Source organism: Streptomyces sp. NRRL S-1813 (assembly GCF_000719605.1).
Lineage (GTDB): Bacteria > Actinomycetota > Actinomycetes > Streptomycetales > Streptomycetaceae > Streptomyces > Streptomyces decoyicus.
The window spans coordinates 1-55,800 of the sequence record NZ_JOHB01000034.1 but is presented as its reverse complement, the minus strand read 5'-3'; the positions used below and the strand labels follow the sequence as shown (position 1 = coordinate 55,800).

Annotated in this window: 53 protein-coding genes and 7 pseudogenes (1 of these 60 only partly in view); 29 read left to right on the top strand and 31 right to left on the bottom strand. The window is 70.3% G+C overall.

The window, feature by feature from the left end; all coding sequences use genetic code 11:
- The 4 genes from IF67_RS44445 to IF67_RS0132440 all read left to right on the top strand — a co-directional run.
- Positions 1-605 carry the 3' portion of a peptidoglycan-binding protein gene (locus IF67_RS44445; protein ID WP_199812814.1) on the top strand. It extends 190 nt beyond the left edge of the window, so only the last 605 of its 795 coding nucleotides appear in the window; its start codon lies off the left edge, out of view; the stop codon is at positions 603-605.
- A 50-nt stretch (positions 606-655) separates the two neighbouring features.
- A complete protein-coding gene (locus IF67_RS0132455) occupies positions 656-1,024 on the top strand; it encodes a hypothetical protein (RefSeq protein ID WP_030991768.1) in 369 nt (122 codons plus the stop codon).
- A 12-nt stretch (positions 1,025-1,036) separates the two neighbouring features.
- Complete coding sequence (locus IF67_RS0132450; RefSeq protein ID WP_030991766.1) at positions 1,037-1,333, top strand: hypothetical protein; 297 nt, start codon at positions 1,037-1,039, stop codon at positions 1,331-1,333.
- A gap of 785 nt (positions 1,334-2,118) precedes the next feature.
- Positions 2,119-2,505, top strand: coding sequence for a hypothetical protein (locus tag IF67_RS0132440; RefSeq protein ID WP_030991764.1), 387 nt, complete (start codon positions 2,119-2,121; stop codon positions 2,503-2,505).
- Positions 2,506-2,512: 7 nt separating this feature from the next.
- On the opposite strand, the gene IF67_RS44440 is transcribed toward IF67_RS0132440, so the two are convergent.
- Positions 2,513-2,671: a hypothetical protein gene (locus IF67_RS44440; protein ID WP_199812813.1), complete on the bottom strand. Its 159-nt coding sequence runs from the start codon at positions 2,669-2,671 to the stop codon at positions 2,513-2,515.
- Positions 2,672-2,809: 138 nt separating this feature from the next.
- Between IF67_RS44440 and IF67_RS0132430 the strand changes: the two genes are divergently transcribed.
- From IF67_RS0132430 to IF67_RS45840, 8 genes are all read left to right on the top strand, one after another.
- Positions 2,810-4,051 (top strand): helix-turn-helix domain-containing protein, encoded by a 1,242-nt coding sequence (locus IF67_RS0132430; protein WP_030991762.1) that lies wholly within the window; start codon positions 2,810-2,812, stop codon positions 4,049-4,051.
- A gap of 96 nt (positions 4,052-4,147) precedes the next feature.
- Positions 4,148-4,366 (top strand): hypothetical protein, encoded by a 219-nt coding sequence (locus IF67_RS0132425; RefSeq protein ID WP_030991761.1) that lies wholly within the window; start codon positions 4,148-4,150, stop codon positions 4,364-4,366.
- Entirely contained in the window at positions 4,363-4,680 is a 318-nt protein-coding gene (locus tag IF67_RS0132420; RefSeq protein WP_030991760.1) for a DUF6415 family natural product biosynthesis protein, read from the top strand. Before IF67_RS0132425 ends, IF67_RS0132420 begins: the two co-directional genes overlap by 4 nt.
- Entirely contained in the window at positions 4,677-5,075 is a 399-nt protein-coding gene (locus IF67_RS0132415) for a recombinase family protein (RefSeq protein ID WP_030991759.1), read from the top strand. The genes IF67_RS0132420 and IF67_RS0132415 overlap by 4 nt, the downstream gene beginning before the upstream one ends.
- An 87-nt stretch (positions 5,076-5,162) precedes the next feature.
- Positions 5,163-5,387 (top strand): hypothetical protein, encoded by a 225-nt coding sequence (locus tag IF67_RS43990; protein ID WP_158713197.1) that lies wholly within the window; start codon positions 5,163-5,165, stop codon positions 5,385-5,387.
- Positions 5,380-5,736 carry a hypothetical protein gene (locus IF67_RS0132405; RefSeq protein WP_030991758.1) on the top strand — a complete coding sequence of 119 codons (357 nt, stop codon included), beginning with the start codon at positions 5,380-5,382 and terminating at the stop codon, positions 5,734-5,736. The genes IF67_RS43990 and IF67_RS0132405 overlap by 8 nt, the downstream gene beginning before the upstream one ends.
- A gap of 458 nt (positions 5,737-6,194) precedes the next feature.
- On the top strand, positions 6,195-6,707 hold the full coding sequence (locus tag IF67_RS40530; protein WP_051818826.1) for a hypothetical protein: 513 nt from the start codon (positions 6,195-6,197) through the stop codon (positions 6,705-6,707).
- Positions 6,708-6,790: 83 nt separating this feature from the next.
- Positions 6,791-6,922: a hypothetical protein gene (locus IF67_RS45840; protein WP_267959237.1), complete on the top strand. Its 132-nt coding sequence runs from the start codon at positions 6,791-6,793 to the stop codon at positions 6,920-6,922.
- A 25-nt stretch (positions 6,923-6,947) separates the two neighbouring features.
- Here IF67_RS45840 and IF67_RS42295 read toward each other — a convergent pair whose 3' ends face one another.
- Positions 6,948-7,190, bottom strand: coding sequence for a helix-turn-helix domain-containing protein (locus IF67_RS42295; RefSeq protein ID WP_030991756.1), 243 nt, complete (start codon positions 7,188-7,190; stop codon positions 6,948-6,950).
- Between the two features lie 408 nt (positions 7,191-7,598).
- Between IF67_RS42295 and IF67_RS0132380 the strand changes: the two are divergent.
- The 4 genes and pseudogenes from IF67_RS0132380 to IF67_RS0132365 all read left to right on the top strand — a co-directional run.
- Positions 7,599-7,832 (top strand): annotated as a pseudogene (locus IF67_RS0132380) (sugar ABC transporter permease); the annotation flags it as partial.
- Positions 7,829-8,830: a carbohydrate ABC transporter permease gene (locus IF67_RS0132375; protein ID WP_234341471.1), complete on the top strand. Its 1,002-nt coding sequence runs from the start codon at positions 7,829-7,831 to the stop codon at positions 8,828-8,830. The pseudogene IF67_RS0132380 and the gene IF67_RS0132375, both read left to right, overlap by 4 nt.
- The gene (locus tag IF67_RS0132370) at positions 8,830-10,158 is read left to right on the top strand and encodes an extracellular solute-binding protein (RefSeq protein WP_199812812.1); all 1,329 of its coding nucleotides are present in this window, start codon (positions 8,830-8,832) and stop codon (positions 10,156-10,158) included. The genes IF67_RS0132375 and IF67_RS0132370 overlap by 1 nt, the downstream gene beginning before the upstream one ends.
- A 465-nt stretch (positions 10,159-10,623) precedes the next feature.
- Complete coding sequence (locus IF67_RS0132365; RefSeq protein ID WP_030991750.1) at positions 10,624-11,829, top strand: S8 family peptidase; 1,206 nt, start codon at positions 10,624-10,626, stop codon at positions 11,827-11,829.
- Positions 11,830-12,042: 213 nt separating this feature from the next.
- Here IF67_RS0132365 and IF67_RS0132360 read toward each other — a convergent pair whose 3' ends face one another.
- Positions 12,043-12,672 carry a DUF4328 domain-containing protein gene (locus IF67_RS0132360; RefSeq protein WP_037840147.1) on the bottom strand — a complete coding sequence of 210 codons (630 nt, stop codon included), beginning with the start codon at positions 12,670-12,672 and terminating at the stop codon, positions 12,043-12,045.
- Between the two features lie 415 nt (positions 12,673-13,087).
- Between IF67_RS0132360 and IF67_RS0132355 the strand changes: the two genes are divergently transcribed.
- Positions 13,088-14,176, top strand: a complete 1,089-nt coding sequence (locus tag IF67_RS0132355; protein WP_030991746.1) for a glycosyltransferase — start codon at positions 13,088-13,090, stop codon at positions 14,174-14,176.
- A 1,104-nt stretch (positions 14,177-15,280) separates the two neighbouring features.
- On the opposite strand, the gene IF67_RS39685 is transcribed toward IF67_RS0132355, so the two are convergent.
- The 7 genes and pseudogenes from IF67_RS39685 to IF67_RS0132320 form a co-directional block, all read right to left on the bottom strand.
- On the bottom strand, positions 15,281-15,670 hold the full coding sequence (locus IF67_RS39685) for a DUF6193 family natural product biosynthesis protein (protein ID WP_051818825.1): 390 nt from the start codon (positions 15,668-15,670) through the stop codon (positions 15,281-15,283).
- Positions 15,671-15,886: 216 nt separating this feature from the next.
- Positions 15,887-17,002: a hypothetical protein gene (locus IF67_RS39680; protein ID WP_234341470.1), complete on the bottom strand. Its 1,116-nt coding sequence runs from the start codon at positions 17,000-17,002 to the stop codon at positions 15,887-15,889.
- 894 nt (positions 17,003-17,896) lie between these two features.
- A pseudogene (locus IF67_RS0132340) lies at positions 17,897-18,253 on the bottom strand (cupin domain-containing protein); the annotation flags it as partial.
- Positions 18,254-18,283: 30 nt separating this feature from the next.
- Positions 18,284-19,015, bottom strand: coding sequence for an SDR family oxidoreductase (locus tag IF67_RS0132335; RefSeq protein ID WP_030991741.1), 732 nt, complete (start codon positions 19,013-19,015; stop codon positions 18,284-18,286).
- A gap of 652 nt (positions 19,016-19,667) precedes the next feature.
- The gene (locus IF67_RS0132330) at positions 19,668-19,937 is read right to left on the bottom strand and encodes a hypothetical protein (RefSeq protein WP_030991740.1); all 270 of its coding nucleotides are present in this window, start codon (positions 19,935-19,937) and stop codon (positions 19,668-19,670) included.
- Positions 19,938-20,094: 157 nt separating this feature from the next.
- Positions 20,095-20,334 (bottom strand): hypothetical protein, encoded by a 240-nt coding sequence (locus IF67_RS0132325; RefSeq protein ID WP_030991738.1) that lies wholly within the window; start codon positions 20,332-20,334, stop codon positions 20,095-20,097.
- 104 nt (positions 20,335-20,438) lie between these two features.
- Positions 20,439-21,578 carry an inorganic phosphate transporter gene (locus IF67_RS0132320; protein ID WP_030991737.1) on the bottom strand — a complete coding sequence of 380 codons (1,140 nt, stop codon included), beginning with the start codon at positions 21,576-21,578 and terminating at the stop codon, positions 20,439-20,441.
- A gap of 214 nt (positions 21,579-21,792) precedes the next feature.
- Between IF67_RS0132320 and IF67_RS43330 the strand changes: the two genes are divergently transcribed.
- Entirely contained in the window at positions 21,793-21,939 is a 147-nt protein-coding gene (locus IF67_RS43330; RefSeq protein ID WP_234341469.1) for a hypothetical protein, read from the top strand.
- 693 nt (positions 21,940-22,632) lie between these two features.
- Positions 22,633-23,100, top strand: coding sequence for a GNAT family N-acetyltransferase (locus IF67_RS0132310; protein WP_030991733.1), 468 nt, complete (start codon positions 22,633-22,635; stop codon positions 23,098-23,100).
- A gap of 83 nt (positions 23,101-23,183) precedes the next feature.
- Here IF67_RS0132310 and IF67_RS45340 read toward each other — a convergent pair.
- The 3 genes and pseudogenes from IF67_RS45340 to IF67_RS0132300 form a co-directional block, all read right to left on the bottom strand.
- Positions 23,184-23,382: pseudogene (locus IF67_RS45340) on the bottom strand (IS630 family transposase); the annotation flags it as partial.
- Between the two features lie 82 nt (positions 23,383-23,464).
- Positions 23,465-24,724, bottom strand: coding sequence for a DegT/DnrJ/EryC1/StrS family aminotransferase (locus tag IF67_RS0132305; RefSeq protein WP_030991732.1), 1,260 nt, complete (start codon positions 24,722-24,724; stop codon positions 23,465-23,467).
- A 101-nt stretch (positions 24,725-24,825) separates the two neighbouring features.
- Positions 24,826-25,893, bottom strand: a complete 1,068-nt coding sequence (locus tag IF67_RS0132300; RefSeq protein WP_030991730.1) for a LacI family DNA-binding transcriptional regulator — start codon at positions 25,891-25,893, stop codon at positions 24,826-24,828.
- Between the two features lie 148 nt (positions 25,894-26,041).
- Between IF67_RS0132300 and IF67_RS0132295 the strand changes: the two genes are divergently transcribed.
- The 4 genes from IF67_RS0132295 to IF67_RS0132280 all read left to right on the top strand — a co-directional run bounded on the left by IF67_RS0132295 (position 26,042) and on the right by IF67_RS0132280 (position 31,007).
- Complete coding sequence (locus IF67_RS0132295; protein WP_030991728.1) at positions 26,042-27,367, top strand: ABC transporter substrate-binding protein; 1,326 nt, start codon at positions 26,042-26,044, stop codon at positions 27,365-27,367.
- A 5-nt stretch (positions 27,368-27,372) separates the two neighbouring features.
- The gene (locus IF67_RS0132290) at positions 27,373-28,359 is read left to right on the top strand and encodes a carbohydrate ABC transporter permease (RefSeq protein WP_234341467.1); all 987 of its coding nucleotides are present in this window, start codon (positions 27,373-27,375) and stop codon (positions 28,357-28,359) included.
- Positions 28,356-29,204, top strand: a complete 849-nt coding sequence (locus tag IF67_RS0132285; protein WP_030075970.1) for a carbohydrate ABC transporter permease — start codon at positions 28,356-28,358, stop codon at positions 29,202-29,204. The genes IF67_RS0132290 and IF67_RS0132285 overlap by 4 nt, the downstream gene beginning before the upstream one ends.
- 132 nt (positions 29,205-29,336) lie before the next feature.
- Complete coding sequence (locus IF67_RS0132280) at positions 29,337-31,007, top strand: glycoside hydrolase family 13 protein (protein ID WP_030991725.1); 1,671 nt, start codon at positions 29,337-29,339, stop codon at positions 31,005-31,007.
- Positions 31,008-31,029: 22 nt separating this feature from the next.
- Here IF67_RS0132280 and IF67_RS0132275 read toward each other — a convergent pair whose 3' ends face one another.
- The 16 genes and pseudogenes from IF67_RS0132275 to IF67_RS0132200 all read right to left on the bottom strand — a co-directional run bounded on the left by IF67_RS0132275 (position 31,030) and on the right by IF67_RS0132200 (position 47,106).
- A complete protein-coding gene (locus IF67_RS0132275; protein ID WP_030991723.1) occupies positions 31,030-31,800 on the bottom strand; it encodes a sirohydrochlorin chelatase in 771 nt (256 codons plus the stop codon).
- A 3-nt stretch (positions 31,801-31,803) separates the two neighbouring features.
- Positions 31,804-32,742, bottom strand: a complete 939-nt coding sequence (locus tag IF67_RS0132270) for an ABC transporter permease (protein WP_030991721.1) — start codon at positions 32,740-32,742, stop codon at positions 31,804-31,806.
- Positions 32,729-33,535, bottom strand: coding sequence for an ABC transporter ATP-binding protein (locus IF67_RS0132265; protein ID WP_030991718.1), 807 nt, complete (start codon positions 33,533-33,535; stop codon positions 32,729-32,731). The genes IF67_RS0132270 and IF67_RS0132265 overlap by 14 nt, the downstream gene beginning before the upstream one ends.
- 41 nt (positions 33,536-33,576) lie before the next feature.
- Positions 33,577-34,686, bottom strand: coding sequence for an aliphatic sulfonate ABC transporter substrate-binding protein (locus tag IF67_RS0132260; RefSeq protein ID WP_030991716.1), 1,110 nt, complete (start codon positions 34,684-34,686; stop codon positions 33,577-33,579).
- A 213-nt stretch (positions 34,687-34,899) separates the two neighbouring features.
- Positions 34,900-36,255, bottom strand: coding sequence for a sulfate adenylyltransferase subunit 1 (locus IF67_RS0132250; RefSeq protein ID WP_030991714.1), 1,356 nt, complete (start codon positions 36,253-36,255; stop codon positions 34,900-34,902).
- A gap of 2 nt (positions 36,256-36,257) precedes the next feature.
- Entirely contained in the window at positions 36,258-37,193 is a 936-nt protein-coding gene (gene cysD, locus IF67_RS0132245; RefSeq protein ID WP_030991713.1) for a sulfate adenylyltransferase subunit CysD, read from the bottom strand.
- Positions 37,190-37,723 (bottom strand): adenylyl-sulfate kinase, encoded by a 534-nt coding sequence (gene cysC, locus IF67_RS0132240; RefSeq protein ID WP_037840139.1) that lies wholly within the window; start codon positions 37,721-37,723, stop codon positions 37,190-37,192. The genes cysD and cysC overlap by 4 nt, the downstream gene beginning before the upstream one ends.
- A gap of 20 nt (positions 37,724-37,743) precedes the next feature.
- On the bottom strand, positions 37,744-38,445 hold the full coding sequence (locus tag IF67_RS0132235) for a phosphoadenylyl-sulfate reductase (RefSeq protein ID WP_030991711.1): 702 nt from the start codon (positions 38,443-38,445) through the stop codon (positions 37,744-37,746).
- Positions 38,442-38,630, bottom strand: coding sequence for a hypothetical protein (locus IF67_RS0132230; RefSeq protein ID WP_030075988.1), 189 nt, complete (start codon positions 38,628-38,630; stop codon positions 38,442-38,444). The genes IF67_RS0132235 and IF67_RS0132230 overlap by 4 nt, the downstream gene beginning before the upstream one ends.
- On the bottom strand, positions 38,627-40,324 hold the full coding sequence (locus IF67_RS0132225; RefSeq protein WP_030991709.1) for a nitrite/sulfite reductase: 1,698 nt from the start codon (positions 40,322-40,324) through the stop codon (positions 38,627-38,629). Before IF67_RS0132225 ends, IF67_RS0132230 begins: the two co-directional genes overlap by 4 nt.
- Positions 40,325-40,538: 214 nt before the next feature.
- Complete coding sequence (locus IF67_RS46405) at positions 40,539-40,622, bottom strand: putative leader peptide (protein ID WP_350257049.1); 84 nt, start codon at positions 40,620-40,622, stop codon at positions 40,539-40,541.
- A gap of 92 nt (positions 40,623-40,714) precedes the next feature.
- Positions 40,715-41,314 (bottom strand): GNAT family N-acetyltransferase, encoded by a 600-nt coding sequence (locus IF67_RS0132220; RefSeq protein WP_030991708.1) that lies wholly within the window; start codon positions 41,312-41,314, stop codon positions 40,715-40,717.
- Between the two features lie 331 nt (positions 41,315-41,645).
- Positions 41,646-42,314 (bottom strand): class F sortase, encoded by a 669-nt coding sequence (locus IF67_RS0132215; RefSeq protein WP_030991706.1) that lies wholly within the window; start codon positions 42,312-42,314, stop codon positions 41,646-41,648.
- A 157-nt stretch (positions 42,315-42,471) separates the two neighbouring features.
- Positions 42,472-43,331: pseudogene (locus IF67_RS39675) on the bottom strand (LLM class flavin-dependent oxidoreductase).
- Between the two features lie 250 nt (positions 43,332-43,581).
- Complete coding sequence (locus IF67_RS0132205; protein ID WP_030991704.1) at positions 43,582-44,862, bottom strand: GAF domain-containing protein; 1,281 nt, start codon at positions 44,860-44,862, stop codon at positions 43,582-43,584.
- Positions 44,863-45,462: 600 nt separating this feature from the next.
- Entirely contained in the window at positions 45,463-47,106 is a 1,644-nt protein-coding gene (locus IF67_RS0132200; RefSeq protein WP_030991702.1) for an acyl-CoA dehydrogenase family protein, read from the bottom strand.
- Positions 47,107-47,124: 18 nt separating this feature from the next.
- Here IF67_RS0132200 and IF67_RS0132195 point away from each other — a divergent pair, with 18 nt between their 5' ends.
- The 3 genes and pseudogenes from IF67_RS0132195 to IF67_RS46060 all read left to right on the top strand — a co-directional run.
- The gene (locus IF67_RS0132195; protein ID WP_030991700.1) at positions 47,125-48,279 is read left to right on the top strand and encodes a YihY/virulence factor BrkB family protein; all 1,155 of its coding nucleotides are present in this window, start codon (positions 47,125-47,127) and stop codon (positions 48,277-48,279) included.
- Positions 48,280-48,515: 236 nt separating this feature from the next.
- On the top strand, positions 48,516-48,965 hold the full coding sequence (locus IF67_RS45335) for an MFS transporter (RefSeq protein WP_030991698.1): 450 nt from the start codon (positions 48,516-48,518) through the stop codon (positions 48,963-48,965).
- Positions 48,965-49,246: pseudogene (locus tag IF67_RS46060) on the top strand (hypothetical protein); the annotation flags it as partial. The gene IF67_RS45335 and the pseudogene IF67_RS46060, both read left to right, overlap by 1 nt.
- A gap of 445 nt (positions 49,247-49,691) precedes the next feature.
- On the opposite strand, the gene IF67_RS45330 reads toward IF67_RS46060, so the two are convergent.
- Complete coding sequence (locus IF67_RS45330; protein WP_030991697.1) at positions 49,692-50,234, bottom strand: phospholipase; 543 nt, start codon at positions 50,232-50,234, stop codon at positions 49,692-49,694.
- 301 nt (positions 50,235-50,535) lie between these two features.
- A complete protein-coding gene (locus tag IF67_RS0132175) occupies positions 50,536-52,266 on the bottom strand; it encodes an IclR family transcriptional regulator domain-containing protein (RefSeq protein WP_030991695.1) in 1,731 nt (576 codons plus the stop codon).
- 176 nt (positions 52,267-52,442) lie between these two features.
- On the opposite strand from IF67_RS0132175, the pseudogene IF67_RS0132170 reads away from it, so the two are divergent.
- The 3 genes and pseudogenes from IF67_RS0132170 to IF67_RS0132165 form a co-directional block, all read left to right on the top strand.
- Positions 52,443-53,240 (top strand): annotated as a pseudogene (locus tag IF67_RS0132170) (CoA transferase subunit A); the annotation flags it as partial.
- 282 nt (positions 53,241-53,522) lie between these two features.
- A pseudogene (locus IF67_RS42270) lies at positions 53,523-54,260 on the top strand (CoA-transferase subunit beta); the annotation flags it as partial.
- A 161-nt stretch (positions 54,261-54,421) separates the two neighbouring features.
- Positions 54,422-55,498 carry a thiolase family protein gene (locus IF67_RS0132165; RefSeq protein WP_030991692.1) on the top strand — a complete coding sequence of 359 codons (1,077 nt, stop codon included), beginning with the start codon at positions 54,422-54,424 and terminating at the stop codon, positions 55,496-55,498.
- Positions 55,499-55,800 lie beyond the last annotated feature (302 nt).

Genomic DNA, 55,800 nt, shown 5'->3' with positions numbered 1-55,800 from the left:
ACAGCGACGTTGCGTACAACTTTGCCGCGTGCCCGCACGGCTACCTGCTGGAGGGCCGAGGTATCGGCAAGAGGACCGGCGCCAACGGTGACCAGCCGCTGAACCGTGCGCATTACGCGATCGTGGGGCTGGTCGGCTCCTCCGGCCTGGTCGCGCCAACGGACGCCATGCTGGGGGCGCTCCGGGACGGCATCGAGCTGCTGCGCGCGCACGGCGCCGGCCCGGAGATCAAGGGTCACCGGGACGGGTACGCCACCAGTTGCCCCGGGCCGAGCCTGTACGCGTGGGTGCAGAAGGGTGCTCCCCGTCCGGCCGGTACGGGCGGCTCGACGAGCACGCCCTCGAAGCCGTCAAAGCCGGCCGCTGTCCCGGCGTTTCCCGGACGGCAGTACTTCAGGGTGGGCGCGAACAACCGGTACGTGACCCAGCTCGGCAAGCAGTTGGAGAAGCGCGGCTTCGGCCGGCACTACACCTCGGGGCCCGGCCCGCGGTGGACGGAATCAGATCGGCAGAACGTCCGCGATTTCCAGCTGTCGAAGAAGGAGCTGAAGGGTGACGCCGACGGCTACCCGGGGCCCCTGACCTGGAAGCTCCTTTTCTCCTGATCACCTTCGGCGTGCCGCCCGGTGCGTCATCCAGCAGAACGGAACACACCATGAAGATCTTCGGTAGAGAGCCCGTCGTCATCCTGAACGCCGTGTCGGCCGTGCTCGGCTTGCTCGTGTCGCTCGGGTTCACCGGGCTGACGGCGGCGCAGGCGGGCGCGATCGTCGGCATCGTGACCGCGGTCCTCGGCGCGGTGGCCGCCGCGCTGACTAGGCCGATCGCGCCGCAGGCGTTCACCACGGTGGTGGCCGCGGGCGGGGTGCTCGTCGCCACCTTCGGCTACGAGGTCAGCCAGGGAACCATCGGTGCCATCAACACCTTCGTGCTCGCCGCGCTCACGCTGCTGACGCGGGTGCAGGTGTCCCCGTCGAGTTCGCAGGCGCCGGTCACCCAGCCGTCCGGCCCGCAGATCGTCTGACGGGAGCCGCGTATGTCCGATGAGCCGACCCTCGGCGAGGTCTCCCGGCGCGTCGAGGATCGGCTCGCGGACCTCCGGGAGGATCTCGCGGAACTCGGCCGCCGCATCGATACCAAGGTCGATGAGAAGCTCTACGACCTGCGGCATGATGCGCTGGCCGCTCGTGTCAGCACGCTGGAGACGTTGCGTGAGAAGGACTCGGAAAAGTTGGTGGCCACCCGCCGGTGGCTGATCGGCGCGGTGGTCGTGCCGCTGATCGGGGTTCTGCTACCTGTCGTCATTCTCCTTATACAGGGGGCTGGGTCATGACGCGCTCAAAGCTCAGAGCCGAGGAAAGGCGGTGGCGTCGCGGTGACGCCATCGCCCTTGCCGGTGCACTGCTGCTCGGGGCCGTCGTCGCCTGGATCGTCCTCACTGTCCAGCACGTCAGCGGCGCACTTCAGGACGCCAACTCGGCCCGGGACGCGCTCGCGCGGCAGGTACAGAACCTCGGGGAGAAACCGGTGGCCGGGCCGCCCGGTAGCCGTGGCGACCCCGGCAAGACGATCCGGGGCCCGCGCGGCCCGCAGGGAGAACCCGGGGAGCCGGGCCCGAGTGGCCCGAGCGGGAAAGCTGGCGCCACTGGCAAGACCGGAAGCGGGGGAAAGAACGGACAGGCTGGCGAGAACGGCAGTAACGGTTCACCTGGCTCACCGGGGAGCGACGGTGCAGCCGGCTCGGCTGGCAGCCCCGGCCCGCAAGGACCGCAGGGCGAGCCGGGCCCTGCGGGGAAGGACGGCGCCGACGGAAAGGACGGGCGCGATGGCCATGACGGCCAGACTTGCCCTGACGGTTACTCGCTCCAGTCGTCGCCCGCTGATCCGGATGCGCTGGTGTGCCGTCGTGATGGCGCTCCGGCGCCCTCGTCTCCGTCACCTGGTCCGAGTGCCACAACGCCGGCTGTTCTGATCCCTGAACGGCGCAGATCATGACAACGCCCCGCCCCTGCCGTGTGCAGGGGCGGGGCGTTTCGTCGCACCCACCTCTAGCTTTTATTCTCAACATCGGAATATGATGTGGAGCGTAGCTGTACAGAACATGAGGGGGCGTCGAACATGGCAGAGCTGACGGGTGCGTTCACCGAGGCGGAAGAGGGCGGGGGGCTCACAAAGATCACGCTGGGTGCGCTGCGAGAGGAGCTGGGCTACAGGAAGCTCGGCAAGTTCATCCTGGGCGAGATCGGCGACAGCCTCGAAGCCGAGGGGCTGGGCTTCTTCCCGCGCGCCACGCTCGACCCGCGGTGCAACACCGAACCTCGGCAGTGGCAAGAGATCTGGATCTACGTGCGCGACAACAGCACCCGGGCCCGCGTCCTCGACGCCATCCTGTACCCGGAGAAAGTCAATGTCCGGTCGGTCCTTGACGGACTCGCAGGTGGCGACCTGTCCGCGCTGACGGCCGAGGAGAAGCTGAAGCGCATTCAGGAGATCGTCGAGGCATAGCTCGACGTCAGTGGGCCGTCGCACTCGCGGCGGCCCACACGGCGAGCAATCGCTCGTACTCAGTCTGTTCGTCGGACCACAGGGGCCGTCCGGTGCGGGCGGCCATGAAGGCGCGTATCGCCTCGTTGGCCTCGGCAGCACAGAGCGGGGCGCAGGGGGTCGCCATGCTGTAAATGGTAGGGCCTGGCGCCGACAATCGGTGCGGAACAGGACGGCCCCGCCAGATGGGCGGGGCCGATCGCTGCACTTCCCCCGGCGGCCGGGGGTACCGTTCTGAGTGCCTAGGTCAGAACGGAGTTTCAGTATGACCCACCCTGACAGCATCCCAGCGGACCTCTCAACAGGCGAGCGGATTCAGCTCCTTCGAGAGTCCCGCGGCATGACCCGCCCGGTGCTCGCCGGACTGTGCGGCCGCGGCCCTGACTGGCTGAAGAAGATCGAATCAGGCGCCCGCGAACTCAGGTCTCACACGCTGCTGCTCCGGCTGGCGGCGGCCCTCCAACTATCGGACCTCTCCATGATCACCGGCGATTCTTCCGACGTCACCCAGCCCGTGCCGCAGGGGCGCCTGTCCCACCCCGCGATGCCAGCGATCTGGTCGGCCGTCATGAGCCGTCCCCTTGCCCCCGCAGCCGCAGAGCCGCCGGACATGGCTGTACTACAGGGGCGGGTCGACCAGACATGGCAGTTGTGGCACACGTCGAAGCGCCAGCGCACCGAGGTTGGCGCCCTGTTGCCTGACCTGATCCGCCAGGCAGAGGCTGCGACTCGCACCGCTGAGGACAACCAGCGTCGGCGTGCGCTGGTGGCCCTGTCAGACGTATACCGCCTCGTCGGGCAGGCGACGGCGTACGTTGCGCCGGCCGAGCTGGCGTGGGTGGCGGCTGACCGGGCGTTGTCCTCGGCGCAGGAGGCAGACGATCCTGCGGCCATCGCCGCGGCGGCGTGGAACATGGGCAACATCCTGCGCGAGACCGCGTACCCGGAGGAGGCGTTGCGCGTGGTCGTCGAGGCCGCCAGCCTGATCCGCCCCCACCTCGACGGCGCGCCGGACGACTGGCGAGGCGTCTACGGCGCCCTGCACCTGCACGCGGCGGTTACGTGTGCCCGGGACGGACGGGATGGGGACGCGTGGCGGCACTGGGACGCAGGTGACCAGGTCGCCAAGTCCCTACCAGCGGCGTACGTCCACCCGAGCACCGTGTTCGGCCGGGCGAACGTGGACTTTCATGGGGTGTCCGTCGCCACGGATCTCCGTCAGAACGGTACGGCGTTGAGCCGGTCCGACGAGATTGACCCGGACGTGATGCCGTCACTCGAACGCCGTTCGCGGCTGTGGGTTGAGGTGGCGCGCGGGCATCTTCAGCGCGGGGATCGGACCGCCGCGTTGCACGTGATGGGCATCGCTCGCGAGATCAGCCACGAGACCGTGGCGTACACCCCCTCGGCGCGGGCGGTGGCCGCTGATCTCTGGCGCAAGGCGCCGCGTGCGTTCCGTTCCGAGGCTGCTGACCTTGCCGAGGCAATCGGGGTATCGGCTCCGTAGGGCAAGGCGGCACAGGGGGCCAAGTTGTCCCCCTGACGGCCACTCACCACCTTTACGGTCACGAGGAGTTGATTCCTCGTGACCGTAGGAGTTTCGATGGCGAGTGTGCCCGGCTGGCACGCCTCAACCCGTCGTGGTGAGCCCACGTCCAGCGTCAGCGATACCGGTGAGATCCGCGTCCCCCTGGCTCTGTACATGGTCGACCAGCCCCAGGGGGACGTACCCCTGGTCCTGTCTCGGGCGGACGCCGAGGAACTGCACGCAACGCTCTGCACTCACCTCGGTCTCGCCGACGGCATGGTGGACAAGCGGTGACCGGGCCCGCCGTCGAGGACATTGACGAGACGATCCGCGTCGCCCTCCAGTCGGGCCCCCCTCCGCCGTACGACGAGCTGGTGGCACTGGAGCAGACGCTGCTCCTCATCATCGCGGAGCTATACGCCGCCGTCGACGAGCGCCCGCCAGCTGGGGCGGACGACGGCCAAGTGCGGAACCGCCTGAACTCGATCCGGTACCAGACCGCCATCGGCCTGGGCAACGGCCTGGTGTCTGCACACATGCAGGTCCGTTGCCTGGCCCGGGACTGCCAGTGGCTGGTGGAGCAGCACGCCGCGGGGGCCCACTCATGAGCGCGGTACAGGCGCCGCTGGCGTTCGTCTACGACCGGTGCGCGAGCCGTGATTTACGCACCCGCCGCGAGCTGGAGATGCGGATGGTGGGCTGCCACGCCTCCGCGGACCGTGAGGGCTGGGTACTGGCGGGCGGACCGTGGCTCGACCGCGGCGCCGACGCGCTGAGCACGCACCGGCCACAGTTGTCCGCGTTGCTCGACTCGATGCAAGCCGAGGCGGGACGGCGTGAGGTTCTCTGCCTCGTCCACGACTGGGGCCGCCTCGCGACCGACACCACGCACCGCCTGATCCTGCAACAGCGCATCATCGAGGCCGGCGGCTGGAGTGCCACGACGTTCGGCGAGTCGGACCGCCACAGCATCCGCGCTGTGCTGGTGGGGAGGCAGTCATGACGCGCCGGCAGCGACGCATCGCCACTTACTGGACCTGCCTTGCCGCGATCGTGTTCGTGATCGCCGTCGGCAGCACCGGGGGTGGCCATGGATAGCCACTGTGCCTGCGGCTCGAATCTCGGCCTGCGTCTGGTGTCCGTGGACACCGCCACCGGGCCCGCGATCACGGTCACTTGCTGCGGCGCCTGCGCAACAGGAGCTGTGGTGCCGCCCGTCCCGGACGGTGTCGCCCGCATCCTCGCGCGGCGCGCCGGTATCCGCCTGCCGGGTGATCCGCAGCAGCTGCGACCGAAGGAGGGGCGCCGTGGCTGAGAGCTGCGAGGACTGCGAGAGCACGGACGCCAGGAAGTGGTGGCCCCCGGCCTGGCCGAAGCCCGCGGTCCTATGTTTCCCGTGCGCTCTGCGCCGGGCAGACTCGGCCATCCCCGATGCGGTCGTCGAGGACGCCGCCGCGTGGTGTCGCGGAGAACGCCCGCGCGATGCCTCCAGATCCCCCGAGGTGCTGACGCCCACCCCCGTGAGAAGCGCCTCGGGAAGCGCTGGCAGCCGCGGCCAGGACCGCGGCGGCCAGCGCTGGCAGCGGCTCGCCACGTACGTGACGTGTCTGGCCGCGCTCGTGCTGGTGATCATCGTTGGGGTCATCGGAGGCGGTCATGGGTGACGCATGGAGGCCACCGCCCGGACTGTAACGAGCCTCCTGAACTTCCGCTGCGCCGAGCCCCCGAGGCGTCGCGGAAAGGCCGGCCGCCGCACACTTCACCGCGGCGGCGGTCGGCCCACAAATAGACCCCCGCCCCGGCCGAATTTCCTTGGCCGGACTCCTCGACCGGGACGGGTCCGGGCCTCACGAAGAGGCCCCTGCAAGTGCACTCCGACGTGGGGAAAGACCCCCGTCGATCACGGCACCTGGAGGTGCAGGATGCGTTATCCGCTCGATGTGGTCAAGGGCGATGAGGAGAACAGCCAGGGCGAGACCGGCTCTGGCAGCGACGGACAGGAAGGCAACCCCTCGCAGGGCTGCGGCGACAACTAACCGACGTGAATCGGTGATCAGCTAGGTACGTCGGCCCCGCGCTGGAAGACTCAGCGCGGGGCCTCTCCCCGAGGAGGAACAGACAGATGGCACGCATGATGTCCGGAACCAGCCAGATCACCGTATTTCCGCTGCTGCACCGCTGGTCGGAGTTGCACAACTCACCGATGGGGCGTTGCATCGTCGCCTACGCATCCACAGGGGAGGGCGGGGGCGAGGCAGTGATCGGCGTGATCCCGCGGCCGGACCTGGTGGACGGAATGCCGACGCTCATGGACGTGGCCGCGCGGCACGCACCGAGCGGCTACGGCCCTCAGGGGCCCAACGCTTTCGGCTCGTGGCTCACTTGCCTCGGGTGGAGTGCCCGGGTGACGCCGAAGCCCGGCACGTTCAACGCACCCTCGGCCGCCTGGGAACTGGACGTACATCAGACGGTACGTAGTCTCCAGCCGCAGGGGACCACAGCCAAGAGCGTGTACGGCCACCACACCGTGCACGTCGGCCACCTCCGGCTGACGGACCCTGCGCTGATGGCTGAGGCCGAGGGCGTGCTCGCGAGCACCAGCCTGTCGGTGATGGAGCAGCTTCAGCCAGCGTGACGCCGTGTCCTCAGTGCGGCGGCACTCTTGCCAGCACGTCTGCCGACTGGTGGAGATGCGCGGCGCCTGGCTGCCTGTACGAGATGACCGCGGACGCGTACGCCCTGTATGCCGAGCTGTCGGCGACGGTGGAGCGCGACCCGGCTGCCTTCTTCGAGGTGGTGCGCGCGCATCGTGACGAGATGCGCGCGCTGGAGCCGGCCTGGCTGAGGTAGGCCACCACTCTGCTGGTCGCCTCGGCTACGAATCCCGTACGAGTGCAGATAGCGGGACGCCGAGCGCGGAGGCGATGAGCAGCAGGTGGTCGAGGATGGGAGACATATGACCGTTCTCGATACGAGAGATCGTTTTTCGGTCTAAGCCCCCGGCGAGTTCGGCCAGTGCTTCTTGTGTGAGTCCCCGGTGGAGTCGTGCAGATCTGATGGCCAGCCCGATAGCTCGTCGGCGGGTGGGTACCCAGTCGGGCAGCGGATCGGTCGGCACTCGACAACGCTCAACCGATCAAGATCAAATGTCTGTACCTTGGACGGTACATTCTTCGATCATGAGAGTTGGATCACTCCATGGAGTGATTGCGTGATGAATCGAAAACGTGTTCCCATGGGTGAAGGGTCGTTAACCGCAGAAGGCGCCCCCTCGTGGGCCTTCTGCGACTAACGGCCTCGCCTCTTCGAGGCCTCTCAATCGCCGACCCCGGGCCGCTGTGACACCCCCCAAGGTGCGCGGCCCGGGGTCGGCTTCTGTGCGTCTGGGGGCGGAGTGGGAAACGTACGGGAGATGATCATGGTTAACCAGTGAATAACTAGGACCAACTCTGGTCAATCAAAGGGGGAGAAGTGGCAGGTCAGGGCGCTACGGGTTGAGATTCGCGCAGGCTGTGAGTCTGGGGAAGTAACTAGGTTCAAGTTCATCTGGAATTTCAATTCCTTCGCCCTGGTCTTCGTGCTGACCGACGGCGGGCCCGGCGGCCGGACCCGGCTGCCGATGCTGTTCGCCTACGAAGAGGCCTTCCGTTACGGGCAGTTCGGTTATGCCGCCGCCATGGGCCTGGCGATGGTCGCGGTGATCTCGGTCCTGCTGGCCGTCTATCTGGCCGGCCGGCTGAAGGGGGACGACGAGCGGTGAGCGGCACCCACGACAGCGGCAGCGCGGACATCGGCGGAACCAAGAGCAGCGGGACGGACGGCGACGGCACGAAGGACGGCGACGGTACGAAGGAGGGCGGCGGCACGAAGGACCTCGGCGCCCCGGGACGCGGCAGCGCCCCGCGCGGTGCGGGGCGCGCCGGCACCGCGCGCCGCACCGCCACCCGCACCGGCCAGTACGCCGCACTCCTCGGCTATCTCGTCTTCCTCGCCTTTCCCTTCCTCTGGCTGATCTCCACCGCCTTCAAGCCGCCGCGGGAACTCGGGAGCATGCATCCCACGTGGATACCCGAGGCGCCCACCCTGGAGAACTTCCACCAGGCCTTCGCACAGCAGCCGCTGCCGGCTGCCGCGGGCAACAGCCTGCTGGCCGCGGCGGTCTCCGCGCTGATCGCGATCGTGCTGGCGACCCCGATGGCGTATGTCCTGGGCCGCTACCGCAACCGCCTCTCGCGGGCGGCCACCGGCTGGGTCGTGATCAGCCAGGCTTTCCCGCTCGTCTTGGTGATCATCCCGCTGTTCCTGATCCTGAAGGGGCTCCATCTGGTGGACTCCCGGATCGGCTTGATCATGGTCTATGTGGTCTGGTCGCTGCCGTTCGCACTGTGGATGCTGACCGGCTATGTCCGTTCCGTACCACCCGAGTTGGAGGAGGCGGCGGCCGTGGACGGTGCCGGCCGGCTGCGTACCCTCGTCTCGGTCACCGCGCCGCTGCTCGCTCCGGGCATTGTCGCCACCGCGCTGTTCTCCTTCATCACCGCCTGGAACGAGTTCTTCTTCGCCCTGGTCCTGTTGAAGTCGCCGGAGAAACAGACCCTGCCGGTCGTGCTGACCCACTTCCTCGGGACGGAGGGCGTCGCCGACCTCGGCCCGCTCGCCGCCGCCGCGCTGCTCGCCACGCTCCCGAGCCTGCTCCTCTTCGCCGTCGTCCAGCGGCGGATCACGGGCGGCATGCTCGCCGGGGCGGTGAAGAGCTGATGCGTTACGCCCACACGCCCCCGCACCCGGCCCGTTTCACCCGGCGGGGTCTGCTCGCGACCGCCGCCGCACTGCCCGCCGCGGCCCTGCTGCCGGGCTGCTCCGACGACCGCCGGGGGCGCGCGGACGGCGGCCGGATCGCCCTGCGCTTCCAGTCGCTGGCCTGGCAGCAGGATTCCCTCAAGGTCAACAAACAACTGGTCGCCGAGTGGAACAGGCAACACCCCGACGTCCAGGTGCAGTACGTCCAGGGCGCCTGGCCCACCGTCCACGACCAGCTGCTGACCTCCTTCGAGGGCGGCGAGGCGCCGGACATCATCCACGACGCCTCCGACGACCTCGCGGACTTCGCCTACGGCGGGGACCTCGCCGACCTCACCACCCTCCTGCCGCCGCGCCTCACCCGCGACATCCCCCGGCAGAGCTGGGAGACCGCCACATTCGACGGCAAGATCTACGGCGTCCCGTTCCTCCAGGAACCGCGGGTGCTGATCGCGAACCGCGCAAAGCTGCAACGGTCCCGAGTCCGCATCCCCACCCCCGAACACCCCTGGACCTGGGAGGAGTTCGAGGAGGTGGCGCAGCGGCTGGCCCGCGGCGCCGAGTACGGCGTCGCCTGGCCGCTGAAGGAACCGGTCTCGGCCACCCTCAACCTCGCCCTCTCCACGGGCGGCCGGATGTTCCACCGGCGCCCCGACGGCAAGGTGGAGGTCCGGTTCGACGCCGTCGACCAGCTGGTACCGCGCACCATCCACGACCAGGTGAACGTCGACCGCAGCGCCTCCCGTACGACCCTGGGCATGGGCGGCTCCGACACCCTCCCGGGCTTTTTCGCCGGACGCTATGCGATGGTGCCGCTCGGCTTCTCCTACCGTCAGCAGATCGCCCAGCAGGCGCCCAAGGGCTTCGACTGGACGGTGCTGCCGGCCCCCAAGGGCACCGCGCTGGACCAGGGGGTGAGCCCGCAGACCCTGTCGATCGCCGAGGACTGCCCGCACAAGGAAGCGGCGATGGCCTTCATCGGCTTTCTCCTCCGCCCGCCGAACATGGTCCGGCTGGCGCTGGGGGACTGGCTGTTGCCGACGGGCCGGGAGGCGCTGAAGGATCCGGCGCTACGGGTCGCCCGGTATGACTGGGCGACGGGCACCGCCCTGGCGAGTTCCCTCCGCTCCGCCCCGGCGCAGTCCGTCCGTGGCTATCCGGAGTGGAAGGACAAGATCGCCACCCCTGGCCTCCAGGAGTACTACAGCGGCGCGATCGGCCTGGACACCTTGCGGAAGCGACTCGTCGAGGACGGCAATCTGGTCCTGGCCCGGTACCAGCGCTGACGGGGGACGCGCATGCATAGCGGCCCGGCTGGCTCCGGCAACAGCCGGTTGGCGAAGGCGCCCGGAGGCAGTAGACGGGCCCACGATGCGTGCGCGTCGAATCCGCGCTCATCAACTCCCCCCGATTCAGGGCGACATGGGCAGGAATGCGCACTGACGTGACGCGTACGTGCGGCCGTGGCGTTCCCCTCGGTCTGACGCGTCATTCACCCCGGCAACACTCTCCGTTGCCGCTGTGTAAACGGAGTTGAGTCCCTCGGGTTCAACTCCGGGCTCCTTTTGACCGCTTCTGAAACATTTCCCATTACAGCGGGCTTGTTGTCTATCTCACACGCTCCGGCTGGCCTTGAATTGAACTCATCAATCAGACAGGGTTTCGAACCAGCCCGACGTAGATCTTCCGGTCTCTTCGGGCTATTGCGCAACGCTTTCCCCCCACACCACGAACGAGGAGAACCCTCCGCAATGGCTCACAAGCGTTCCAGCAAGAAGCGGCTCGTCACAGCGATATCCGCCGCGGTCGCCGCCACCGGTATCGCCGCGGTCACCGCGGTCACCGCGGGTGCGTCGCCGGCCGCCGAAGGCAAGATTTACGGAGCCGAGGCCAAGGGTGCCGTGAACGGCAGCTACATCGTCATGCTGAAGAAGTCGGTGCGTACCGCCGAGAGCGGCGACCTGGCCTCCAAGTACGGCGGCAAGGTCAAGCGGAGTTTCACCTCCGCCATCGACGGCTTCTCGGCGTCCGGCCTGAGTGCGGAAGAGGCCAGGCAGCTCGCCGCCGACCCGTCCGTCGACAAGGTCGTACAGAACAAGAAGTTCCACATCAACGAGGCCCAGGACAACCCGCCGTCGTGGGGCCTGGACCGGATCGACCAGGCGGACACCAAGGGAGACAAGAAGTACAACTACCCCGACGCCGCGGGTGAGGGCGTCACCGCCTACGTCATCGACACCGGCATCCACATCAGCCACAAGGACTTCGGCGGTCGCGCGTCGTACGGCTTCAACGCCATCGACAAGAGCGACAAAGCCGAGGACGACAACGGCCACGGCACGCATGTCGCGGGCACCATCGGCGGTACCAAGCACGGTGTCGCCAAGAAGGCCAAGGTCGTCGCCGTCAAGGTCCTCGACGGCGAGGGCTCCGGTACCACCGAGCAGGTCGTCGCGGGCATCGACTGGGTCACCAAGAACCACAAGGGCCCCTCGGTCGCCAACATGTCGCTCGGCGGTGGCGTGGACGAGGCCCTGGACACGGCCGTGAAGAAGGCCATCGACTCCGGCGTCACCTTCGGTGTCGCGGCGGGCAACGAGTCTTCCGACGCGGGCCAGAGCTCCCCGGCACGCGTGAAGGAGGCCATCACCGTGGCTTCCAGCACCAAGGATGACGAGCAGTCCGACTTCTCCAACTTCGGCACTGCGGTCGACCTTTACGCGCCCGGTTCCGACATCACCTCGGACTGGAACAGCGGCGACGACGCCACCAAGACCATCTCCGGTACGTCGATGGCGACCCCGCACGTCGTGGGTGCCGCCGCCGTCTACCTGGCCGGTCACAAGGACGCCAAGCCGGCGGACGTGGAGAAGGCCCTGACGGCCGGCGCCACGGCCGACAAGATCTCCAACCCGAGCGAGGGCACGCCCAACAAGCTGCTGAAGGTCGTCGAGTAACCAGCTCACGTCCTCAGCTCTACGCGCCGGCCGTCGTGCTCGCCCCCACGGGGCGCGGCGGCCGGCGTCGTTGTGCGTTCCGCGACGGTGTGTCGAGAGGGCTCGTGCTCCGGGTTGCCGCGTGTCCTCGTCGACGGGACGAGGCCACGTCCCGGACCGGGGCCACCCGGACGAGGTGCAGGGAGTGCCGCCGCCCGCAGCGGCACCCGCGCCTCAGCTCCCGGGGTTCACCTGCTGCATGCGGGACAGCTTCCGCACGAAAAGGATCCCGAGCGCAGCCGCCGCGATATCGAGCAGATCGGACAGCAGCACGACGCTCGTGGCCTGCTGGAGCGCGTGCGGGGTCTCGGCGTTCTTGTAGAGAGAGGCGCCGGCCCTGTCGACCGCCAAGGCCGCGATCCACGTCGTCCACCAGGCCGTTACCCGTCGGTGTGAGACCTCACGCCGGGCACCGTCCGCCGTGGACTGGGCGCTGGCGTCCCAGACTTCTTTGGCGAAGCGGTACGGCAGCCAGAGATTGCCGATCGGTACGAACCAGGCGCCGACGGCCCACGCCCGGTTCATGGTGCACACGTCCCGGGCGAAACCCTCGGCGTTCACGCGGACGCGGTAGAACCAGACGATGAAGACCGTGGCCGTGGCGAGCGTGCACACAAGCTGTAAGGTGCCGGACAACCCGTAGAGGTCATCGCCCTGCGCCAGCTCGTAACGGGGCGTGGACAGCAGACTGCCCAGCAGCGCATGGATGTTGAGTCCGGCATGGACGGCGAAGACGTCGACGCCGATGACCAGCGCGAGCAGCACGGTGACCGCGTTCGCGAGCGCTTTGGGCGACCGGACCACGGAGCCTCCGGCAGTTATGTCGGCAGGTAAGCCGGCAGAGCCAGATGACATGACTGAAACCCCCATAAAAATGAAAGAGTCCGCACTTGGGCGGGCATCAGGTGACTCTATGTCATCTTCTGGGCACGGTGCGCCGAACTTTCTGAAGGCCCTCCCGAATGCGGGCTGCACACACGGACGGTGAGGCCGGGTGCGCGCCCAAGCTGTCCCGGCCGGGCCATCCGGCAGCGCGAAAGCCGTAACGCCGGGTTATCCACAGGAGGGATCCTCCGGAACCGCGGACGGCGCATTCGCCCTACCGTCGGAGACATGCACGGAGGACTGCCGTTCATCGGCATCAGCACCATCTTCTACGGCGTGATCGGACTGTTCACGGTCGTAGTCAGCGCGATCCGCAAGACAGGGGGAGACCGAGTTGCACACCATCACCGTCATCGTGCCTGCTCACAACGAGGAGGAGGGACTGCCCGCCACGCTGGAGTCCCTCGCGTGTCAAACGGTCCGGCCTGACCGGATCCTGGTCGTGGACGACGCTTCCACGGACCGTACGGGCGAGGTGGCCGCGTCACACGGCGTCACCGTGCTGCGCCCGCCGCACAATCTCGGCAGCAAGGCCAAGGCCCAGAACTACGCCCTTCCGCACTGCACCACCGACCTCGTACTGGCCGTCGACGCGGACACCGTCCTCGCACCGGACTACATCGAGACCGTCGTGCCCGTCTTCGACGACCCCGATGTCTCGGTCGCGGCAGGCACGGTCCGCACCCGCCGAACCCGCACGGTCTGGGAGCGCGGACGCTCCACCGAGTATCTCTTCGGGTTTCACTGGCACCGCCCCATCCAGGCCCGTGCCAACAGCCCCATGGTGTGCTCGGGTTGCTGCTCCGTCTTCCGCCGCGACGACCTGATGGCCTTCGGCGGATTCCCCGAGCGGACCATCGTCGAAGACATGGATTACACCTGGTCGCAGCAGATCGCCGGCAGACGCGCCGTCTACGTCTCCGACGCGGTCGCCCTCGCCGCCGACCCGGAAGACCTCACCTACCTGCGCAAACAGGTCTGGCGCTGGATGGCCGGCTTCTGCCAGAACGTCCGGCTGCACCTCGGACGGTTGGTCGTGCACAAACCGCTGCTGGCGGTCTGGGTGCTCCTCGCCCTCCTGGAGATCCTGACCGCACCGCTGTGGTGGGCGACGCCGTTCGTCATCATCGCGACAACCGGTCAACCACCCGCGCTCGCCTTCCTCTGGTGGGCCGGAGCCGAACTCCTGCTGACCACACCACCACTCATCTACGCCGCCCGTCGCCGCAAACTCCCGCTGGCGAGCGTGCTGTTGAACATCCCTTGTGTCTACGCGACCAAGGCCGTCAACCTCGTCTACGCCTGGAAGGCCCTCGTCGTCGAACTGCTACTGGTGCCGCTCCACCTGGCACGGGGCCTCACGGTCTACGAGAAGGGACGGGCCGATACTGCGTCGGTGCGGACGGCGCTCGCCGGCGGGTGAAAACACGCTACGACGATGACGGGTGTCAACCGCCCCTTCTTGTCGATGAATCACAAGGGCGCGTCTGCGGCGATGATCTCCGCTTCGTCGGCTGTAGTGTCGCTGACTGTACGGGCATGCGAGGGGGCTGCTCATCGCCGACCGTTGCTGTCAAGACACCCAGAGGCCCCTCAGGGGCAATCCCGAGGGGCCTCTGCGGCTTTTTGTCGAGCAGCGATCTATGGTGCTGGCCCGACTCCATGAACCGTGCTCGGCTATTGGCCGACTCGCACACGATTACCGGCGAATGCTCCACATGACATCACGTTCCTCAATTCCTCCTTGAGGTCCGAATGGGTCATCTCCACCATGCAGAGCGGTGATTCTTCCGCACCATACAAACCCTGAACCGCTTCTGGAGCGAAGGGAGGCGCAGAGATATCGTCCCCTCCAAGTGGAGGCCACTCCTGAGAAATCCAGAATCTGCTGAGCTTCATTCTCGCCTGCCGGATGAAGCTCAATCGATTCATGGTGAGTCACCAGTTGCATGGCCTTCGCATCTTCGAAGAGCAGGTCCAGGCACCCGGCGTCTGGACTGTCAGGGACTGCGCGAAGGAGCAGCTGAGAGTGGCCAACGCCATAGCGTCAGGCCGTGAAGGTGCGTTCAGACCTGAACAGGATCGCGGAACTGGCAGCGCCATCCGAATGGATTGTCAACCGGGCGACCTCCTCGATACCAGGTAGTCCTATCCCATGCGTGTGGACTCTGGCTGACTTGGTGCTGCTCCCAGTCCGTCAGCCTTTCGAAGTGACCCGGATCGGCCGACTTACCCGCACGCGCGGAGGTGACGGGATCACAGATCCCATTCAGGTTGAACGATATGTGTGTGTGCGGGATTCTGGAGCGAGAAATGACTCCAGCTTCTTGTGCCGAGCGCCACTCCCCGGCCATTCTTTGTCAGTAGCCGCCCCTGCTCCATTCCGAACTCATCGAGCGCGTCTGGATTTCCATCCGCCTTCTGTAGGCCTGGAGCGATGTGATCGCAGGATGAGTTATGCACCAGTACCGACGTGCCTCCTGCCATCACGTAGTACGTCGGGTCCGCGACCCGGCGCCGAGCAGCGTCATTCGCCGAGCGCGACCGGGCCGAGGCCGGACGGCAGCTGGTGCGCGGCCAGTTGCACGGCCTCGTGCGCCGTGGCGAACCGGCCGAGGTCCGGAGTGATGAAGCCCCTGCCCACCCCGTACATGCCGTCGCTGCCCGCGGTCAGGCACGGTCCGACGATGGTCAGGCGAGGGCGGGTGGTGGTCGAGAAGCGCAGCGCCCAATGGCTCGTGAACGGGTAGAGGGCGCGCAGTGCCGGCTCGGCGTGCGTTGCCTCGATCAGGGCTTGGTACGTCACCTGCCAGACGTATTCCAGTTCGCGCGCCTCCTGGCGCATGCTCTGCCACTCGGATTCCGTCAGGCGCGCGGGTTCGGGGCCGGGCACCTCGAAGCGTCCGGTCAGGTGCACGAAGGTGCCGCCTGTCGGATGTCGTTCAGGGCCGCCCCGGCCCACCTCCGCCTGCGCGGAGAGGACGCAACGCCGACCGACTCCCTGGATGGGGAGACCGGCTCACCTCCGCTCGCGCGGCGAGGACGCCGTGCCGGTATCGGCATGGGTATCGCCGACCACGCTGCCCCCGTACGCGCCTGCGGGGCACGAACGGGAGCAGTGCCGGTGAGTCGCTCAGGAATCCTGGAGGGCACGGAACGAGTCGAACCAGACGGTGGTCCGTCCGACCCTTCCGTTTTCCTCCCTGACAGTGCGGTTCGCGTACAGGGGGTTGAGGATCCACGGCTTCTTGTCAGCGTCCCAGCCCGTCTGCATCGATTCGATCTGGGCCACCCCGTAGGTGGCCACCGCGAGCTTCCCAGTCTCCCGGAACATCTGCACCTGCTGCGTCAGATAGTCCTTGTGGGATGCGAACCACGGACTCATCGCGAGGAAGTCGTCCCACCTCTTCTGGGGGAAGGGCTTCTCGAACGCGTTGCCGATCACCTGCCACACCCGGGTGTTCGGGGGCACCTTGTACTTCTCGGCATAGCCCGCCGGGACCTTGTCGCTCATGTGGTTCTCCCAGTGCTGCACCAGGGAGAACTCCGTGACGAGGAACTTCTTGCTCTCGTCCAGGCGGGACACCACGTACTGGACGTACCTGCCGGCCGCCTGCAAGGAGTCGACGTGCGGATGGATGTCGAGGCCCTCGATCTCCGGCTTCCTGTTGACGAAGCCGACCCACCGCTCGGTGGCCTTCGTGCGCCCTTCCTTCGCGTCGAGGCGATTGAGCGCCCCCATGTACAGGCGGGTCTTGCAGCCCTGCGGGAAGTTCTTCCTGCGGTAGGCGATGACGTGTTCGGCGACGTGCTCGTAGAACACATTGAGGCGCGCATCGCGCTCATCTTTCATGGTCTCGAGGAAGGGCTCGTTGCCGATGGTGAGGATGTCCATCTTCCCCATGACAGCGTGCAGCACCCGGTCCACGCGCTTCAGCTGCGCTCCCATCTCCTCGCTGCCCACCTTGGGAAGCGACTGCCCGAGAGCCAGGAAGGGGAACTTCAGTGACAGGATCGTCCTGAAGTCGTTCCCGCTCGCGTCGAGAAGCCTGGCGATGGACCGCTGCTGGGCCGGGGCATGTGTGTCGAAGTAGTCCGTCATCGGGACGAAGCCGCGCACCCACTTCGCCGAAAGGGCCCTCACCTGGGCGAAGTTCATGTCGGAGGGGTCCTCGTTGAAGTTCACCCCGAGCGCGCCGTTCGGCGCCTCGCCCGTGGGTGCGCCGCCGCCCTTCGCGTCCGGCTGCACACTCCCCTCACCACCCGACTGCTTACCCCCCGTAGAACTGCACGCCGCTGTGAGGAGGGCCGCGCCGGACACTCCCAGCAGCCGGCGACGCGAGGTCGGCCTCGCGGTGGCGGGTGTACCGGACGTGTCGGGCCGCGCGGACGACTCGTACCGCATTGCTGTTCTCCGATTCTGGTGAAGTCGTTGGCCGGCCGTCGTCCCCGACCGGCTCGTCTGTGGCGCGCCTTCGGGCGGAGGTCGCTGAACTCCCTTTGCCGACAGGCAGCTTCATCCTCCATGCGACGTCCCGGCGTCGGTCCGTGCATGATCAACGTAGTTCATCGGAATCAGAGCACGGGCTCGGCTCCCCCTGCCGGAACAGCATGCGGACCCGCTGGGGACGCCGCCGTATCGGAGCCCGAGCAATGCCATCGATGCACTCCCGGATGCACCGGAATCCGGGCAACGCCTCACCCCTCGCGCCACTCGAGGGCTTCCATCAGGCGTCGGGACGCACCCTCGTCGGATTCTGGACCCTGGAAGTACACCTCGCCCTCCGCCCGGGCGTAGGGCAGCCGCCCGCCCCACCGGCACCGACGGCCTTTACCTCGTGCTCTCCACGGGAGCGAGCGCTGGTCCCGCGACGTGCAGACCTGGGCCCGGCTGGGCCGTACCGCCCGACCGGACCGGCCGACCGTGGTGATCGTCGCCGCCTTCCTGGAGGAGGTGTATGCAGAGCTCGCTCCCGACCGCACCGACGCGGTCTCCGCCGGCCTGGACGCCACCTGACACTCCGGATCCGCCGCGTACGAGGACGCCCAGCGCACCCACGGGCAGCAGCTGCACGCCCGCCGGGTCGGGCTGGAGCGCGACAAGGACCGCAACCACGACGAAAACGAGCGTCTCAAGGACCCACATCATGGTGACGAGGAAGCGGCTCCGGGAGTCCGTCCGGTTGTTTCCGTCCTGGTAGTGGATGACATCGCCGCCCGGCTCCCAGAACGTCTCCCCGGCCTTGATCACCCGCTCCGGCTCACCTTCCAGCTCGAAGAGCATCTCCCCCTCCAGCATGTAGCCGAAGGCAGGTCCCGAGTGCCGGTGCGGAGGGGTGCCGGGATCGCCGGGAGGGAACTCGACGAGAACCGTCGTCGCCTCCGCCCCCTCCGGAACGAACGGCGGTTTCGCCGATTGCAGCACGGTGAGCGCCGTTTTCCATGCTTCCGAGCGCGGTTGACTCTCGGCGCTGCCTGCCACCTGTTCGTTGTCCGACATGGTGAGGTCTCCAGTGGCGGGCCGGCCGGGTCAGGCGAGCCAGTCGGTGTAGTGGGTGGGCGCGATGCGTGCGTCGCCCTTGGTGGTGAGCACATCGCCGTCGACGGCGGCGAACATGCCGGCGGTGTCGTCGGTGACGACCGTGCGGCCGTCGGGCCGGGCGTTCAGGGTGATCCGGCCGAGTTCGTCGAGGGGATGAACGTCGGGCCCGCCGACGCTGAGGGTTCCGTTCAGAGGGGTACCGGCGGCGACTTCGGCGACGGTGTCGGAGACGTCCTGGGCGGCGATCGGCTGGAGTGGGGTGGTGGGCAGGCGGATGGTGTCGCCCTCGGTGGTCCAGGACATGAAGGCGTCGATGAACTCCATGAACTGGGTGGCGTGGACGATCGAATAGGGGATCGGCCCGGCCTTGAGGATGTCTTCCTGCAAGACCTTGGCGCGGTAGTAGGCGAGGTCGGGCACCTGGTCCGCGCCGACGATCGAGAGGATGACGAAGTGCCCCACCCCGCCCTTGTGGCCGGCGGCCAGGAGGTTGTCCATCGAGGTCCGGAAGAAGGCGGGAGAGGCGTCGTCGAAGGTCGGGGAATTCGTCAGATTGACGATGCAGTCCGCTCCGGCCACCGCCTCCTCCACGCCCTGGCCGGTGATCACGTCGACACCTGTGGTCGGCGAGTGCGGCACGGCCTCGTGCCCGGCGGCGTTCAGCTTCTTCACGACCTGCGACCCGATCAGACCGGTACCGCCGATGACTGCGAACTTCATGGGTCACCTTTCGTCGCGCACCGATAGGTCATGCGTCCAGATTGCGGCGGTGCAGTGCACGGCGCACGCTGGGCCGTGCACTCCCGCGGGTATGCCGGTGGCGCTGCGTGCTTACGGCATCGCTGATGGCCAGTCGGCGTCCTTCGTCGACAGCGTGCGCCCGGCCGCCGAAGTGGTCCGAGCGATCGGCGACGAGGCTGAAGCAATCCTGGACTCGCGGCCTCGCTCGCTACTCGGCCGACGACAACCTGATCGGCGTCGCACCCGGCCCCCGATGGGACGGGCTTCTTCTTCAGGGTCAGCTCGGCGGAAGGGCCACGCAACGCGAGCGCAGTGCGTCGGCGGACCACCGGATACCCGCTGCGGCTCAGCTCCGACGGCGGCGACGGCAATGGCGTCAGCCATAGCCCTGGCGCTGCACGGAGCCCGGCGCCAGGCGACCAGCGGGACATTCGGCCAGAGCGTGAGCAGCCGGTAGGCGGGAACGGCCGAGGCGGCGGCGCGCCGCCACGCCGAGCGCGCCGGTGAGAAGGAGGGCCAGTTCGGCAGGGTCGGACGCGATCCCGGCCACGGTCGGCGCGGCCGATCAACGTCATAGCTCCGGGTCGACGTACATGCAGGCCGTGGGCGGATGCATGGTTGGTCATCGGTATCAGTCGACGGCCTTCAAGTCGCCCAGCGCGTCACCGAGGTTGCGTTCGGTACGGCCACGGCTCTGGAAGCCCCGCGTGAACAGCTCTGCCATGCGTTGCTGCGCGGCCTCTCCCCGCACGAGCTGCTGGAAGAGGGCGGCATCCGCGCGTACATCGGCCGGAGCTGGCAGGGTGATGGCGGCTTTGGCTGCGATCAGTGCATCGCGGGGGAAGTCCCCTATGCGCGCGGCAAGGCCGGCCACGAACTCGTCCAGCGCGGCGTCGGGCACCGCGCGGCGATCTCCTTCCAACCGCCGCGCACGATCAGGGAGTGGCCTCGACACGATCCGGCCAGATACCCCTTCCAGTCTCTCCTCGATCACCCACGGACGCCCACGCAGCCGCACAGCCCCACAGCCCCGCAGCATGTGAGGTGACGGGAGCGGGTCAGGCGGGAACGATCAGATCGATCCCGTAGGCCGCGACCGCGAGGCAGGCAGCGAAGCACAGCACGGCGGCGACAGATGCCACCTTCTGGTGCCGGTCCGGGGACCTGTCAGGGGCGGGCTCCCCGTGTCCGGCGCGGGCCCACGCGGCCAGGCCGAGCGAGAACATCACGACGACCACCACGGTGATCCCGAGGCTGACTCCGAAGACCCCGGCCAGAGTGCCCCAGCCGATGCCCATCCCGTTCCTCCTTCCGCTTCCGCTGCCGCTGCCGCTGCCGTTGCCTCAGCCGCTGCCGCTGCCTCCGCCTTTTCCTCGGCAATGGCCCGCCCGGTAGGGCCGGTTCAGGCGGCCGACCTGACAGTGGGCTCCGCCGTGCTTGCCGGCACCTCATTGACGTTCTCCGGGCTCACCGGGCGGCGGCGCGAGAGCACGTAGAAAGCCGCCGCGGCTGCCAGGGCGACACCTGCCACCAGGGCCACCCCCACATCGCCCCGACCGGCCACCCACGCTGCCACGCCTCCCACGGCGGCCGCGGCCGGCAGCGTCAGCAGCCAGGACACCGCGATCCGCCCTGCGACGCCCCAGCGCACGTGTGCCAGCCTGCGGCCCAGCCCCGCGCCGAGGATGCTGCCCGTGCACACCTGGGTGGTCGACAGCGCGAAGCCCATGTGCGACGAGGCGAGAATCACCGCGGTCGCGCTGGTCTCGGCGGCGAAGCCCTGCGGGGCCTGGATGTCGGTGAGCCCCTTGCCCATGGTCCGGATGATCCGCCAGCCGCCCGCGTATGTGCCCAGGGAGATCGCCAGCCCCGCGCTCAGCACCACCCACCAGGGCGGCCCCGCGCCATGGCTGAGCACCCCGCTCGAGATGAGTGCCAGGGTGATGACCCCCATCGTCTTCTGGGCGTCATTGGTGCCGTGCGCCAGCGCCACCAGGGACGCCGACCCGATCTGGCCCGCGCGGAAACCCTTCCCGACGGTGCGGCGCGAGGTCCTCCGGGTGATCATGTAAGCGAGGTAGGTCGCCAGCAGCGCTATCGCGCAGGCCACGACCGGCGAGGCCACCGCAGGGAGCACGATCTTCTCGATGATCGCGCCGAAGCGCACCGCGGAACCCCCGGCCCCCACCCATACCGCGCCGATCAGCCCGCCGAACAGGGCGTGGGACGAGCTGGAGGGCAGCCCGAGGAGCCAGGTGACCAGATTCCACAGGATCGCCCCGATCAGCCCGGCGAAGATCATTACCAGGGACACTTCGTTGTCTTGGACTATGCCGCCCGAGATCGTCTTGGCCACCTCCGTGGAGAGGAAGGCTCCGCCCAGATTGAGCAGACCCGCGACGGCGACGGCGACCCGGGGGCTCAGTGCCCCGGTGGCGATGGAGGTGGCCATCGAGTTGGCGGTGTCGTGGAACCCGTTGGTGAAGTCGAAGGCCAGGGCGGTGAGGATCACGGCCACGAGCAGGAAGGAGACAGATGCCATCCCGGTCCTCCACGTCGAGGGCGGTCCGGCCGCGTGGGCCTGCCGGCCCATGTATGCGAACCGCCGGTCCCCTCCCACGCTAAGCGCCGCTCCGGAGTGCCGCCAATGCGACGGCGCAGGCCGGTTGCCGGCGGCCGGCTGCGATCAGTGCCATGCCGGACTCAGCGACGGGCGTTGACCGGATACGTCGACCTCGGAGCCGCGAAGCATTGCTGTGGTTCCCTGGCTCCTCGTCTACGTCTGGAAGGCCCTCGTCGTCGAACTGCTACTGGTGCCGCTCCACCTGGCGCGGGGCCTCACGGTCTGCGAGAAGGGACGGGCCGATACCCGCCCGGGGCCGACGGCTACTGCTACGGCCTGAAGCGGAAGGACCTCTGCCGAGACGCCGGCCGCGGGTGGCTGCGGCCGGCAGTCGGGGAGCGCCCCGTGCGGCGGGAGTTCGGCCCGCAGCGCGAGTTCGGGGATCCCCGTCCCCTCACCGGCCGTGTTCCGCGCGCCGGGTGCGGTGGCGGCGTACGGCGCCGTGCTCGGCTCCGTCTGCCACCAGTTCTCCGCGAGGACCTCCGCCGGGACCGATGTCCCACTGACCGACGTCCCGGTGGCCGGCATCCCGGTGACCTACGTCAATGGGCTGTCAGCTGTGTTCGTCGTTGCCGCGGGCATCGGACTGGGGAGCGGGGCCCTGGCGTTCTGGCTTCTCAAGTCACAGCGCTCTGCCGTGCAGCCGGCGAAAGCAGCCCCCGTAACGGGCGGGCCCTGGCGGCGGGCCATGGCTTCGTCCCGGCTTCGCCCCAGGGAGGCAGGTCGCCGCCCTCTCCGCTTCCCTTCCGCTCCTCTCCCTAGCGCTCTGACCGGGAAGGTTCACCGGGTCGCGGGCAGGACCGAGTGGATGGGGTCTCAATCTGGTGGGACAGGTATCGGGCACCGCGAAAACGGTTGGACAGGTCCTGGACGCTCCACGACGATTCGCGCTGTGACAGACAAAGCCGAGCGCCGGACCCCGGTCCCCACCAGCCCGAAGTCCGTACGATTTGTTGAGTTGTCGAGCACGGCCATGACCGCCTTGCTGAACGACGATCTGGCTCAAGCCAGTGCGGAAGCAGGTGTCGCTCTCACCGAGTACTTCGTCACCGACACGGCAAAGTGGGTGTGGCAGTACCGGGTCAATCAGCTGACCGCGGACCCGGGTTGCGCGGGGTGGCTCACGCAGACCGTGGTAGCCGAGCCGGAAGGTGCCGTCGTGGGGTATGCCGGGTTCCACGGGCCGCCGGATGAGGCGGGCATGGTGGAGCTCGGTTACTCCGTGGCCCCCGTCCACCGTCGTCAGGGCTACGCCAGGGCGATGCTGACCGAGTTGGTACGTCGGTCTGTTGCCGAAGCCGGAGTCAGGACCGTGCGGGTGACGGTCAGTCCTGACAACGCCGCATCCCTGGCCACGATTTCCGGGTTCGGCTTCGTGGAGGTCGGAGAGCAATGGGACGAGGAAGACGGCCTCGAAACCGTATTTGAAGTCCCTGTCTGATCAAGCAGCTGCCGGAAGCGGTCGGCCTCCCCAGCGGATGCTTTCTCGCTGCGGACGCGGGCACGTTCGCGGCGTTCGGCGGCCAGGACATCTCGGTGGCGGGCGCTGGCGTCGCGCCAGCGGAGGTAGGCGATCACCGGCACCCGGTTCCCGCCGGCCGAGGCCAGCAGCATCATCGCCCGCCGGTAGCGCACCGAACTGGTACTGCCCCGGCGCACGATCCGCTGCAGCCGCTGCCCCTCCAGATCGGTCAGCCGTGCGTACACGGACAGGCTCGGCCACCGCACCTCCAGCAGTCGGATCGGACCTCACAACACATCCAACCGCTACGACCACCAACCCGGCGAACCTTCCCGGGCAAGCACTAGCCCCGCCCGCAAACCGTCGCCGGCACCGCCACCGGACCCGGCGCCCCGCCGTTCAGTTCGGCCAGCGAGGCGTCCAGTGCCTCTACCAGATAGTCCTGCTGAGCGGATGTCAGCAGGGGATGGCAGGGGAGGTTGAGGTGCTGGTCGAACCAGCTGCGTTCGGCGACCGGGCACTCGCCGCGCAGATGTCCCCGGTGGCGCCATTGGGGCAGCAGATGCTGGGGGAAGTAGCGCAACTGGATCTCCACGCCCCTGCGGTCCAGGGCCAGTACGAGGCGGTCGCGCAGTTCCTGGTAGCCGGCGAAGCAGGTGTAGAGGTGGTAGGCGTGGTCGCTGTGCGGGGCCGCTGACTGTGGCGTGATGAACGGGTAGCGGGCGAGCACCTCGTTCAGCCGCTCGGCGAGCGCGCGACGGCGGCCGACGGCGGCCCGGAGGCCGGTGAGCTGGGCCTGGCCGAGAGCCGCGACCACTTCCGGCATTGTCGTGTCGCTGCCGGGCCGGCGCACATAGCCGCGGTGAAGGGGGGTGGGGTGGGCAGCGCGGGGCAGCACGATCGGCTCCGTCGCACCGCCCGGCGCGGTGCGTACGCTCCGGGTGTCCTTGTCGGCGGCGCGCAGCCGGTGCAGCCGCTCGGCCCAGTCGTCCCGGTCGCAGGTGATCAGGCCGCCCTCGCCGAGCATGCTGCTGTTCCTGGTGTTGCGGAGGCTGAAGGTGGCGAGGTCGGCCAGCGCACCGGGGCTCCGACCGCGGTAGCGGGCCCCCAGTGCATGGGCGCAGTCCTCCAGCACGACGAAGCCGTGACGCCGGGCCAGCGCCATGATCGTGTCCATCTCGGCGGGGCAGCCGCCGTAGTGCACCAGCAGCAGTGCCTTGGTACGCGGGGTGATCAGCGCTTCGAGCGCGGCCGGGTCGATATTGAGGGTCGCCGGGTCGATGTCACAGAACCGGACCTGTACGTCGTAGTCGGACAGCGGCTGGACGGTCGCCCGGTGGGTCTGCGGGGTGGCGATCACCTCGTCGCCGGGCGCCAGGCCGAGCAGGCGGACTGCCAGTTGGAGGGCGACCGTTCCGCTGGTCACCGAGATCGCATGCCTGCTGCCGACCGTCTCGGCGAAGGAGCGCTCGAACCGTTCGCGCCGCGATCCGGCCGGCTGCGGAGTGCTCTCGTGGACGAGTTCGGTCAGTACGGCTGCCTCGGCGTCGGCCGAGATGCTGCCCCGCTTTCCCCAGGGCACGACGTAACTCTTGTCCAGCATCTGTTCCCCCAGGTGGTCTTCGGCCGCACCGGTGGGTGCTGTTCCTATGACAGTCGAGGGAGGGACGCTGTTGAAGAGTCAGCGGTGGTCAGCAAGGTCAGTTAGGTCAGCTTCTTCGTCCGGCACCGGGTCCGGCCCCCGTTCCCCGCGGGCGGTGGCGCCGTGCTGCCGCGCGGGACGAGTTCGGTCGGCAGCACGATGTGCCGCTCCTGCGCGCCGTCGGAGTCGTCGATCACGGACCGGGTGAGGCGGACGGCGGCGCGCCCGAGCTCCACGGCGGGCTGGGCCAGTGTGGTCAGGCCCATGACATCGGCCATGACGTGGTCGTCGAAGCCCATGACCGAAACCCGCCCCGGTACCGGAACGTTGGCCTCCCGCAGGGCCGCCAGCAGCCGGAACGCCATGTCGTCGGTCTCGGTGAACAGCGCGGTCGGTGGTTCCTGGAGGCTCAGCAGCCGCCCCACCGCGGCGGCCATACCGGTGCCCTTCCAGCCGGGCACGCTCATCACGAGCGACTCGTCGTGTTCCAGGCCCGCTTCGGTGAGGGCCCGCAGGTGCCCGGTGAGCCGGTTCTTGCTGCTCCAGGCGAAGCCCGTGGTGTCGGACGTCTGGAGGAACGCTATCCGCCGGTGCCCGAGGTTGATCAGATGGCGGGTGCCGCGCAGGGCGGCGTCCTCGTCGTCCACGTAGACGCTGGGCCGGCCGGGCGCGTGCTGGCTGACGAAGACGAGGGGCATGCCCAGGTCGTCCAGGCGGGCGCGTTCGGCGGGGGAGAGCGAGAAGCTCACGACGAGGAGGGCGTCGGCGTTGCGGCGGGCGGGCAACCGGTCGAAGAAATCGGCGCGTTCGTGCACATCGGTCACGCTGTAGACCAGCAGATCGAGGCCGGCCTCGCGCAGCGCGGGAGCCATGCCGGACAGCGCCGAACTCAGGAACCACGATGCCAGGTTGGGCATCAGGACGGCGACTCTTCCCGTACGGCCGGTGGCCAGGCTGGAGGCGCTGCGGGTGATCGCGAACGAGAGCTCGCGGGCTGCCGCTTCCACCCGGGCGCGGGTCGTGTCCGAGACCGTCGACAGCCCGCGCAGGGTGCGCGAGACCGTGGACACCGAAACCCCCGCCCGATGGGCCACATCGGCCATCGTGGCCTCGCTCTGCGCTGAGGACATGCCGGGACGCTAGCACAAACAGGCGATGACAGCGTTGCCAGGAGATCTTCCCGGAAATCTGTTGTTCACGAGGCGTTGACCTGACGACAAGGCCACTTCTAGCCTGCAAGCGCTGTCATCGATGGCAGCCAAGACGTGAGGAGCACTCATGGCCTTGAGCCGCAGAACCCTGCTTGCGAGCGGCCTCGCCGCCGGAGCCGGGCTCACCAGCGGTTGCGCGGGCAAGCCCTTGGACGCCCTGTTGACCCAAGCCGCCCAGGTCCCGCGTACCCCGGCCACGCTCACCTGGTGGGTGTCCGAAATCCCCTCCCGGAACGGCCCCGTGGTGGCGGACCTGATCATCCGCGCCTTCGAGCGCCGTCATCCGCAGATTCATGTCCGAAAATCGAACGCCCTCAGTACCACCGACAGCAATCGCGCCGCGGTCACCACACAGCTGGCGGGCGCCTCACCCACCCCGGACGTCTATCTCGGAGACACCACCTGGCCGGCCCAGTTCGGCGCCAACTCCCTGGCGCTCCCGTTGCAGAAGCTGCTGCCCAAGGACTTCTGGACGGGTTATCCGGCGGCCCTGCGGCGGGTGAGTGAGTACCGCGGCGCCGTGTACGCACTGCCCTTCTTCACCGACAGTGCTTTCCTCTACTACCGCAAGGACCTGCTGGCCAAGCACGGGCGGCCGGTGCCCCGCACCTGGGAGGAGCTGCTGCGTACCGCGCGCACCATCCAGCGGGCGGGGGACGCGCCGTACGGATTCGTCTGGCAGGGGTCCGTTTCGGAGTCGCTGACCTGCAATGTCGCCGAGTTCCTGGCCGACGCCGAAGCCCCTGTGCTGGACGCCGATGGCAAGGTCGCGCTGAACGGGCCGGGCGCGGAACGGGCCTTCGCAATGATGCGGCAGTTCACCGAGACCGGCGTCACGCCCTCCACGGTCGCCACCTATGCGGAGGCGGACTCGCAGGACGCCTTCACCGGCGGCCGCGGCGTCTTTCTGCGCAACTGGTCCTACGCCTGGGGCAATGCGGCCGACCGCGCGGTCTCCAAGGTGGCGGGCCGGGTCGGCGTCGCGCCCCGCCCCGGCTTCGACGGCGGTGGCCCGCGCGGGGTGAGCTGCGCCGGCGGCTGGAGCAATTTCGTCAACCCCAACTCCTCCCACCTCGGGGCTGCTGTCGCGTTTGCCCGGTTCTGTGCCGGTGAGGAGGCGCAGATGATCCTGCTGAAGAACGCCGGGGTGATCCCGGCGCTCGAAGACGTACTGACCCGGCCGGAGGCCCGCGCGGTCGGCGATCCGACGCTCACCGGGGTGCGCGAACTGCACCTGGTCGCCCGGCCGGTGCAGACCCCGTACTACCCCCAGGTCAGCAAGGCGCTCTACACCCGGGCCAACGCGGTGATCGGCGGCCGGGCCACGCCCGCCCAGGCCCTGCGTGCCGCCCGCGCCGATATCCGGACCGCCCTGGAAGGCAAGGCGCTGTGAATGCCATGACATCCTCCGCAACACCCGTGTCGCGGCACCCGGCCCCGGAGCGGACCGGCCCGCGGACGGCGCCGGCACCGCGCGGCGGCGGCCCGGCCCGGGTGAGCAGACGCCGCCGGGCGCGCACCGGCTGGTTCTTCGCCTCCCCGGCACTGTTGGCCATCACCGCCGTGACGGTCTTCCCCGTGCTCTTCTCGCTGCTGCTCAGCTTCGCCGATGTCCGTCTGGAGTACGGCGGATTCCGCATCCTGTCCCTGACGGGCGACCATTACGCCGCCGTGCTGAGCAGCCCGGAATGGCGCCAGGCGCTCTTCTTCACCTTCGGGTTCACCGCGGTCACCGTGCTGCTGGAGCTGGTGCTGGGCACCGCGGCCGCTCTCGTGCTGGAGCGGCTGGGGGCCGCCCGCGGCTGGGTCCTGGCCGTCCTGCTGCTGCCCTGGGCCCTGATCAATGTCGTCGCCGCCCAGCTGTGGGGCTATCTCTACAACGGCACCTACGGTGGGCTGACCTGGCTCTTCCAGCAGATCCTCGGTCATCAGCCGGACATCCTCGGGCAGCCCGCCTCCGCCATGGGCGCCATGGTGGTGGTCGATGTCTGGAAGACCACACCCTTTGTCGCCATTGTCGTCCTCGCCGGGCTGATGCTGATTCCCGGCGACGTCTATGAGGCGGCAGAGATCGACGGCGCCGGCACCTGGACGACGTTCTGGAAGGTGACCCTGCCGCAGCTGCGCCCGATCATGGCCATCGCCGTCCTCTTCCGCATCCTTCAGGCCTTCGGCATCTTCGACCTGCCCTTCGTCCTGACCCAGGGCGGTCCGGGCACCGCCACCGAGTCGCTGGCGATCCTCGGATACAAAACGCTCTTCCAGAACCTCGCCATCGGCCGCGGCGCGGCGGTGGCGACCACCACCGCCGTCATCGTGATCACGTGCTGTCTGCTCTTCCTGCGGGTCTTCAAGACGCAGGCCGACGAAGGAGGGCGGGCATGAACCGCCGTGCACCGGCGTCCGGCATCCGCCGGTACGTCAACGCCGTCAACCTCGGCGGTCTGGCGATCGTCGTGCTGTCGGCGCTGCCGCTGTACTGGATGATCGTGTCGTCCTTCAAGGGCCCTGGCGAGATCAGTGCCGCACCGCCGACCCTGGTGCCGAAGGCGGCGACGCTCGGCAACTACGCGGAGGCCTTCGTCCGCAACGGCATCGGCCGCTATCTGCTCAACAGCGTGCTGGTGGCGTCGGTTTCCACGGTCGCCGTGCTGGGACTGTCCTTCTTCGCGGGCTACGCACTCGCCCGCACCCCGCTGCGGGGCCGCGGCGCCATCATGACCGCACTGCTGATGCTGTCCGTCTTCCCACCGATCGCGCTGGTCGTGCCGCTCTTCCTGCTGGAGCGGCAGCTGGGGCTGCTCAACAGCTACGCGGGCCTGATCGTGCCCTATGTCGCGCTGAACCTGCCGTTCGCCATCTGGATCATGCGCAACTACCTGGTCGGTGTCCCCCGTGAGCTGGAGGAGGCGGCGACCGTCGACGGCGCGGGACCGCTGCGTACCGTCCTGACCGTCATCGCACCCCTGGCCCGGCCGGGGCTGTTCACCGCGGGGATCTTCACCTTCACCGCGACCTGGTCGGAGTTCCTGCTGGCGCTGACCTTCAACAGCGAGGACGGCCACCGCACCGTTCCGGTCGGCATCGCCCTGTTCACCAGCCAGTACACGGTCCCCTACGGGACGCTGTTCGCGGGGGCCGTGGCGGCCACCGTACCCATCGGCGTCCTGGTCATGATCTTCCGCCGCTCGATCGTCTCGGGCATGACCTCAGGGGCGGTGAAGGGATGAGACCGGCGCCCCCGGGGCCCGCTCACCCCGCCGCACCCGACCGCACCCGGCGCCGCACCGCGCCGTATTCCTCCCCCGGCTACCGCTGGGAGGTGCCCCCACGCGACCGCTCTCGCATCGAAAGGCCTCCACGTGACCGCACAGCACCTCGGCTCCGACCGCAACACCACCGACTGGTGGCGGCAGGCCGTCGTCTACCAGGTGTATCCGCGCAGCTTCGCCGACGCCGACGGCGACGGCATCGGTGACCTCCCCGGTGTGACCTCCCGGCTGCCCTACCTCGCCGACCTGGGCGTGGACGCCGTCTGGCTGAGCCCCTTCTACCCCTCACAGCTGGCCGACGGCGGCTATGACGTCGACGACTACCGCGATGTCGACCCGCGTCTTGGCACTCTCGACGACTTCGACGCCATGGTGGCCGAGGCGCACCGCCTGGGCCTCAAGGTGATGGTGGACATCGTGCCCAACCACTCCTCCGACCAGCACCTCTGGTTCCAGGAGGCGTTGCGCGCCGAGCCCGGATCCGCCGCGCGGGAGCGCTATGTCTTCCGTGAGGGCAAGGGCGAGCTGGGCGAGTTGCCGCCCACCGACTGGGTCTCCTGCTTCGGCGGACCCGCCTGGACCCGGCTGCCCGACGGCTGGTGGTACCTCCACCTCTTCGCCCCCGAGCAGCCCGACTTCAACTGGGACAACCCCGAGGTCCGCGCGGACTTCCGGCACACCCTGCGCTTCTGGTCCGACCGCGGTGTCGACGGCTTCCGGGTCGATGTGGCCCACGGCCTGGCCAAGGACCTGGCCGCGCCGCTCCGTGACATCGGTACCGTCGAGGGCTACACGCCGGGAGGCCTGCCCGAGGACGGCAGCCACCCCTTCTGGGACCGCGACGAGGTGCACGACATCTTCCGCGACTGGCGCAAGGTCTTCAACGAGTACGACCCGCCGCGGGTCGCCGTCGCCGAGGCCTGGGTGCGCAGCTCCCGCCGTACCGCGTACGCCACCCCGCAGGAACTCGGCCAGGCCTTCAACTTCGACTTCCTCAAGGCCCCGTTGCGTGCCGGGGAACTGCGCGCCTCCATCGACACCGCGCTCGCCGACGCACGGGCGGCCGGGGCGACCGCGACCTGGGTCCTCTCCAACCACGATGTGATCCGGCACGCCTCCCGGTACGGCCTGCCGGACGGCCGCGACGAGGAGGCCTGGCTGCTCTCCGACGGCCAGGAGCCCGTCCTGGACCGGGAGTTCGGGCTGCGCCGGGCGCTGGCCGCGACCCTGCTGATGCTGGCGCTGCCGGGCTCCGGCTATGTCTACCAGGGCGAGGAACTGGGGCTTCCCGAGGTCGCGGGCCTCTCCCCGGACAGCCTCCAGGACCCGGTGTGGACCCGGAGCGGAGGCCGGCTGAAGGGCCGGGACGGCTGCCGGGTGCCGCTGCCGTGGCGGCGCGAGGGCAGTTCGTACGGCTTCGGCAGCGGGGGTTCCTGGCTGCCGCAGCCGACGGGCTGGGGCGAGTTGTCCGTCGAGGCGCAGCAGGGCGTGGCGTCCGCACCCCTGGAGCTGTACCGCACGGCGCTGGCCACCCGCCGCCGGCTGCTGGCCGACGAGGCCCTGGAATGGGCCGACGAGGGACCCACCGCCGGCCCGGACGTACTGCACTTCCGCCGCTCGGGCGGCTGGGAGTGCGTGGCGAACCTGTCGGACGAGCCCCGGCCGCTGCCGGCCGGCGAGGTGCTGCTGTCCTCCGCACCGGTCACCGGCGACGAGCTGCCGCCGTGGACGACGGTCTGGCTGCACACCACGACGTCCTGATCCCGCGCGCCGTGGGGACCTCTCAGGCGATCAGCGCCGCCAGGTCCCCACGGGCGCGGTCTGCGACGGACCGGTCGTAGCGCCGCAGCAGCAGACGGGCCAGCTCGGGTGCGGCGCCCAGTACGGGGGCGAGGACATCGGCGCGGGCCTCGCGGGCGCCGGCGGCGATCCGGTCCGGGAGAAAACCGGGGGCGATGACGTACGGGGCGACGGCCACCCGGCCGACGCCCTCGGCACGCAGTTCCCGCACCGCGTCGGCCGTACGGGGCAGAGATGCGGAGGCGAACGCAGGTCGCACGGCACACCAACCAGCGGTGTGCCGCCACTCCCGCGCGATTTCAGCGATCACTGCGATCGCCTCCGGGTCCGAGGAGCCCGCCGAGGCCAGGACGACCCCGGTCGAGCGACGGTCGCCGGGCCGCAGCCCGGCCTGGGCCAGCCGGCGCTCCAGCGCGTCGGTCAGCAGTGACGAGGGGCCCAGCACATCGGCCTGGCGGACGGTCAGCAGGGGCAGCCGCGCCGTCGCCTCCCGCAGCACCGACGGGATGTCGGACTTCGCATGGAAGGCACGCGTCAGCAGCAGCGGCAGCGCCACCACCTCCCGGACTCCCTCGGCCGACAGACGCTCCAGCACCCGCGGCACCCGGGGCGCGTTGAAGTCGAGACAGCCGACCTCGACGCGCAGCCCGGGCCGCAGCGACCGGACCCGCGCGCAGAGCGCGGAGACGGTCGCCGCGTGCCGCGGATCGCGGCTGCCGTGGGCGATGACGAGAAGCGTGGGGCGTGCGTCCATGGTTCAGCTCTTCACGAGGAGGCCACGGCTGCGCAGCACCCGGCGTTCGACCGGGGCGAAGATCAGCAGCTCGATGCCGATACCGACGATGAGGATGAGGAGGATCGCGGCGAGCACCCAGGACATGTCCTGGAGCTCACGGCCCTGCTCCAGCAACTGGCCCAGGCCGGTGCCCAGATCGGGCGCGTTGACGATGAGCTCGGCGGCCATCAGGGAACGCCAGGAGAACGCCCAGCCCTGCTTGAGCCCGGCGATATAGCCCGGCAGCGCGGCCGGGAGCAGCACATGCCGGACACCCGCGAGCCCCGTGGCGCCGATGGTGCGGCCCGCCCGCAGGTAGAGCGGGGAGATCTGGTCGACACCGGCCACCAGCCCGTTGGCGATGGACGGGACCGCGCCGAGCAGCACCACCGCGTAGATCGTGGCGTCGCTCAGCCCGAACCAGATGATCGCGGCCGGGACCCAGGCCACCGAGGGCAGGGACTGGAGACCGCTCAGGATCGGCCCGATCGCGGCCCGTACGGCCTTGACCTGGGCCACGATCAGTCCGAGGACCGTACCGATGGCCACCGAGGCCACGAAACCGAGGGCGCCGCGGGAGACGCTGGTCCACACGAAGCTCAGCAGGGTGCCTTCGAGCCACTTCTGCTGAAGCGAGCGGCCGACGTCGACGGGGCTCGGCAGCAGGTAGTGCGGCTTCAGCTCGAAGTGGTAGGCCAGCTGCCACAGCCCGAGCACGATGACGAGGGCGACGAGGGGAGGGAACGCCTTCGAGACGACGGTACGCAGCCACGGCTGCCGGTCGACGACCCGGGATTCGAGGGCGTCGAGCCCGGCCTCCAGGCCGGCGATGTCACCGGCTCCGGGGGCGTTGGTGCCCGCCGTGGTGTCCTTGCCCTTCGCTGCGGTGGTGGACGGGTCCTTGGTCTCAGTGCTGGCCATGGCGGCGGATCTCCCCACGGAGCTGTTCGGTGATCTCGATGGAAAGGTCGGCGACCGCGGAGTCCTCGATGCGGCGCGGCTGCGGGATGTCGACCCGCCACTCGCGGGCGATCTTGCCGGGGCGGGAGGACAGCAGTACCACCCGCTCGGCGAGCCGCACGGCCTCACGGACGTTGTGGGTGACGAAGAGGACCGACAGGTTGGTCTCGCGCCAGATGCGGGTCAGCTCGTCGTGCAGCACATCGCGGGTGATCGCGTCGAGCGCGGCGAACGGCTCGTCCATCAGCAGCAGTTGACTGTCCTGGGCGAGCGCACGGGCCATCGCCACGCGCTGGCGCATACCGCCCGACAGCTCGTGCACCCGCTTGCCGTAGGAGCCCTTGAGCCGGACGAGCTCCAGCAGCCGCTCGGCCTCGTCGCGGCGCTCCGCACGCGGCACCCCGCGCAGCCGCAGCGCCAGTTCGATGTTGCGTCCCGCGGTCAGCCACGGGAACAGCGCATGTTCCTGGAACATCAGGGCCGGCCGGCCGCCCGGCGTCTCGATGGCGCCGGCGGACGGCGCGTCGAGGCCGGCCACGAGGTTGAGGAGAGTGGACTTTCCGCAGCCCGAGGCCCCCAGGAGGCAGACGAATTCGCCGGGCGCCACGTCGATGCTGATGTCGTCCAGGACATGCTGCTGTGCGCCGGTGCGGCCGAACGACTTCGAGACATGGTCGATGCGAGCCGCGTACGGCACGGTGGTGCCCGTGTCCGCCGTGGCGGGCTGCTGCTTGGTGAGCGTGGTGGTCGTCATCGGTGTCACCTCCTGGGGGAGTGCGGTGCTGCGGGCGGGGGTTACTTGCTGCCGAGTCCGGCGTCGTCGACCGGCGGCTTGCCCTGGGACTTGAGCACCTTGTTCAGCAGGGTGAGGTCGTAGATGCCCTTGAGGTCGGGCTTCTTGAGCAGGCCCGCCTTGACGGCGTGGTCGGCCTCCTGCTGGAGGGTGGCGGCCAGCGGGTCATCGGTGACGTCGACGTTCTTGACGGCCGGGTCGATGACGTTGTCCGGCAGTGCCTTGCCGGCGATGTCCGGGGACGAGAGCTTGTCGTTGAGGGCCTTCTTCGCCTCGGCCGGGTGCGACCGGATCCAGGCGTTGGTCTGCACCGACGCACGCAGCACCGCCTCGACGGCCTTCGGGTGCTCCTTGAGGAACTTCTGCGAGACGATCATGTTCGTGATGACGAACTTCCCGTCCTTCCACAGCTTCTTCTCGTCCAGGAGCGTCTTGCCGCCCTCGGCGACGAGCTTGGAAGCGGTGGGCTCGGGCACCCAGGCGCCGTCGATGTCGCCCTGCTGGAAGGCCGTCGGCGTCACCTTGTTGTCGGTGCGCTGGACGGTGACATCACCCTTGCCGGTGGTGGCGTCGACCTTGAGGCCCTTCTCGGACAGGTAGTTCAGCAGCGCGACGTCCTGGGTGTTGCCCAGCTGCGGGGTCGCGATTTTCTTGCCCTTGAGATCGTTCAGGCTCTTGATCTTCTTGGGGTTGACCACCAGCGAGACACCGCCGGAGGCCGAACCGCCGATGATCTTCAGGCTCTTGCCGTGCGACTTGGTGTAGCCGTTGATCGCGGGGGAGGGGCCGATCCAGCCGATGTCGATGGCGCCCGAGTTGAGCGCCTCGATCTCGGCGGGGCCCGCGTTGAAGGGGGCGGACTTCACTTCGGTGCCGCCCAGTTCCTTCTGGAACGCGCCGTTCTGGAGGCCGACCAGGGGGGTGGCGTGGGTGGTGTTACCGAAGAACCCGATCGTGACGTGATCGAGCCCGTCGGTCTTCGCGCCCTTGGGGGCGATACCGGCCGCTGTGTCCTTCTTGGCCTCGGAGCCGTAGCCGCAGGCGCCCAGCGCCCCGGTCAGGAGCGGGACGGTGACGGCGGCCGCGAGCAGGCGGTGACGAACGGCAGACACGGGAGGTGGTCCTCTCGGAGGGCCGGGTCAGTACGCGCCTTCTATGGCGCGCCCGGCAGATCGATGGATCTTCGGAAGGGAGGTGTGGGGGATACGGAGCCGTGCATCGTCAGCGCACACATCGGCCGACTCCGCCCTGCCCGCTGCCCAGGGCGCCGCTGCCGATGCGGCCGCCCTCCTTCGCGAAGGTCGAGAAAACGTCCTTGAGCATGCTCAGAAGTCCCATCCCTCGTCGTCCGCGCTCTCGGCCGGAGCGGCCTCCGCGGCCGCTTCCGCAAAGGCGGTGCCCGCCATGCCCGCGGTCAGCGTCGTGCCGTCCGCCGGGTCGATCAGCAGGAAGGAGCCGGTGCGGCGGGAGTCGGCGTAGGCGTCCAGGGCCAGCGGCTCCGCGGTGCGGACGACGATCCGTCCGATGTCGTTGGCGGCCAGCTCACCGGGCGCCGGGTGCTGGGAGAGGTCGTCCAGCGTCAGCCGGGACGGGATGTCCTTGACGATCGCCTTGACCGTACGGGTGGTGTGCTTGAGCAGCACCCGCTGGCCGACGGTCAGCGGACGGTCCGCCACATGGCAGATGGTCGCCTCGACGTCCTGCGAGACGCCCGGCGCGGTGGCCGTCGGGGCGATCAGGTCACCGCGCGAGATGTCCAGGTCATCGGTGAGCCGGACGGTCACCGACTGCGGTGCCCAGGCGACGTCCACGGCCTGGCCGAGCGCGTCGATCGCCTCGATCGTGCTCGTCCGGCCCGAGGGCAGGACGGTGACGGGGTCGCCGACGCGCAGCACACCGGAGGCGATCTGGCCCGCGTAGCCGCGGTAGTCGGGGTGTTCGGCGGTCTGCGGACGGATCACGTACTGGACCGGGAAACGGCCGGGGTCGTCCGAGGGGTCGGCGACGACGGGCACGGTCTCCAGGTGCTCCAGCACGGTCGGGCCGCCGTACCAGTCCATGTTCGCCGACGGCGCCACGACGTTGTCGCCGGCCAGCGCCGAGATCGGGATCGCGGTGATCTCCGGGACGCCCAGCGAGGCCGCGTACGTCGTGAACTCCTCGGCGATGGCGGCGAAGACGGGCTCGGCGTAGTCGACCAGGTCCATCTTGTTGACGGCCAGCACGACGTGCGGGACGCGCAGCAGGGCGGCGACCGCGGCGTGCCGGCGGGTCTGCTCGACCACGCCGTTGCGGGCGTCGACCAGCACCACGGCCAGCTCGGCGGTGGAGGCGCCGGTGACCATGTTGCGGGTGTACTGCACATGCCCGGGGGTGTCCGCCAGGATGAAGCGGCGCCGCGGGGTGGCGAAGTAGCGGTAGGCGACATCGATGGTGATGCCCTGCTCGCGCTCGGCGCGCAGCCCGTCGGTCAGCAGCGCCAGGTCCGGCGCCTCCTGGCCGCGGCCCAGCGAGGCCCGCTCGACGGCCTCGAGCTGGTCGGTGAGCACCGACTTGGAGTCGTGCAGCAGCCGGCCCACCAGCGTCGACTTGCCGTCGTCGACGGACCCGGCAGTGGCGAACCGCAGCAGCGAGGTGGCACCCGCGTCGACGATGTCCTCAACAGCATTGGTGGTGCTCATGGTTAGAAGTACCCCTCGCGCTTGCGGTCCTCCATGGCGGCCTCGGACATCTTGTCGTCGGCCCTCGTTGCGCCCCGCTCGGTGAGCCGGGACGCGGCGATCTCCGCGATGACGGCCTCGATCGTGTCGGCGTCGGAGTCGACGGCGCCGGTGCAGGACATGTCGCCGACGGTGCGGTAGCGCACCTGCCGGGTCTCCAGGCTCTCGCCGTCCTTGGGGCCGCCCCACCCGCCGGGCGCCAGCCACATGCCGCTGCGGGCGAAGACCTCGCGCTCGTGGGCGTAGTAGATGGCGGGCAGTTCGATCTTCTCGCGGGCGATGTACTGCCACACGTCCAGCTCGGTCCAGTTGGACAGCGGGAAGACCCGGACATGCTCACCGGGCGAGTGCTTGCCGTTGTAGAGCTGCCACAGCTCGGGACGCTGCCGGCGCGGGTCCCAGCCGCCGAACTCGTCGCGCAGCGAGAAGACCCGCTCCTTGGCGCGCGCCTTCTCCTCGTCCCGGCGGCCGCCGCCGAAGACCGCGTCAAAGCGGCCCTTCTCGATGGCGTCCAGCAGCGGGACGGTCTGGAGCGGGTTACGGGTGCCGTCGGGACGCTCGCGCAGCTCACCGCGGTCGATGAAGTCCTGTACGGAGGCCACATGCAGCCGCAGGCCGTGCCGCTCCACGGCGCGGTCGCGGTAGTCGAGGACCTCGGGGAAGTTGTGCCCGGTGTCGACGTGCAGCAGCGAGAACGGCACCGCGGCCGGCGCGAACGCCTTCAGCGCGAGGTGCAGCATGACGATGGAGTCCTTGCCACCGGAGAACAGGATCACCGGCCGCTCGAACTCACCCGCCACCTCACGGAAGATGTGCACCGCCTCGGACTCCAGGGCGTCCAGGTGCGACAGGGCGTACGGGTTGTCGATGTCGTCGGTCACGGCAGCGATGCTGGTCATGCCAGTCCCCTTTCGGTGAGCAGCGTGTGCAGCGCCGCCGCGGACTCCTGCACGGTCTGGGTGTGCGACTCGATGCGCAGATCGGGCGACTCGGGCGCCTCGTACGGATCGTCCACGCCGGTCAGACCGGAGATCTCACCGGCCGCCTGCTTGGCGTACAGCCCCTTCACATCCCGCTCGGAGCACACCTCGACGGGCGTGGCCACATGCACCTCCAGGTAGGGGGTGCCCTCGGTCTGGTGGCGTTTGCGGACGGCCTCCCGGCTGTCCGCGTACGGCGCGATCACCGGTACCAGCGCCTTGACGCCGTTGCTCGCCAGCAGTTCGGCCACGAAGCCGATGCGCTGGACGTTGGTGTGCCGGTCCTCGCGGGTGAAACCGAGGCCCGCGGAGAGGAACTCGCGGATCTCGTCGCCGTCGAGCACCTCGACGCGATGGCCGTCGCCGCGCAGCCGGCCGGCCAGCTCGTGCGCAAGGGTCGTCTTGCCCGCGCTCGGCAGACCGGTCAGCCAGATCGTGGCGCCCGTCATGGATATCTCCTGATGCTCGGTCATCCGTGCAGCCCGCACTCGGTCTTGTTGCTGCCGGCCCAGCGGCCGGCCCTGACGTCCTCGCCCTCCAGTACCCGGCGGGTACAGGGCGCGCAGCCGACGGAGGCGTAGCCGTCCGTCAGCAGCGGGTTGGTGAGCACCCCGTGCTCGGCCACGTACGCGTCCACGTCGGCCTGCGTCCAGCGGGCGATCGGCGAGACCTTCACCTTTTGGCGCTTGGGGTCCCAGCCGACGACCGGGGTGTTCGCCCGGGTGGGCGATTCGTCCCGGCGCAGCCCCGTCGCCCAGGCGTCGTAGGCGGTCAGGCCCTCTTCGAGGGGCTTGACCTTGCGCAGCGCGCAGCACAGGTCCGGGTTGCGGTCGTGCAGCTTCGGGCCGTGCTCGGCGTCCTGCTCGGCCACCGACTGACGCGGCGTCAGGGTGATGAGGTTGACGTCCATCACCTCGGCCACGGCATCCCGCGTCCCGAGGGTCTCCGGGAAGTGGTAGCCGGTGTCCAGGAAGACCACGTCCACGCCGGGGAAGGCCCGCGACGCCAGATGCGCGACGACCGCGTCCTCCATCGAGGAAGTGACGCAGAAGCGCGGGCCGAAGGTCTCGGCGGCCCACGTGAGGATCTCCAGGGCGGGCGCGTCCTCCAGGTCGCGGCCCGCCTGCTCGGCGAGCTGCTGAAGGTCGGCTGCGGTGGTAGTGGTGGTCACGACTCGCCTCCGTCGGGTGCGGCAGGGGTCTTGCCGGTCAGCCCCTGGGCCAGCAGGCCCAGGAACTTCAGCCGGAACGCCCGGCTACAGGACCGGCATTCCCAGGCTCCATGACCTTCCTCGGAAGGCTGTAGGTCCTCGTCCCCGCAGTACGGGCAGTAGAACGGCGCCGCGCGTTCACTCACTTCAGCGCACCTTCTTCCGCACGGGCCGCCCACTGGGCGAACCGCTCGTCGTCCGTGCGCTGCGACTCGAAGTTGCGCAGCACCCGCTCGACGTAGTCGGGGAGTTCGTCGGCGGTGACCTTCAGGCCGCGGACCTTGCGGCCGAAGCCGGCCTCCAGGCCCAGCGCGCCGCCCAGGTGCACCTGGTAGCCCTCGACCTGGTTGCCGTCGTCGTCCAGGACCAGCTGGCCTTTGAGGCCGATGTCCGCGACCTGGATGCGGGCGCAGGCGTTCGGGCAGCCGTTGAGGTTGATGGTGACCGGCTCCTGGAAGTCCGGCATCCGGCGCTCCAGCTCGTCGATGAGCGAGGCGCCCCGGCTCTTGGTCTCGACGATGGCGAGCTTGCAGAACTCGATACCGGTGCAGGCCATCGTGCCGCGCCGGAACGGCGAGGGGTTGACCTGGAAGTCCAGCGCCTCCAGCCCGGCGACGAGCGAGTCGACCTGGTCCTGCGTCACATCGAGGATGATCATCTTCTGCTCGACGGTGGTGCGCAGCCGGTCGGAGCCGTGGTCGGCGGCCAGTTCGGCGATCTTGGTGAGGGTGGTGCCGTCGATCCGGCCGACGCGCGGGGCGAAGCCCACGTAGAAGCGGCCGTCCTGCTGCTGGTGCACACCGATGTGGTCGCGCCACTTGGAGACCGGCTCCTCGGGCGCGGGGCCGTCGGCCAGCTTGCGCTGGAGGTACTCGTCCTCCAGCACCTGGCGGAACTTCTCCGGGCCCCAGTCGGCCATCAGGAACTTCAGCCGGGCGCGGGTGCGCAGCCGGCGGTAGCCGTAGTCGCGGAAGATGCCGACGACACCGGCCCAGACGTCCGCGACCTCGTCCAGCGGCACCCAGGTGCCCAGGCGCTGGGCGAGCTTGGGGTTGGTGGACAGGCCGCCGCCGACCCAGAGGTCGAAGCCGGGGCCGTGCTCGGGGTGGACGACGCCGACGAAGGCCACATCGTTGATCTCGTGGACCACGTCCTGGACGGGGGAGCCGGAGATCGCGGTCTTGAACTTGCGCGGCAGGTTGGAGAACTCCTTGCTGCCGATGTAGCGGTCGTGGATCTCGTCGACGGCGGGGGTGCCGTCGAGGATCTCGTCCGCCGCGATGCCGGCCACCGGGGAGCCGATGATCACGCGCGGGCAGTCGCCGCAGGCCTCGGTCGTGGAGAGCCCGACGGCCTCCAGCTTCTCCCAGATGGCGGGGACGTCCTCGATGCGGATCCAGTGCAGCTGGATGTTCTGCCGGTCGGTGATGTCCGCGGTGCCGCGGGCGTACTGCTCCGAGACCTCGCCGATCGCACGCAGCTGGGCCACGGACAGCCGCCCGCCGTCGACGCGGACCCGCAGCATGAAGTACTTGTCGTCCAGCTCCTCCGGCTCCAGGACCGCGGTCTTGCCGCCGTCGATCCCGGGCTTGCGCTGGGTGTACAGGCCCCACCAACGCATCCGCCCGCGCAGGTCGTTGGGGTCGATGGAGTCAAAACCGGCCTTGGAGTAGATCGTCTCAATGCGTGTCCGCACATTGAGACCGTCGTCGTCCTTCTTGAACTGCTCGTTGCCGTTGAGCGGTGTGTGGTGGCCAACGGCCCACTGGCCCTCGCCGCGGTGGCGTCCGGCCTTGCGGCGGGTCGTGGCAGCTGCGGGGAGTTCGGGGGAGGCGGCCATGGGTGTACGTCCTTCTGGGCGGGCTCAAAAAAAGCGGACGGGGCGCTGGACACCCGCGGTGACCTGCGCAGACATACCGAAAGGCGGCGCGTGGCACACGCGTCGGCAAGGTCTGCGGATCGAGGGGGTCAGCGCGTCCGCAACGGTGGGGACGGCGTGAGGTTCGGTGGTGCTGGGTGCTGCCCGGGGCCTAAGACCCCTGGGGAATACAGCCTCAGCCCGCCCGACAAATGGCGCTGGACATGCGGCCGAGGTCGACGTGCCGCCGACTCACCAAGGCAATTCCAGCTCGAGACATGACGGAAGCGTGTCACGCCGTTCTCCGGCCAGTCCACCGTTATCCAGAGTTTGGACACCTCTGTCCCGCATCGCGAGACGGTGTGGTGTCGATCACTCCCCGGCGGGCGTGCCGGCGGTGGTGGGCCCCGCGCCGGGCCAGGGTCCGGGAGCCGGTACGTCGGGCTCCTCGGTCACCGTGGTGTCGTACAGCCGGAAGCCGCGCCGCTGGTAGTTGGCCATCGCGTGCGGACCGTCCTGGCTGCACGTATGCACCCACACCCGCTCGGTCGGCGCCAGCCCCGGCCACCGCTCGGCCAGGTCCCAGGCCCGCTCGATCCCGTACGCGAGCAGATGCCCGCCGATCCGGCGCCCCCGGAAATCCGGGAGGAGCCCGAAGTAGGTGATCTCCACCGAGCCGTCCGCGTCCGCCGCCAGCTCGATGAACCCGGCGGGGGTGCCGCGCTCGTACGCCACCCAGGTCTCCACGCCGGGGCGCCCGAGGTGCGCCACCCACTGGGTATACGACCACGTCAGCCGGTCGGTCCAGGTGACATCCCCGCCGACCGCCGTGTAGAGGAAGCGGCTGAATTCGGGCGACGGTACCTCGGACCGGATGATACGGACGTCCTGCTCGGCCGCCGGTCCCGTGGCGGGGGACAGATCGGTGCGCGAGGTCTGTTCGAGGTACCACGTGGTGACCGAGAGGCTCATGGGGCCAGCACATCACACCGGGATCCGGGGCCCGGGCGCGGCCCTGGGGGCGGGAGGGGCGGGGGAGCGGGCGGTGCGGCGGGGAGCGGGCGGTGCGGTGGACCGTCGTCCCGAATCGTGAGACACCGGCTCACAGTGTGGGGCGTGGCCGGTGCGGCCGGTGAGGCAGATGCGGCTGATGTGGGCGGGCATCACCGGTGCTCGGGAGGGAGGCGGTCCGGAGACGGGGCCGGATGACGGCTCCGAACGAGGGGCCGAACGGCGAGGCCGGATGACGGGCCCCGGCTACGAATCCGGATGACGTGGTCGGATGTCCGGGGGCGGGACGGCCCTAGCCGGTGCCCGTCATCCGGGCGAAGACCACCACGTTGCCCGCGTAGCCGGAGTCCGCCGAGTAGTCGCCGCCGCAGGTCAGGACGCGCAGCTCGGGGCGTCCGGTGGTGCCGTAGACCTTCCGGGCGGGGAACTTCCGCTTGTCGAAGACCTGGGTGCCGTAGACCTCGAAGACCGCCGTCCGCCCGTCCTCGCGGGTCACCCGGATCGTCCTGCCCTTCTCCAGGGCGCCCAGCCCGTAGAAGACCGCGGGCCCGCTGCCGCTGTCGACATGGCCGACGATGACGGCGGTGCCGTTCTCGCCGGGGGTCGGCGCGTCCTCGTACCAGCCCGCCAAGCGGGGGGCGTCGGCCGGCGGGGCCTTGATCAGGCCGTCCTTGTCCAGGCCCAGCGGCATCAGCGGGGCCGATACCGCGATCGACGGAATCGCCACCCGGGAAGGTGCGGAACGGGACAGCGGCGGCGGCGCGGGGCCGTCGGGCGGGAGGTCGCCGGGGAAGAGCGCGGTGTCCGCGCCCGGCTGCGGCGGCCCGTCCGCCTCACCGGACAGTCCCTGGCGCACCATGCCGATCCCGATGAGCCCGGCCAGCGCCAGCACGCCCCACCTGGGCCGGCGTGCGGCCGCGGGCTCCCCGGGCGTCGCTTCCGGCGGGCCTGTCGGGCTCATCGCTCACCTCCCGTGGCCGCGCGTCCCGGATGCCCGGCCCCGGGGTGCATGGTCCGCTGTCGGCACGCTAGGCGCGCCCCGGGGCGGGGGCGACAGCAGACGGCCGAACGGGTGGCGGGCGCCGCATCGCTGCGACGCCCGCCATGGGCCGTGCCGGCTACGGCGCCGGGAACACCACATCGGCCAGCCGCTCGACCTGGTCAGGGTCCGGGGACCAGCAGTAGAGCATCACCTCGTCCGCGCCGATCGCCCGGAACGCGGCCACCGCCTCGCGGATCTGCGCCCCGGTGGTGAGCAGCCCCTTCACGACATGGTCGGTGTAGCTGCTCGGCTGGTAGTACGCGCGCAGTTCCTGGCGGGCACGGTCGAGGGTCGGCTCCGGGCCGAGCGCGACATTGACCTGGGCCAGCAGCCGCGGCCGGCCCGTACGGCCGGCCCGGGACCAGGCCGCCTCCACCTCACGGAAGAGGCCGTCCATGGCGGGGGCCGGGAGGGCGGCGCCGAGAAGCCGTCTCCCCAGCGGGCCACGCGCTCCATCACGGCGGGCACGAACCCGCCGAACAGCACCTCGGGCCCGCCGGGCCGCGCGGGGGCGGGACCGATCGGGCCGATGTCTTCGGAGAGCGGCTCCCCGGACCAGATGCGCCGCATGGCCGCCAGCTGCCGGTCGAGCCGCCGGCCGCGGGTGCGCAGGTCGACACCGGCGGCCAGATAGTCGTCGTCGCGTCCGCCGATGCCGATGCCGAGGGTGAAGCGCGAGCCGGACAGCAGATCGAGCGTGGCGGCCTGCTTGGCGAGCAGCGTCGTACGGTGCAGCGGGGCGAGCAGCACCTCGGTCTGCAACCGGATCCGGGAGGTGGCGCCCGCCAGGGTGGCCAGCGTGATCAGCGGTTCGGGGTTGCCGAACACCAGCCGGTCGAGCAGGGCGACGGTGGTGAAGGGGGTGGCTTCGGCGCGCCGGGCCCAGCTCAGCAGCTGTGCGGGATCGCCGATGGGAAGGCCGAGGCCTACGGACATGGAAGGTCCTCCAGAAGGACGAACAGGCATGGGTGATCGCGGATTGTCGTGTCGCCCACTCGTTCGGCACCGCGCGTTCGCTGCGCGCGGGCTGCTCCCGTTCTGCGACGTCCTTCTGGAGAGCTGATGTCAGAGTGCCGTCACCCTATGAGGGGGAACGCGCGTCCGCATCCGATTTTCGCCGCCGGGCCCCCCGGGCCCCGGACCCCCGGCCCCTGGACCCCGCTCCCCGGACCGCCCCCCCGGACCGTCACCCCCGCCGCGCCGCCGCCACCGCGGGCGCCGATGACTGCGGCAGCAGCTGAGCCGGCCGCTGCGGCAGCCGGAGCTCCACCTCCACCCCGTCCGCGAAGCGGTACGGCCGGTGCGCCAGGACACTCGCGAGATGGCGGCGCAACCGGGACAGTTCGGCCCGCACCGTGACCGTACGGCTGTCGTCGCCGAAGAGGTCCCGGGCGAGTTCGGCGGCGCTGCGTCCCTGCGGATGCGCGGCGAGGACGAACAGCAGCTCGGCATGGCGCGGGGTCAGCTCGTGCGACCAGCTGCCGGCCGGTCCGCTGACGGTGACCGTCGAGCCGTCCCGCCCGCTGACGTCCAGCACCACCCGGCTCGGCCCGGCGTCCTGCTCCTGCCGCCCGACACGGACCAGCCAGCCGCCGGGCAACGGCTCCAGGGTGCACATGCCGTACCGCGGCAGCCACAGCGGCCCGGCCTCGGGCGACTTGGGCAGCGCCACCCGGTCCTGCGGCGTCAGTCCCGTCACCCCCACGACCCAGCCGCTCGGGTCCACGGCCAGCGCCTGCCCGCCGATCCGCGCCAGCACCGGCGCCGCGCTCGACCGCAGCCGTTCCAGGGACAGATGATGGCGGCTGCGCAGCTCACCCTCGGCGAGCCGGGCGACCGCGGACACCAGCGAGAGCGTCGTGGGGTGGAAGGAGGGCGCCGGACCACTGATGTCCACGATGCCCAACAGGCGCCCGTCGCGCGGGTCGTGGAGCGGCGCCGCGGCACACGTCCACTGCTGGTGGCTGCGGACGAAATGCTCCGCGGAGTGCACCAGCACCGGCCGGCGGGCCACCAGCGCGGTGCCGATGGCGTTGGTGCCGACGACGTCCTCCGTCCAGCAGGCCCCCTTGTCGAAGCCGAGCCGGTCGGCCATCCGCCGCACCGGCGCGCTGCCCTCCCGCCACAGCACCCGGCCCTCGGCGTCGGTGACGACCATGATCTGCTGTGCGGCGTCGGCGGAGGACAGCAGCCCCTCGTTGAGCACCGGCAGCACCGCCGCCAGCTGCGACATCTGCCGACGGCGCTCCAACTCCGCCACGGGCAGCAGGATTTGGGGCCGGTCCCGGTCCGGGTCGACGCCCGAGATCAGCACCCGGCGCCAGGATTCACCGATCACCGCGCGGGGTGTACCGCCGGGCGCCACCTCGCCCGCGAGCACCGCCTCGTGGACCGTGGCGAGGCGGTGCGCGGTGGCGCGGTTGTCCCGGGCCGACCAGATGGCACTGTCGATCGCTCTGTCGCTCACGCTGCTCTCCGTAGTGCCCTGTTCCTCGTCCCTCGGGGTCGTGCCCTTCGTGCCCCTCGTGCGCTCAACGGTCCGCTCTCGAAGCGCCATTGTCCCGGTTGGTCTCCGGGCACTGCAACGCACTGCAACCGTTGTCGCTCATGGCGCGTTCCCGGAAGGCTGGCCGGAGCGGCCGATGGCGTCTCGCCACCGGGGGTTCGCCGGTCACCCGTCGGGGAACCGCCGGTTGTCGCCGGGATTCCGTCGGCCGCCAGGCGCGATGTCGGCACGGCCGGGAGGGGGCTCACCATGGTGGCCGCTCCCTGCGCGTCGTGGTGAGCGCGGTGGACGAAGGGGTGCGTCGCGCACCTGCCGTCCGTCCCGCCGTCCACCACGGGGTCCCCCGGCGGCCCGCGGCCGACGTCCTGACCGCATGTCAGCCGCGGCCGGCCGACGGCCGTGCGGCAGCGCCCGGGACACCCTGAACCGGGAGCGGTGCCGTGTCGGCGCGGCACCGCTCCCTGACCGACGCGGCGGCGGCGACCCCCTGTCCCCGTCGTCCTGCGAGGCGAGGGCCCGGAGGCGACGGGGAGCCGCCGCCGCGTCGGGCCGGTACCGCGCTCAGCCCTCGGCCACCGGCCGCGCCCGCGCCACCACGGCCGCAAGATCCAGCGTGTGCGGCAGCGTCCCGAACGCCGCGCCCGCGTCGCCGCCGAGGCGGCCGGCGCAGAATGCGTCCGCGACCTCGGATGGGGCGTGGCGCACCAGCAGCGAACCCTGGAGCACCAGCGCCATCCGCTCCACCAGCCGCCGGGCCCGCGCCTCGATGCCCTCCAGATCGGCGAGCTCGGTGAGCATCCCGGTGATCGCCCGGTCCAGCCGGTGATCCGCGCCCCGCGCCGCCCCGATCTCGGTCAGGAACGCGTTCAGCGCCTCGGGTTCGCGCCGCAGGGCCCGCAGCACGTCCAGCGCCTGGACATTGCCGGAACCCTCCCAGATCGAGTTGAGCGGGGCCTCGCGCAGCAGCCGCGGCAGCCCCGACTCCTCCACGTAACCGTTGCCGCCCAGACACTCCAGCGCCTCGGTCACCATCGGCGTGCAGCGCTTGGTCACCCAGTACTTCGCCGCCGGCACCGCCAGCCGCAGAAAGTGCCGGTCCTGCTCGGTGTCGGCGTCGTACGCCGCCGCCAGGCGCAGCGCGAGGGTGGTCGCCGCCTCCGACTCCAGCGCCAGATCGGCCAGCACATTGCGCATCAGCGGCTTGTCGATCAGCCGGTCGCCGAAGGCCTCCCGGTGCGCGGTGTGGTGCAGCGCCTGCGCCACCGCCTGCCGCATCACCGCCGCCGACGCGCTGACACAGTCCAGCCGGGTCGCCGCGACCATCTCGATGATCGTCTCCACCCCGCGCCCCTCCTCGCCGACCCGGCGCGCCCAGCTCTCGCCGTCGAACTCGACCTCCGCGGAGGCGTTCGAGCGGTTGCCGAGCTTGTCCTTGAGCCGCTGGATACGGAAGGAGTTGCGGCTCCCGTCCGGCAGCACCCGCGGCAGCAGAAAGCACGTGAGCCCTCCCGGCGCCCGGGCCAGCACCAGGAAGGCGTCCGACATCGGCGCCGAACAGAACCACTTGTGACCGGTCAGTACGTATTCGCCGGGTGCGGCCAGCGGTTCGGCGCGGGTCGTGATGGCCCGCAGGTCGCTGCCGCCCTGCTTCTCCGTCAGGGCCATCCCGGCCAGCGCGCCGCCCTTCTCGGCGACCGGGCGCAGCTCGTGCTCGTACACCTGCGAGGTCAGCAACGGCTCCCACTCGGCCGCCAGCTCGGGCTCGGCCCGCAGTGTGGGCACCGCCGCATGGGTCATCGACAGCGGGCAGCCGTGCCCCGCCTCGGCCTGCGTCCACACGAGGAAGCCGGCGGTGCGGCGGACATGGCCGTCCGGCCGGCCCCAGGCGCCGGTCAGCCCGGCCGTGACCGCATGGCCGAGCAGCCGGTGCCAGGCCGGGTGGAACTCCACCTCGTCGATGCGGTGGCCGTAGCGGTCATGGGTGCGCAGGACCGGTGGGTTCGCGTTGGCCTGCTCGCCCCAGCGCCGGGCGTGCGCGGAGCCGGCCGCCTTCCCCAGCGTGCTCAGTTCTTCGCGTACCTCGTCGAGCCGGACGTCGGCGACATGCCGGCCGACGCCCTCCGCCAGGGCCGCGTCGCCGGCGAAGACGTCGTATCCGACCAGCGGCGGAGGCTGGTTCGTGACCGTGTGAGTGGTGGCTGCCATGCCAGATACGGTAAGGAGGTGCAGCAGGCAAACGAACCAACCGAGCGGCCCGCGGGCCGTCTGACCAAGGCCCGCGCCCTCTACCGCAACGTTTCCAAGCGTCGGCTGGCCTGGCTCCTGCTCAAGGACACCGTCAACTCCTGCATGAAGTACCGCGTCACCGGCCTGGCCGCCGAGGCCGCCTTCTGGAGCCTGCTGTCGCTGCCGCCGCTGATCCTCGGGCTCCTGGGCGTGCTCGGCTATACGAACGCATGGATCGGGCACGACACCATCGACAGCGTCCGCCGGCACATCCTCGGCGCCGCCGGCACCGTACTGTCCGCCAAGGGCGTGAACGAGATCGCCCGGCCGCTGCTCACCGATGTCTTCACCGGCCGCCGCCCGGACGTCATCTCGCTCGGCTTCGCCATCGCCCTGTGGTCCGGGTCCCGGGCGATGAACGTCTTTGTCGACACCATCACCATCATGTACGGGCTCGACGGCCGGCGCGGCATCATCAGGACCCGGCTGCTGGCGTTCGCGCTGTACCTCGCCGCGCTCGTCGTCGGTGCCGTCGCCCTGCCGCTGATGGTGGCCGGTCCCGACACCGTCGTGAGCTGGCTGCCGGCCAGCGAGCACATCATCCGGGCGCTGTACTGGCCGGTGGTCCTGCTCCTGTCGGTCGCCTTTCTGACCACGCTCTACCACGCGTCCGTTCCGGTCCGTTCGCCCTGGCCGGAGGACATTCCCGGTGCGGTGGTCGCGCTCGGCATGTGGGTGCTCGGCAGCTTCCTGCTGAGGCTCTATCTCACCTCGACGGTCGAGGGGCCCACCATCTACGGCTCGTTGGCCGCGCCGGTCGCCGTACTCCTGTGGATCGGTGTGTCCGCCTTCGCGGTGCTGGTCGGGGCCGCGACGAACGCCTCACTCGACCGGGTGTGGCCGTCGGTCGCCACGGCCGCGGCCCGCGAGGAGGCCGCACGGCGGACGGCGGAGAAGGCGGCGGCGAAGGCGGGCGCTGAGGGAGCGGGTGTGGGCGAAGCGGGTGCCGAGGGGGCGGGTGCCGACGGGGCGGAGGGGGCCGGGGCGGACGGCGGTGAGCGTGGCGGTGAGGGCGGTGGTGACGGCGACGGGGGCCGTGGCGGTGGCCGCCACGGGGAGGGCCGCGGCGACGGCGGTACGCGCGACGACTGAGCGGACGTACCCCGGCCCGCCGCCGGCCTGGCTGCGGTCCGCTGTGCGGCGCGCGCATCCGGCCATGAAGACGTGCGCAAGGCATTGACAGCCCTGGGACTCAGGCAGATGATCCATGCCGACCACTTCGCGAACGGAAGTTCACCACGCGAACTTCCGCCCTCCGATCGTCACTTCGCGCGTCGCCCTTCGTCCTGCATGCGTCGCGCCTCGTGCCTCGTGAATCCGAGGTCCCCATGTCTCCCAGCGGCCCTCCGCCGCCCGCCACCGACCCGTCCGCCGGAACACCCCCGGCCCGCCCCGCGCGTCCCGGCCGTCACACCTTCCGCTCCGTCGCGCCCGTCCTGGCACTGTGCTGGCTCGCCGTCTTCTTCGACGGTATGGACGTCACCATCTACGGCGCCGTCATGCCGCACATGCTCGACGACCCCGGCCTCGGCCTCACCCCCGGCGGGGCCGGCACGATCGGCAGCTGGACCACCTTCGGCATGCTGATCGGCGCACTCGGCACCGGCACCCTCACCGACTGGCTGGGCCGCCGCCCGGTCCTGGTCGCCGGCGTGCTGCTGTTCTCCGCCGGGTCGGCGGTCTGCGCGCTGTCCGGCGCGCCCGCCCCGTTCGGCGCCGGCCGCTTCCTGGCGGGCCTGGGCCTCGGCGGTCTGATGCCCCTCTGCCTCTCCCTGTGATGGAGTTCGCACCGCCCGGCCGGGCCGCCCTCGCCACCGGCCTGCTGATCGCGGGCCGCACCGCCGACCGCTACGGCCCGGTCAAGGTCTGCGCCCTCTGGTTCCTGCTCACCGCCGCCGGCGCGTTGCTCCTCGGAGTGCATCTGCCGCTCGGCCTCGCCTACGTGGTCGTGGCCGTCACCGGTGTCTGGCTCTTCGGCGCACAGGTGATGGTCTACGCGGCGGCCCACCGCGTCTATCCGGCCGCCGAACGGGCCACCGGCATCGGCTGGGTCACCGGCATCGGCCGTACCGGCGCGGTGGCCGGCCCCTGGCTGGGCGGCACTCTCGCCGCCACGGGGAAACGGCCAACTCGGCTTCACCGCCTTTGCGTTGGCCGGTCTGCTGGGCTCGCTCGCCATCGGCCTGGTGCCGCTCGCCCGGCGCATCGGCCGGCCGGCGGCGGCCCCGGCGTCCCCCTCATCCGCGCCGCTCGGCGCCGAGTAGTTCGCGGGGCCCTCTTCGCCCGTCACCGTTGCCCAGTTGCCCAGTTGCCCAGTTGCCCAGTTGCCCAGTTGCCCAGTTGCCCAGTTGCCCCGATGCCCAGTTGCCCCGATGCCGGAACGCCCAGCCCGTGGAGTGTGTGCGGGCTGGGTTCCGGCATCGGGGCGGAGGGGGCCGGTATCGGGAAGTGCAGTTCACCCCGCCAGGAACTCAGCGGGGCCGGCCCGCAGGGCGGCCGTCACCTCACAGGTGGCCGAGGGCCCGGACCGCGTCGTAGTACTTCTTCGCGACCTTCAGGCACCCCTTGCGCTGGGCCTGGCTGTACGGGCCCCACTGGCGCTTGCAGACATTCTGCATGTCGTAGTGAAAGGAATCGTCCACCCGCTTCTTGTGCGCGCGGCTGAATTCATGCATCTTCTTGTAATTGCGGTAACCGAAATCATGCCGGGCGCAGGACTCCCAGAAATGGAATCCGCCGGGGTTGTCGGTGACGCCCGAGCAGCCGTCGGTCGACCAGTCGAAGCGGTACTTGTCGTGCCCGTCCTGCCACTTGACGCGAGTGTTCTCCCAAAGCGGCATGCCGTACTTTTCGGTCAGCTGGTTGAGTCGCTTGAGCTTCTGCGCCCTGCTGACGGCCGCCGTCGCCTGCGGGTTCGCCGAGACGGTCGATGCCTTGGGAGCCGTGCGGTCCGCGTCTGCGGGACCGGCGAGCGCCGGGGTGGCCGACGAGAGGGCGACGACGCCGCTGAGTGCGGCGCCGGCCAAGGAAATGCCGAGCTTGTTCATGCGTGCTGTCTATGCCTTCCGGTAACCGGTATGTGTCCCAGTGAGGGGACGCGGCCGGAGCCCGGGAGAAAATGCATGCGCACAGCCGACGCCGACGCGAAAGCGAAAGCACCCCCCGTGCGGTCGTCCCCCGAACTGACCGCGCCCGCAGGCTAACACGGCATCATTTGGTACGCGGAGCAGTCGCCATAAAAAAGTATCCACCCGGTGGGCCCCGGAATGCGGAATGCATAACTCCTCACACACGCGCGCCGTGCGCGGCCGTTTGCGCAAGAGGTGTCGGGACGCGGCCGGGCACCCGTCACAGCACCGGAGTGCGCGCATGCCTCCCCGCCACCCACAGGTCCGCCTCGATGGCGGCGGCGGCGCTGCGCAGGGCCGGGAGAAGGGCCTCGCGGGCCTCGTCCGCGGTGCAACGGCCCGCGTGGGTGGAGACGTTGACGGCGCAGACGACGCGGCCGGTGCGGTCGCGTACGGGGACGGCGAGGGAGCGCAGGCCCTCTTCCAGTTCCTCGTCGACCAGGGCGAAGTCGTGGGAGCGGACCTCTTCCAGGAGGGCGAGGAGCTGTCCGGGATCGGTCACGGTGTGGCGGGTGAGGGGTGCGAGGTCGGTGAGGGCCAGTCGCGCCGAGAGTTCGGCCGGGGGGAGGTCGGCAAGGAGGACGCGGCCCATGGAGGTCGGGTACGCGGGAAAGCGGGTGCCCAGGGTGATGTTGACGCTCATGATGCGCACGGTGGGGACCCGGGCGACGTACTGGATGTCGTCGCCGGAGAGGACCGCCATCGAGGCGGAGTCGTGCACCCGCTCGACCAGAGCGACAAGGTGCGGCTGGGCGATGGCGGGCAGGGTGAGGCCCGAGAGATGGGCGAAGCCCAGCTCCAGCACCTTCGGGGTCGGGCGGAAGAGCTTGCCGTCGGTGGCGAGGTAGCCCAGGTGTTCCAGCGTGATCAGGGCGCGGCGGGCGGTCGCGCGGGCCAGGCCGGTGGCCTCCGCGACGGCGGTGAGCGGGAGTTCGGCGCGGCCGGCGCCGAATGCGGTGAGGGTGATCAGCCCGCGGGCCATCGATTCGACGAATTCGGGGCCCAGTTCCTGCTTGGACGCGCGCATCCAGGTGGCATGGGCGGGGTGGGACGGGCCGGGCGCCGTGTCGGGGGCGGACGCCGCGTCCCGGGGGAGGCTCAGGGCGTACTCCATTGCACAGACCGTCTCGCGGAGGCGGGGGAGTACCGCGTCGGGCAGTTCGGCAGCGCTCAGCCGGCTGGTGTGGCTGACGACGCTGAGTGCGCAGACCGGGCGGCCGGCGGTGTCGCGGACCGGCACGGCCACCGCGACCAGGCCCGGTTCGATGAGCTGGTCGTCCAGGGACCAGCCGGTGTCGCGCGCGGCGGCCACCCGGGCCTCGAAACCGGCGGGCGAGCCTGCGTCCGGGCCCGGCCCGGCGTCGTCGTCCGCCCCGTCCTCGGCGCGCCGCGGCGGCACCGCCGGGAAGCCCGCGTCCGTCGGGTCGGCCGCGCGGCGTGAGCGCCAGCGCTGCCAGTCCGCCGCGTCCCAGCGATCCGCGAACAGCGCGCCCGGCGCGCCCCGCTCGGCGGGCAGCAGGTCGCCGATGCGGAAGGCGAGCGACATGGCGCGGCGGCGGGTCGCCTGGTGGACGAAGCGCACCCCGTCGCCGTCCGGCACCGCGAGGGAGACCGACTCGTCCAGCTCGTCGGCCAGCCGGTCGGCGAGCGGACCGAGCCGGTCGGGGAGTTCGGAGGCGGCGAGGTAGGCGTTGCCGAGCTCCAGCAGCCGCGGCGCGAGCACCGCGTCCCGGCCCTCGGTCCGTACGTAGCCCAGGCGCGCGAGCGTGCTCAGCACCCGGTCGACGGTGGAGCGGGCGAGACCGGTACGGCGCACCAGGTCGCCGACCGGCTGCCGGCCGCCGTCGGCCGCCAGCTCCCGCAGCACGGACAGGCTGCGCATCAGCGGCCCCACCGCTTCCGGCGGCGGCGCCGGCGGTGCGGACGGGGCGGTGGCGGCGGGCTGGGTCATGGCCTCTCCATGGTGCGGCGATCTGGTCGGAACCGTACCCGGGCGGACCGTTGACAGGGCCGGGGGCGGGGTCCAAACTCAAGGCGGCTCAATTATGAACTTAAGTTCACTGTGCGAACAAGTGGAGATGGGGCGGTCGTTGAGGCCATGCCCCGGCATGACCCGAGGGCGAGGACATGGCCGACATCCGTTCCCTGCACGATGCCGTCGCGGAGCTGATCCATGACGGAGACACCGTGGCGCTAGAGGGGTTCACCCACCTCATCCCGTTCGCCGCGGCGCACGAGATCATCCGTCAGGGCATCAAGGGCCTCACGCTCGCCCGGATGACCCCGGACGTGGTCTACGACCAGCTGATCGGCGCGGGCGTGGCCGCCAAGCTGGTCTTCTCCTGGGGCGGCAATCCGGGCGTCGGATCGCTGCACCGCTTCCGGGACGCGGTCGAGAACGGCTGGCCCGCCCCGCTGGAGATCGACGAGCACAGCCACGCCGGGATGGCCAACCGCTACGCCGCGGGCGCGGCACGGCTCCCGTTCGCCGTGCTCCGCGGCTACCGCGGCAGCGACATCCCGGCCCGTACGCCCACGGTCTCCACCGTCGTCTGCCCGTTCACCGGCGAGGAGCTGGCCGCCGTCGCCGCCCTCAACCCGGACGTCACGGTCATCCATGCACAGCAGGCCGACAAGGCGGGCAATGTCCAGCTGTGGGGCCTGACGGGGATCCAGAAGGAGGCGGCGCTGGCCGCCCGGCGCGTGCTGGTCACCGTCGAGGAAGTCGTCGACACCCTGGAGCCCCGTCCCGGCGTCGTCGTCCTGCCCACATGGGTCGTCGACGCGGTCGCGCTCGTCCCCGGCGGCGCCCATCCGTCCTACGCGGCCGGCTATTCGGTCCGGGACAACGCCTTCTACCGGGAATGGGACGCCATTTCGCGGGACCGGGCGGCGTTCGGGCGATGGCTCGGGGAGTGTGCGCGCCTGGAGCCCGGGGAGCCCGGCGAGCTGGGGGAGTCAGGGAAGCCCGGGGAGGCGGAGAGGCCCGGGGAGCAGGGGGAGGGGGCGGAAGGAGAGGAGAAGGGAGAGGTGGTGGACCCGGCCGGGGTGGCGACGGCGGTGTCGGTGACCGGAGCCACTGCTGTCGTGGTGGCCGCGGCTCCGTCGTCGGCGGCGCACTCCCCTGAGGCCGACCCTGAAGCCACCCCGGAGCCCGCCCCCGGGACGGCCCCGGAGTCTGCCCCCGAGTGCACCCCCGACGAGCTGATGGAGGTCAACGCGGCCCGTGCCCTGGCCGGTGCGCGGACCTGCTTCGTCGGCATCGGGCTGCCCAGTACGGCCGCCAACCTCGCCCGCCGTACGGTCAATCCGGATCTGGTGCTGGTCTACGAGTCCGGCACCATCGGCTCCAAGCCGACCCGGCTGCCGCTGTCCATCGGGGACGGTGAGCTGGCCGACACCGCGGACTCGGTGGTGTCCGTGCCCGAGATGTTCAACTACTGGTTGCAGGGCGGCCGGATCGATGTCGGCTTTCTCGGCGCCGCGCAGGTCGACCGGTTCGCCAATATCAACACCACCGTCGTCCGGCGCGGCCCCGGAAAGCCCGAGGGGCGGTTGCCCGGTGCGGGTGGTGCCCCCGAAATCGCCGCCAACTGCGGGCAGGTGCTGATGGTCCTGCGGCACAGCCGCCGTAACTTCGTCGGCGCGCTGGACTTTGTGACCACCCTCGGCCACGGCAGCGGCCCCCGGGACCGGGCGGCGCTCGGACTGCCCGGCGCCGGACCGACCGCGGTCATCACCGACCTCGGTGTGCTGCGCCCCGACCCGCTCACCGCGGAACTCGTCCTCACGGATCTGCACCCGGGAGTGACATCCGATCAGGTGCGGGAGGCGACCGGCTGGGACCTCAAGGAAGCCGACCGGGTCGGCGTCACCGCCCCGCCCACCGCCGCCGAACTCGCCGCCCTGCGCGCCTTGAAGGCGGCCACACACACCCGCCCCGGGGCGCCCGCGCACCACACTCCTGTGGTGCCCGTGCATGACACGGCCGCTGCGCCCGCCCATGACGCATCCGCTGTGTCCGCGCCCCGCACCCCAGCTGCGACCGCGCACGACACACCCGCTGTGCCCGCGGCCGCCGCCCGCCGTTCCCGGAAGGACGCCTGATGCTCATCGACCGCCCGCGGGACGTCTATGTCGTCGACGCCTTCCGCACCCCCATCGGCACATACGGCGGCATGCTGTCCGCGGTCCGCCCCGACGACCTCGCCGCGCATGTCGTCAAGGCCGTCGTGGACCGCGCGCCGGGACCGGATCCGGCCAGGATCGACGACGTATACCTCGGCAACGCCAATGGCGCGGGTGAGGAGAACCGCGATGTGGCACGGATGGCGGTGCTGCTCGCCGGGCTGCCGGTGACCGTGCCCGGCGTCACGGTCAACCGTCTCTGCGGCTCGGGAATGGAGGCGGTCATCCAGGCCGCCAGGGCCGTCGCCCTCGGCGAGGGCGCGGAACTGATCGCGGACCGCTACGGCATCACCCGTGAACAGCAGGACACTTACGCGCCGGCCGGCCATGAGAAGGCGGCGCGGGCCTGGAAGGACGGTGCGTTCGACGCGGAGGTCGTGCCGTACGGGGACGATGCCGAGGGCACGGCCGCGGTCCGCGACGAAGGCATCCGCGAGGACACCTCGCTCCAGGCGCTCGGAAAACTGCGGCCTGCCTTCCGCGAGACGGGCGACGCGAGGTGCGGGACGCCCGGACCGAAGGCCGGGGGAGGCACCGTCACCGCCGGCAACTCCTCCCCGCTGAACGACGGGGCGGCCGCACTGCTCCTGATGGACGAACAGGAGCTGCGCGCCTCCGGGGGCGAACCGCTCGCCCGGATCCGCAGCAGTGCCGTTACGGGCATCACACCGCAGCACTTCGGGCTCGGTCCGGTCGAGGCGGCCGGGCGGGCCCTGAAGAAGGCCGGACGCGGCTTCGAGGCGCTGCACACCGTCGAGTTGAACGAGGCGTTCGCCGCCCAGGCGCTTGGCTGCCTGGCCGGATGGCCCGATCTCGACCCCGCCCTGGTCAACCCGCACGGCGGCGCCATCGCCCTCGGGCATCCGCTCGGCGCCTCCGGGGCCCGGATCACCGGCGCGGCCGCCCACCGACTGGCGGCCGCCGGCTCCGGTACGGGACTGGCGACCCTCTGCATCGGCGTGGGGCAGGGGCTCGCCGTGGTGCTGGAGAGGTAACGCCCTCGCCCAAGCCCTCGTGCTCGTCCTCGCCCACGGACGCGGATATGGACGCGCCTGTGCCTGTGCCCGCCCCCCCGGAGCGCGCGGGCCTCACCCCCTCCGCCCGTTCCCCCGCCCCGTCGGCCCGCCCGCCACCCCACCGCACTGCAACCCACCGCCCGCCACCCCACCCACCGCCTGGAGACGGCCACCATGGCTCCGCCCCCACCCCCCCGGCGACCCCCTGCCCCACGCCGATGCAGAGGGTCGCCAGTCCCGTACCGGAGCCGGCGGCCGCCAGTCGGTGGGCGGCCGCGCCG

Excerpts from the sequence above, each read along its gene's own strand:
- IF67_RS0132455 (WP_030991768.1), top strand. The coding sequence starts at position 656 with ATGAAGATCTTCGGTAGAGAGCCCGTCGTCATCCTGAACGCCGTGTCG.
- IF67_RS0132450 (WP_030991766.1), top strand. The coding sequence starts at position 1,037 with ATGTCCGATGAGCCGACCCTCGGCGAGGTCTCCCGGCGCGTCGAGGAT.
- IF67_RS0132440 (WP_030991764.1), top strand. The coding sequence starts at position 2,119 with ATGGCAGAGCTGACGGGTGCGTTCACCGAGGCGGAAGAGGGCGGGGGG.
- IF67_RS44440 (WP_199812813.1), bottom strand. The coding sequence starts at position 2,671 with ATGGCGACCCCCTGCGCCCCGCTCTGTGCTGCCGAGGCCAACGAGGCG.
- IF67_RS0132430 (WP_030991762.1), top strand. The coding sequence starts at position 2,810 with ATGACCCACCCTGACAGCATCCCAGCGGACCTCTCAACAGGCGAGCGG.
- IF67_RS0132425 (WP_030991761.1), top strand. The coding sequence starts at position 4,148 with ATGGCGAGTGTGCCCGGCTGGCACGCCTCAACCCGTCGTGGTGAGCCC.
- IF67_RS0132415 (WP_030991759.1), top strand. The coding sequence starts at position 4,677 with ATGAGCGCGGTACAGGCGCCGCTGGCGTTCGTCTACGACCGGTGCGCG.
- IF67_RS43990 (WP_158713197.1), top strand. The coding sequence starts at position 5,163 with ATGGATAGCCACTGTGCCTGCGGCTCGAATCTCGGCCTGCGTCTGGTG.
- IF67_RS40530 (WP_051818826.1), top strand. The coding sequence starts at position 6,195 with ATGGCACGCATGATGTCCGGAACCAGCCAGATCACCGTATTTCCGCTG.
- IF67_RS45840 (WP_267959237.1), top strand. The coding sequence starts at position 6,791 with ATGACCGCGGACGCGTACGCCCTGTATGCCGAGCTGTCGGCGACGGTG.
- IF67_RS0132370 (WP_199812812.1), top strand. The coding sequence starts at position 8,830 with ATGCGTTACGCCCACACGCCCCCGCACCCGGCCCGTTTCACCCGGCGG.
- IF67_RS0132365 (WP_030991750.1), top strand. The coding sequence starts at position 10,624 with ATGGCTCACAAGCGTTCCAGCAAGAAGCGGCTCGTCACAGCGATATCC.
- IF67_RS0132335 (WP_030991741.1), bottom strand. The coding sequence starts at position 19,015 with ATGAAGTTCGCAGTCATCGGCGGTACCGGTCTGATCGGGTCGCAGGTC.
- IF67_RS0132325 (WP_030991738.1), bottom strand. The coding sequence starts at position 20,334 with ATGGGCATCGGCTGGGGCACTCTGGCCGGGGTCTTCGGAGTCAGCCTC.
- IF67_RS0132320 (WP_030991737.1), bottom strand. The coding sequence starts at position 21,578 with ATGGCATCTGTCTCCTTCCTGCTCGTGGCCGTGATCCTCACCGCCCTG.
- IF67_RS0132310 (WP_030991733.1), top strand. The coding sequence starts at position 22,633 with ATGACCGCCTTGCTGAACGACGATCTGGCTCAAGCCAGTGCGGAAGCA.
- IF67_RS0132305 (WP_030991732.1), bottom strand. The coding sequence starts at position 24,724 with ATGCTGGACAAGAGTTACGTCGTGCCCTGGGGAAAGCGGGGCAGCATC.
- IF67_RS0132300 (WP_030991730.1), bottom strand. The coding sequence starts at position 25,893 with ATGTCCTCAGCGCAGAGCGAGGCCACGATGGCCGATGTGGCCCATCGG.
- IF67_RS0132295 (WP_030991728.1), top strand. The coding sequence starts at position 26,042 with ATGGCCTTGAGCCGCAGAACCCTGCTTGCGAGCGGCCTCGCCGCCGGA.
- IF67_RS0132290 (WP_234341467.1), top strand. The coding sequence starts at position 27,373 with ATGACATCCTCCGCAACACCCGTGTCGCGGCACCCGGCCCCGGAGCGG.
- IF67_RS0132285 (WP_030075970.1), top strand. The coding sequence starts at position 28,356 with ATGAACCGCCGTGCACCGGCGTCCGGCATCCGCCGGTACGTCAACGCC.
- IF67_RS0132275 (WP_030991723.1), bottom strand. The coding sequence starts at position 31,800 with ATGGACGCACGCCCCACGCTTCTCGTCATCGCCCACGGCAGCCGCGAT.
- IF67_RS0132270 (WP_030991721.1), bottom strand. The coding sequence starts at position 32,742 with ATGGCCAGCACTGAGACCAAGGACCCGTCCACCACCGCAGCGAAGGGC.
- IF67_RS0132265 (WP_030991718.1), bottom strand. The coding sequence starts at position 33,535 with ATGACGACCACCACGCTCACCAAGCAGCAGCCCGCCACGGCGGACACG.
- IF67_RS0132250 (WP_030991714.1), bottom strand. The coding sequence starts at position 36,255 with ATGAGCACCACCAATGCTGTTGAGGACATCGTCGACGCGGGTGCCACC.
- cysD (WP_030991713.1), bottom strand. The coding sequence starts at position 37,193 with ATGACCAGCATCGCTGCCGTGACCGACGACATCGACAACCCGTACGCC.
- cysC (WP_037840139.1), bottom strand. The coding sequence starts at position 37,723 with ATGACGGGCGCCACGATCTGGCTGACCGGTCTGCCGAGCGCGGGCAAG.
- IF67_RS0132225 (WP_030991709.1), bottom strand. The coding sequence starts at position 40,324 with ATGGCCGCCTCCCCCGAACTCCCCGCAGCTGCCACGACCCGCCGCAAG.
- IF67_RS46405 (WP_350257049.1), bottom strand. The coding sequence starts at position 40,622 with ATGTCTCGAGCTGGAATTGCCTTGGTGAGTCGGCGGCACGTCGACCTC.
- IF67_RS0132220 (WP_030991708.1), bottom strand. The coding sequence starts at position 41,314 with ATGAGCCTCTCGGTCACCACGTGGTACCTCGAACAGACCTCGCGCACC.
- IF67_RS0132215 (WP_030991706.1), bottom strand. The coding sequence starts at position 42,314 with ATGAGCCCGACAGGCCCGCCGGAAGCGACGCCCGGGGAGCCCGCGGCC.
- IF67_RS0132200 (WP_030991702.1), bottom strand. The coding sequence starts at position 47,106 with ATGGCAGCCACCACTCACACGGTCACGAACCAGCCTCCGCCGCTGGTC.
- IF67_RS45335 (WP_030991698.1), top strand. The coding sequence starts at position 48,516 with ATGTCTCCCAGCGGCCCTCCGCCGCCCGCCACCGACCCGTCCGCCGGA.
- IF67_RS45330 (WP_030991697.1), bottom strand. The coding sequence starts at position 50,234 with ATGAACAAGCTCGGCATTTCCTTGGCCGGCGCCGCACTCAGCGGCGTC.
- IF67_RS0132175 (WP_030991695.1), bottom strand. The coding sequence starts at position 52,266 with ATGACCCAGCCCGCCGCCACCGCCCCGTCCGCACCGCCGGCGCCGCCG.
- IF67_RS0132165 (WP_030991692.1), top strand. The coding sequence starts at position 54,422 with ATGCTCATCGACCGCCCGCGGGACGTCTATGTCGTCGACGCCTTCCGC.